This is a genomic window from Paenibacillus sp. FSL R5-0517, from assembly GCF_037974355.1.
GTDB lineage: Bacteria > Bacillota > Bacilli > Paenibacillales > Paenibacillaceae > Paenibacillus.
Genome location: NZ_CP150235.1, coordinates 403,700 through 461,370 on the forward strand (window position 1 = coordinate 403,700; position 57,671 = coordinate 461,370).

54 protein-coding genes (2 of these 54 running past the window's edge) are annotated in these 57,671 nt (G+C 47.4%); 27 read left to right on the top strand and 27 right to left on the bottom strand.

The genetic code is table 11. From position 1 onward, the window contains the following. Nucleotides 1-2,039, top strand: the 3' portion of a protein-coding gene (locus tag MKX40_RS01935; RefSeq protein ID WP_339239184.1) for an Ig-like domain-containing protein. The gene continues 334 nt to the left of window position 1, outside the view; the window shows 2,039 of its 2,373 coding nt (coding positions 335-2,373); its start codon lies beyond the left edge, outside the window; its stop codon occupies nucleotides 2,037-2,039. Nucleotides 2,040-2,598: 559 nt separating this feature from the next. Here the strand turns inward: MKX40_RS01935 and MKX40_RS01940 are convergent. The 6 genes from MKX40_RS01940 to MKX40_RS01965 form a co-directional block, all read right to left on the bottom strand. Further along, the gene (locus MKX40_RS01940) at nucleotides 2,599-3,144 is read right to left on the bottom strand and encodes a chromate transporter (protein ID WP_339239185.1); all 546 of its coding nucleotides are present in this window, start codon (nucleotides 3,142-3,144) and stop codon (nucleotides 2,599-2,601) included. A 2-nt stretch (nucleotides 3,145-3,146) separates the two neighbouring features. Next, nucleotides 3,147-3,734, bottom strand: a complete 588-nt coding sequence (locus MKX40_RS01945) for a chromate transporter (RefSeq protein WP_307540492.1) — start codon at nucleotides 3,732-3,734, stop codon at nucleotides 3,147-3,149. Nucleotides 3,735-3,746: 12 nt separating this feature from the next. Then, nucleotides 3,747-4,241 carry an Lrp/AsnC family transcriptional regulator gene (locus MKX40_RS01950; RefSeq protein ID WP_062837151.1) on the bottom strand — a complete coding sequence of 165 codons (495 nt, stop codon included), beginning with the start codon at nucleotides 4,239-4,241 and terminating at the stop codon, nucleotides 3,747-3,749. Between the two features lie 268 nt (nucleotides 4,242-4,509). Further along, entirely contained in the window at nucleotides 4,510-5,625 is a 1,116-nt protein-coding gene (locus MKX40_RS01955; RefSeq protein WP_339239187.1) for a PAS domain-containing protein, read from the bottom strand. Continuing rightward, nucleotides 5,618-6,268: a response regulator transcription factor gene (locus tag MKX40_RS01960; RefSeq protein WP_017691068.1), complete on the bottom strand. Its 651-nt coding sequence runs from the start codon at nucleotides 6,266-6,268 to the stop codon at nucleotides 5,618-5,620. The genes MKX40_RS01955 and MKX40_RS01960 overlap by 8 nt, the downstream gene beginning before the upstream one ends. A 106-nt stretch (nucleotides 6,269-6,374) precedes the next feature. Then, nucleotides 6,375-6,806 (bottom strand): GAF domain-containing protein, encoded by a 432-nt coding sequence (locus MKX40_RS01965; RefSeq protein ID WP_339239188.1) that lies wholly within the window; start codon nucleotides 6,804-6,806, stop codon nucleotides 6,375-6,377. A 379-nt stretch (nucleotides 6,807-7,185) separates the two neighbouring features. Here MKX40_RS01965 and MKX40_RS01970 point away from each other — a divergent pair, with 379 nt between their 5' ends. Continuing rightward, nucleotides 7,186-7,962, top strand: a complete 777-nt coding sequence (locus MKX40_RS01970) for a Crp/Fnr family transcriptional regulator (RefSeq protein ID WP_339239189.1) — start codon at nucleotides 7,186-7,188, stop codon at nucleotides 7,960-7,962. A gap of 184 nt (nucleotides 7,963-8,146) precedes the next feature. Here the strand turns inward: MKX40_RS01970 and MKX40_RS01975 are convergent, their stop codons facing one another. The 3 genes from MKX40_RS01975 to MKX40_RS01985 all read right to left on the bottom strand — a co-directional run bounded on the left by MKX40_RS01975 (nucleotide 8,147) and on the right by MKX40_RS01985 (nucleotide 9,403). Then, the gene (locus MKX40_RS01975; RefSeq protein WP_339239190.1) at nucleotides 8,147-8,677 is read right to left on the bottom strand and encodes a GNAT family protein; all 531 of its coding nucleotides are present in this window, start codon (nucleotides 8,675-8,677) and stop codon (nucleotides 8,147-8,149) included. A 123-nt stretch (nucleotides 8,678-8,800) separates the two neighbouring features. Continuing rightward, entirely contained in the window at nucleotides 8,801-8,956 is a 156-nt protein-coding gene (locus tag MKX40_RS01980; protein ID WP_017691064.1) for a hypothetical protein, read from the bottom strand. A 153-nt stretch (nucleotides 8,957-9,109) separates the two neighbouring features. Further along, on the bottom strand, nucleotides 9,110-9,403 hold the full coding sequence (locus tag MKX40_RS01985; protein ID WP_339239191.1) for a hypothetical protein: 294 nt from the start codon (nucleotides 9,401-9,403) through the stop codon (nucleotides 9,110-9,112). Nucleotides 9,404-9,627: 224 nt separating this feature from the next. Between MKX40_RS01985 and MKX40_RS01990 the strand changes: the two genes are divergently transcribed. The 4 genes from MKX40_RS01990 to MKX40_RS02005 all read left to right on the top strand — a co-directional run bounded on the left by MKX40_RS01990 (nucleotide 9,628) and on the right by MKX40_RS02005 (nucleotide 15,677). Further along, a complete protein-coding gene (locus MKX40_RS01990; protein ID WP_339242878.1) occupies nucleotides 9,628-11,142 on the top strand; it encodes a DUF6359 domain-containing protein in 1,515 nt (504 codons plus the stop codon). A gap of 213 nt (nucleotides 11,143-11,355) precedes the next feature. Next, nucleotides 11,356-11,985 (top strand): sporulation-specific diadenylate cyclase CdaS, encoded by a 630-nt coding sequence (gene cdaS / locus MKX40_RS01995; protein WP_339239192.1) that lies wholly within the window; start codon nucleotides 11,356-11,358, stop codon nucleotides 11,983-11,985. Between the two features lie 285 nt (nucleotides 11,986-12,270). Next, on the top strand, nucleotides 12,271-13,377 hold the full coding sequence (locus MKX40_RS02000; protein ID WP_339239193.1) for a Glu/Leu/Phe/Val dehydrogenase: 1,107 nt from the start codon (nucleotides 12,271-12,273) through the stop codon (nucleotides 13,375-13,377). Between the two features lie 233 nt (nucleotides 13,378-13,610). Continuing rightward, nucleotides 13,611-15,677 carry a methyl-accepting chemotaxis protein gene (locus tag MKX40_RS02005; protein ID WP_339239194.1) on the top strand — a complete coding sequence of 689 codons (2,067 nt, stop codon included), beginning with the start codon at nucleotides 13,611-13,613 and terminating at the stop codon, nucleotides 15,675-15,677. 428 nt (nucleotides 15,678-16,105) lie between these two features. Here the strand turns inward: MKX40_RS02005 and MKX40_RS02010 are convergent, their stop codons facing one another. Further along, nucleotides 16,106-16,969 (bottom strand): LysR family transcriptional regulator, encoded by an 864-nt coding sequence (locus MKX40_RS02010; protein ID WP_339239195.1) that lies wholly within the window; start codon nucleotides 16,967-16,969, stop codon nucleotides 16,106-16,108. Between the two features lie 156 nt (nucleotides 16,970-17,125). Between MKX40_RS02010 and MKX40_RS02015 the strand changes: the two genes are divergently transcribed. Both MKX40_RS02015 and MKX40_RS02020 read left to right on the top strand, forming a co-directional pair. Continuing rightward, nucleotides 17,126-18,187 carry an alkene reductase gene (locus MKX40_RS02015; RefSeq protein WP_339239196.1) on the top strand — a complete coding sequence of 354 codons (1,062 nt, stop codon included), beginning with the start codon at nucleotides 17,126-17,128 and terminating at the stop codon, nucleotides 18,185-18,187. Between the two features lie 121 nt (nucleotides 18,188-18,308). After that, a complete protein-coding gene (locus MKX40_RS02020; protein ID WP_339239197.1) occupies nucleotides 18,309-18,677 on the top strand; it encodes a VOC family protein in 369 nt (122 codons plus the stop codon). A gap of 144 nt (nucleotides 18,678-18,821) precedes the next feature. Here the strand turns inward: MKX40_RS02020 and MKX40_RS02025 are convergent, their stop codons facing one another. Next, nucleotides 18,822-20,030 carry an MFS transporter gene (locus MKX40_RS02025; RefSeq protein ID WP_339239198.1) on the bottom strand — a complete coding sequence of 403 codons (1,209 nt, stop codon included), beginning with the start codon at nucleotides 20,028-20,030 and terminating at the stop codon, nucleotides 18,822-18,824. A 300-nt stretch (nucleotides 20,031-20,330) separates the two neighbouring features. Here MKX40_RS02025 and MKX40_RS02030 point away from each other — a divergent pair, with 300 nt between their 5' ends. Then, a complete protein-coding gene (locus tag MKX40_RS02030) occupies nucleotides 20,331-20,909 on the top strand; it encodes a TetR/AcrR family transcriptional regulator (protein ID WP_339239200.1) in 579 nt (192 codons plus the stop codon). Between the two features lie 105 nt (nucleotides 20,910-21,014). Here the strand turns inward: MKX40_RS02030 and MKX40_RS02035 are convergent, their stop codons facing one another. Further along, nucleotides 21,015-22,139, bottom strand: coding sequence for an LLM class flavin-dependent oxidoreductase (locus MKX40_RS02035; protein WP_339239201.1), 1,125 nt, complete (start codon nucleotides 22,137-22,139; stop codon nucleotides 21,015-21,017). A 267-nt stretch (nucleotides 22,140-22,406) separates the two neighbouring features. Between MKX40_RS02035 and MKX40_RS02040 the strand changes: the two genes are divergently transcribed. From MKX40_RS02040 to MKX40_RS02085, 10 genes are all read left to right on the top strand, one after another. Then, the gene (locus MKX40_RS02040) at nucleotides 22,407-23,801 is read left to right on the top strand and encodes a transcriptional regulator (RefSeq protein WP_339239203.1); all 1,395 of its coding nucleotides are present in this window, start codon (nucleotides 22,407-22,409) and stop codon (nucleotides 23,799-23,801) included. A 199-nt stretch (nucleotides 23,802-24,000) separates the two neighbouring features. Then, nucleotides 24,001-24,525, top strand: coding sequence for a pyruvate kinase (locus tag MKX40_RS02045; RefSeq protein ID WP_339239205.1), 525 nt, complete (start codon nucleotides 24,001-24,003; stop codon nucleotides 24,523-24,525). 311 nt (nucleotides 24,526-24,836) lie between these two features. Next, entirely contained in the window at nucleotides 24,837-25,025 is a 189-nt protein-coding gene (locus tag MKX40_RS02050; RefSeq protein ID WP_339239207.1) for an aspartyl-phosphate phosphatase Spo0E family protein, read from the top strand. Nucleotides 25,026-25,301: 276 nt separating this feature from the next. Then, nucleotides 25,302-27,125 carry a sensor histidine kinase gene (locus MKX40_RS02055; protein WP_339239209.1) on the top strand — a complete coding sequence of 608 codons (1,824 nt, stop codon included), beginning with the start codon at nucleotides 25,302-25,304 and terminating at the stop codon, nucleotides 27,123-27,125. A 5-nt stretch (nucleotides 27,126-27,130) separates the two neighbouring features. After that, on the top strand, nucleotides 27,131-27,898 hold the full coding sequence (locus tag MKX40_RS02060) for a response regulator (RefSeq protein ID WP_339239212.1): 768 nt from the start codon (nucleotides 27,131-27,133) through the stop codon (nucleotides 27,896-27,898). Nucleotides 27,899-28,001: 103 nt separating this feature from the next. After that, entirely contained in the window at nucleotides 28,002-29,297 is a 1,296-nt protein-coding gene (locus MKX40_RS02065; RefSeq protein WP_339239213.1) for a sugar ABC transporter substrate-binding protein, read from the top strand. A gap of 30 nt (nucleotides 29,298-29,327) precedes the next feature. Next, nucleotides 29,328-30,038 carry a hypothetical protein gene (locus MKX40_RS02070; RefSeq protein WP_339239214.1) on the top strand — a complete coding sequence of 237 codons (711 nt, stop codon included), beginning with the start codon at nucleotides 29,328-29,330 and terminating at the stop codon, nucleotides 30,036-30,038. A 279-nt stretch (nucleotides 30,039-30,317) separates the two neighbouring features. Then, on the top strand, nucleotides 30,318-31,232 hold the full coding sequence (locus MKX40_RS02075; RefSeq protein WP_253429358.1) for a sugar ABC transporter permease: 915 nt from the start codon (nucleotides 30,318-30,320) through the stop codon (nucleotides 31,230-31,232). Next, a complete protein-coding gene (locus MKX40_RS02080) occupies nucleotides 31,216-32,070 on the top strand; it encodes a carbohydrate ABC transporter permease (RefSeq protein ID WP_339239215.1) in 855 nt (284 codons plus the stop codon). The genes MKX40_RS02075 and MKX40_RS02080 overlap by 17 nt, the downstream gene beginning before the upstream one ends. A gap of 78 nt (nucleotides 32,071-32,148) precedes the next feature. Next, complete coding sequence (locus MKX40_RS02085) at nucleotides 32,149-33,486, top strand: FAD-dependent oxidoreductase (protein ID WP_339242879.1); 1,338 nt, start codon at nucleotides 32,149-32,151, stop codon at nucleotides 33,484-33,486. A 356-nt stretch (nucleotides 33,487-33,842) separates the two neighbouring features. Here the strand turns inward: MKX40_RS02085 and MKX40_RS02090 are convergent, their stop codons facing one another. From MKX40_RS02090 to MKX40_RS02105, 4 genes are all read right to left on the bottom strand, one after another. After that, nucleotides 33,843-34,493, bottom strand: a complete 651-nt coding sequence (locus MKX40_RS02090) for an amino acid ABC transporter permease (protein WP_339239216.1) — start codon at nucleotides 34,491-34,493, stop codon at nucleotides 33,843-33,845. A gap of 151 nt (nucleotides 34,494-34,644) precedes the next feature. After that, complete coding sequence (locus MKX40_RS02095) at nucleotides 34,645-35,367, bottom strand: amino acid ABC transporter permease (protein ID WP_339239217.1); 723 nt, start codon at nucleotides 35,365-35,367, stop codon at nucleotides 34,645-34,647. Nucleotides 35,368-35,469: 102 nt separating this feature from the next. After that, nucleotides 35,470-36,312, bottom strand: a complete 843-nt coding sequence (locus MKX40_RS02100; RefSeq protein WP_339239218.1) for a transporter substrate-binding domain-containing protein — start codon at nucleotides 36,310-36,312, stop codon at nucleotides 35,470-35,472. 38 nt (nucleotides 36,313-36,350) lie between these two features. Then, nucleotides 36,351-37,103 carry an amino acid ABC transporter ATP-binding protein gene (locus MKX40_RS02105; protein ID WP_301289677.1) on the bottom strand — a complete coding sequence of 251 codons (753 nt, stop codon included), beginning with the start codon at nucleotides 37,101-37,103 and terminating at the stop codon, nucleotides 36,351-36,353. A gap of 463 nt (nucleotides 37,104-37,566) precedes the next feature. Here MKX40_RS02105 and MKX40_RS02110 point away from each other — a divergent pair, with 463 nt between their 5' ends. Continuing rightward, entirely contained in the window at nucleotides 37,567-39,180 is a 1,614-nt protein-coding gene (locus tag MKX40_RS02110) for a glycoside hydrolase family 28 protein (protein WP_339239219.1), read from the top strand. Nucleotides 39,181-39,334: 154 nt separating this feature from the next. On the opposite strand, the gene MKX40_RS02115 is transcribed toward MKX40_RS02110, so the two are convergent. Beyond that, on the bottom strand, nucleotides 39,335-40,186 hold the full coding sequence (locus tag MKX40_RS02115) for an AraC family transcriptional regulator (protein ID WP_105601564.1): 852 nt from the start codon (nucleotides 40,184-40,186) through the stop codon (nucleotides 39,335-39,337). A gap of 256 nt (nucleotides 40,187-40,442) precedes the next feature. On the opposite strand from MKX40_RS02115, the gene MKX40_RS02120 reads away from it, so the two are divergent. Further along, nucleotides 40,443-40,904, top strand: coding sequence for a cupin domain-containing protein (locus tag MKX40_RS02120; protein ID WP_017691032.1), 462 nt, complete (start codon nucleotides 40,443-40,445; stop codon nucleotides 40,902-40,904). 73 nt (nucleotides 40,905-40,977) lie between these two features. Here the strand turns inward: MKX40_RS02120 and MKX40_RS02125 are convergent, their stop codons facing one another. The 3 genes from MKX40_RS02125 to MKX40_RS02135 all read right to left on the bottom strand — a co-directional run bounded on the left by MKX40_RS02125 (nucleotide 40,978) and on the right by MKX40_RS02135 (nucleotide 43,459). Continuing rightward, nucleotides 40,978-41,832 carry a hypothetical protein gene (locus tag MKX40_RS02125; protein WP_339239220.1) on the bottom strand — a complete coding sequence of 285 codons (855 nt, stop codon included), beginning with the start codon at nucleotides 41,830-41,832 and terminating at the stop codon, nucleotides 40,978-40,980. Next, entirely contained in the window at nucleotides 41,829-42,347 is a 519-nt protein-coding gene (locus MKX40_RS02130; protein ID WP_339239221.1) for a sigma-70 family RNA polymerase sigma factor, read from the bottom strand. The genes MKX40_RS02125 and MKX40_RS02130 overlap by 4 nt, the downstream gene beginning before the upstream one ends. Nucleotides 42,348-42,631: 284 nt before the next feature. Next, a complete protein-coding gene (locus MKX40_RS02135) occupies nucleotides 42,632-43,459 on the bottom strand; it encodes an aldo/keto reductase (RefSeq protein WP_339239222.1) in 828 nt (275 codons plus the stop codon). A 335-nt stretch (nucleotides 43,460-43,794) separates the two neighbouring features. On the opposite strand from MKX40_RS02135, the gene MKX40_RS02140 reads away from it, so the two are divergent. The 4 genes from MKX40_RS02140 to MKX40_RS02155 all read left to right on the top strand — a co-directional run bounded on the left by MKX40_RS02140 (nucleotide 43,795) and on the right by MKX40_RS02155 (nucleotide 47,364). Further along, the gene (locus MKX40_RS02140; RefSeq protein ID WP_339239223.1) at nucleotides 43,795-45,051 is read left to right on the top strand and encodes a DUF445 domain-containing protein; all 1,257 of its coding nucleotides are present in this window, start codon (nucleotides 43,795-43,797) and stop codon (nucleotides 45,049-45,051) included. A gap of 357 nt (nucleotides 45,052-45,408) precedes the next feature. Next, nucleotides 45,409-45,690 (top strand): hypothetical protein, encoded by a 282-nt coding sequence (locus MKX40_RS02145; RefSeq protein ID WP_143786547.1) that lies wholly within the window; start codon nucleotides 45,409-45,411, stop codon nucleotides 45,688-45,690. A 15-nt stretch (nucleotides 45,691-45,705) separates the two neighbouring features. Further along, nucleotides 45,706-47,040: a hypothetical protein gene (locus MKX40_RS02150; RefSeq protein ID WP_339239224.1), complete on the top strand. Its 1,335-nt coding sequence runs from the start codon at nucleotides 45,706-45,708 to the stop codon at nucleotides 47,038-47,040. 51 nt (nucleotides 47,041-47,091) lie between these two features. Then, nucleotides 47,092-47,364 carry a hypothetical protein gene (locus MKX40_RS02155; RefSeq protein WP_091018402.1) on the top strand — a complete coding sequence of 91 codons (273 nt, stop codon included), beginning with the start codon at nucleotides 47,092-47,094 and terminating at the stop codon, nucleotides 47,362-47,364. A gap of 138 nt (nucleotides 47,365-47,502) precedes the next feature. Here MKX40_RS02155 and MKX40_RS02160 read toward each other — a convergent pair whose 3' ends face one another. The 4 genes from MKX40_RS02160 to MKX40_RS02175 all read right to left on the bottom strand — a co-directional run bounded on the left by MKX40_RS02160 (nucleotide 47,503) and on the right by MKX40_RS02175 (nucleotide 52,197). Then, the gene (locus MKX40_RS02160) at nucleotides 47,503-48,279 is read right to left on the bottom strand and encodes a YcnI family protein (RefSeq protein ID WP_339239226.1); all 777 of its coding nucleotides are present in this window, start codon (nucleotides 48,277-48,279) and stop codon (nucleotides 47,503-47,505) included. A gap of 463 nt (nucleotides 48,280-48,742) precedes the next feature. Next, nucleotides 48,743-50,458: a copper resistance protein CopC gene (locus MKX40_RS02165; RefSeq protein ID WP_339239227.1), complete on the bottom strand. Its 1,716-nt coding sequence runs from the start codon at nucleotides 50,456-50,458 to the stop codon at nucleotides 48,743-48,745. Nucleotides 50,459-50,708: 250 nt separating this feature from the next. Then, nucleotides 50,709-51,365 carry a response regulator transcription factor gene (locus MKX40_RS02170; protein ID WP_150365287.1) on the bottom strand — a complete coding sequence of 219 codons (657 nt, stop codon included), beginning with the start codon at nucleotides 51,363-51,365 and terminating at the stop codon, nucleotides 50,709-50,711. 1 nt (nucleotide 51,366) lies between these two features. Beyond that, nucleotides 51,367-52,197, bottom strand: a complete 831-nt coding sequence (locus MKX40_RS02175; protein ID WP_339239228.1) for a histidine kinase — start codon at nucleotides 52,195-52,197, stop codon at nucleotides 51,367-51,369. A gap of 304 nt (nucleotides 52,198-52,501) precedes the next feature. On the opposite strand from MKX40_RS02175, the gene MKX40_RS02180 reads away from it, so the two are divergent. Continuing rightward, nucleotides 52,502-52,669 carry a hypothetical protein gene (locus tag MKX40_RS02180; protein WP_017691019.1) on the top strand — a complete coding sequence of 56 codons (168 nt, stop codon included), beginning with the start codon at nucleotides 52,502-52,504 and terminating at the stop codon, nucleotides 52,667-52,669. Between the two features lie 132 nt (nucleotides 52,670-52,801). Here the strand turns inward: MKX40_RS02180 and MKX40_RS02185 are convergent, their stop codons facing one another. The 3 genes from MKX40_RS02185 to MKX40_RS02195 form a co-directional block, all read right to left on the bottom strand. Beyond that, the gene (locus MKX40_RS02185; RefSeq protein WP_339239229.1) at nucleotides 52,802-54,634 is read right to left on the bottom strand and encodes a diguanylate cyclase; all 1,833 of its coding nucleotides are present in this window, start codon (nucleotides 54,632-54,634) and stop codon (nucleotides 52,802-52,804) included. Nucleotides 54,635-54,945: 311 nt separating this feature from the next. Further along, the gene (locus MKX40_RS02190) at nucleotides 54,946-55,536 is read right to left on the bottom strand and encodes a DUF5317 domain-containing protein (RefSeq protein ID WP_339242881.1); all 591 of its coding nucleotides are present in this window, start codon (nucleotides 55,534-55,536) and stop codon (nucleotides 54,946-54,948) included. Between the two features lie 241 nt (nucleotides 55,537-55,777). Further along, the gene (locus MKX40_RS02195) at nucleotides 55,778-57,199 is read right to left on the bottom strand and encodes a hypothetical protein (protein ID WP_339239230.1); all 1,422 of its coding nucleotides are present in this window, start codon (nucleotides 57,197-57,199) and stop codon (nucleotides 55,778-55,780) included. Nucleotides 57,200-57,476: 277 nt separating this feature from the next. On the opposite strand from MKX40_RS02195, the gene MKX40_RS02200 reads away from it, so the two are divergent. Further along, nucleotides 57,477-57,671, top strand: partial view of a BMP family protein gene (locus MKX40_RS02200; protein ID WP_017691014.1) — the 5' portion only. 837 nt of this gene lie beyond the right edge of the window; the window shows 195 of its 1,032 coding nt (coding positions 1-195); it begins with the start codon at nucleotides 57,477-57,479; its stop codon lies beyond the right edge, outside the window.

Genomic DNA, 57,671 nt, shown 5'->3' on the forward strand with positions numbered 1-57,671 from the left:
AAGTAACGAAGAAGGTCAAAGCCCTCTCGAAGAACGTACAAAGTCTGGACTTGCGTACGGGAGACACGAAAGAAATTATTTTGACAGCAACGTATAGTGATAATGAAACAAATAATACAGCAGCAAATACCGCAGAATGGTCCACCAGTGATGAGAAGGTTGCTACCGTTGTGAATGGTAAAGTAACTGGACAAAGCGCGGGTACAGCTGTAATCACAGCCAAAGTGGGCAGCCAAAGCGTGACGGTGGATGTTAACGTTGAAGTGGTTAAACGTGTAGATGTGGATAAACAGCAGGTTAACCTGTTGTTGAACAAAAGTGAAAGTGTGAAAGTGACGGCTACGTATCCGGATGGTACAACCAAAGATGTAACCGATCTGGCGGAGTGGACGTCCAGCAATGAGAAGGTTGCAGACGTTCTCAAAGGTGAAATTACAGGATACTCGGCAGGTTCTGCCAAGATTACAGCCAAATACGGTACGAAGTCCGTATCCGTTGATGTGGATGTGGATCTGACCAGCAAGCTGAGTGTGGTAAATCAAAGCATTTTCTTCCGTTTGAGCGAGACAACCAAAACGGCTAATATCGTTCTTACGGCTTCGTATCCAAATAGCAGCGACGTGAATGTAACGGATCAAGCGACTTGGACATCCAGCAACGAGAAAGTTGCTACGGTATTCAAGGGACAAGTTACAGCCATTAGTGCAGGTTCAACAACGATCAAGGCAACCTATAGTGGTAAAACTGTAGAAGTTGCTGTGGATGTTGATACGGCAAGATATCTGGATATCAAAGATGTAAATGACAAACTCGCCATGAGTGTTACGGGTGATAACAAGTCCAAGACATTGGTAGCCAATGCAGAGTATATTGATGGAAGCACAGAAGTGGTAACGTCCAAAGCAACGTGGACTTCAAGCAATGCCGATGTTGTATATGTATCGAATGGCGATCTGATCGCATACAAATCCGGTACTGCGACGATCACTGTAGCTTATGGCGGTAAAACAGCTAAATTTACAGTAAATGTTGACGTTCCGGACAAGTATGAAATGGATAAGAAAAAAGCATCAGTAGCTGTGGGTGGAACGACCAATGCCAAAGTGCTGGCGATGTACGGTGAGACATCCAAGGATGTATCCGAAGATGCAACCTGGAGCAGCAGCAGCGACAAAATCGCTGAGGTAGATAGCAAAGGGGTTATCACAGGTGTTGCTACAGGTAAAGCAACCATCACAGCGAAGATTGAAGGCAAAACACTGACCATGCCTGTTGAAGTAGGTATGGCTAGTGGACTGGAAGCCGATGTGAACTTTGTCGTATTGTCTGCCAAAGAAACACAGAACATCCTTCTGACAGGAACGGATGAGGACGGCAACACGCTGGATGTTACATCCGAAGCAACCTGGAAATCCAGTAACGCACGTGTAGCGGATGTGAAAAAAGGCGTGATCACGGGTAACAGCAGTGGTAAAGCCAACATCACAGCAGAATACGGCTCCAAAAAAGTGACGATCCAGGTTGAAGTGGATGTCATCTCACGTATTGAAGCTTCCGAACCGGCTCTGTCCCTGAAATCAGGCGATACAGCTGATCTGACGGTAACGGCTTTCTTGAGCGACGGTAGCGAGCGCGATGTTACGGACAAAGCGGAGTGGAAAACGAATAAGTACACTGTTGCTCAGGTGACTAAAGGTAAAGTCAAAGCTGCAGGTTCAGGTAAAGCTAAAATCACAGCCAAATACGGCAGTAAGTCTGTCACAATTGCCGTAGATGTGGATACACTAAAATATTTGCAGACGGATAAAGTAACGTTGACCATGAAACCTGGTGAAAAGGTAACTGTGGCGGCAACTGCAACGTATGCCGATGGCAGTGAGGCTAATGTGTCCAAACCGGCTCTCTGGAAATCTTCCCGTATTGCAACAGCATCGGTGAAAGATGGTGTCATTCAGGCGAACGGTAAAGGTAAAGCAACGATTACGGTGACATTTGCAGGTGTGAAAACGAAAGTAACCGTAGTGGTTGAAGCGAAGTAATTGTTTTTCCTAATGGGAGTATGAAACGCGCAATATAAAAAACGGTGACCCTGGCTTGATCGCTGGGGTCACCGTTTTTTGTCTATAAACTAGAGAGCTTGTCTTCAACTGGCTGAAAGCCGAAGTATACCTTATCGTGTCCCGAGCGGGCATGTGCCCTGCGTCCTGAATATGCGAGCAAGCGATGAAGACGCCGCAAAAGATGGACATGCCAAAACAGAGTTTTTTCACGTTTCACTAGGATTTTATCGATTCCAACATGATCCAGTGCATCGTCATGCCGCGTACGATTGAAACAGGGGATGTCTGCGTTAACGAATCTGAGACATCTTATTCAAGGAGTTGGAGCATTTGCAGAAATCTAAGGAATCTGAGACACGCTATATCGGAAAGAACAGTCATTTATATCGCTTTTCTCAGGAGATTTTGGTATATAGCGTGTCTGATGTTCCATACAATTTAAAAAGAGGATTATAAGAGTAAATAAAATGTCCTCGGTTCCTAAGAAAATGAAAATAGTCTCGCCATTAGGCAAAGTTACCCACTATGTTTTCTATAACTACATCGTATGGGACAGCACCAGTGCACCATAGGCAAAAGCGATCACGATTAGAATGGCTGGATGCAGCTTGGTCTTGGTCATGACCCAGAGCGAGATGCCGGCAATGATTAATGTCTGCCAGATGCCGATGGAGTCGGTGGATAGCTGCCCGAATTCCCATGTGAGCAGAATCATGAGTACAGCGATAACAGGCTGCACGAGTAAAGTCATACCTTTGACTTTCGGTGACGTGCGGTGTTTGTTCAATAGACGAAGTAATAAAATCAATGCGGTTGCGGAAGGCACGATTGTGGCAAAAGTTGCGATAAACGCCCCAAACCAGCCCGCCACGTGATACCCGACGAATGCAGCAATTTTGGTTGCAATCGGGCCGGGAAGGGCGTTACCAATCGCCAACACATCCCCGAATTGCTCTGTGGTCATCCAATGGTAATGGTTCACAATCTCTTCCTGCATTAGCGGAATGGACGCCGGGCCGCCCCCATATCCCAATATGTTTGCTACGAAAAATCCCCAAAATAATTCCCACCATGTCTGGAGCATCCTCAGGACACCCCCTTATCGGAATTGCCTTTGGATTTGAAGCGTTGGACCAGATCCAGATGGAAGACACCATATCCAAGGAAAACCGCGATCACAATCCCTGGATGGATGTTCAGCAGCTGTAACGATACAAAGGCAATCACCCCGAATAGGGCGGCAAAAACTTTGCCGAGCCCCTTCCAGGCCTTCATGGCAAATTCATAAGCCATCATGCCCAGCATGACAAAAATAACCGGTCGAACAGCGGCTACCATACCTGCAACCACTTTTGACTCGCGCAGCGCGTACATGGAACCGAGCAGAGCAATAATGGCAATGCTTGTCGGCAAAATATGAGCGAGTACGGACACAATCGCGCCCAGTACACCTTTGGTTTTATAGCCGAGATATGCGGCCATCTTGGTCGCGATGGGACCCGGCAAGGCGTTGGCGATAGCCAAAATCTCGCCGAACTCCTCATCACTGACCCATTTGTAACGTGTAACGGCTTCGTAACGGATCAACGGAATAACCGAAGGACCGCCGCCGTATCCGAGAATTCCGGTTCGTACCATTCCGATGACGAGACCGTTGTAATCTTTCCAACCCATGCTGATTTCCTCCTAGAGTCTCATGCCCATCCGGCTTTTATAGCGTTTCAACAATAACTGTGATTCCACTTTGACGATACCTGGCATCTTATAGAGCTTCTCCAGCAAGAACTGCTCCATCTCTTCCATATCTGCAAAAATACCATGCATATGTAGGGTGCTAGGCCCTGTCATATGATAAAGGCTGGTAACGGCAGGCTCTTCGTCCAGTTTCTCCGCAACTTCATCCAGGAAGGGCGGTTCCACATCGACATTGAAAAAGGCGGAGACCTGGAGCCCAACCTTGCCAGGGTTGATCACCACGGTGAAGCGTTCGATGATTCCTTTTTCGGATAACGCATTAATGCGTGCCTGGACAGCTACACGCGACAACCCGATCTGTGTACCCAAGTCCGTATAGGATATCCGGCTATTCTTGTGAAGTGCGGCGATAATTTTGCGATCCATCTCGTCCAGATTGTACATTTGCGGAATTTCTCCCCCTTTGGAGGAGCGTTTCTCTGACATGTTGACCATCCTTTTCTTTCGCTATATGAAATGAACAATGAAATTTTACTGAACATACAATGTGTATGTGGCATTCATAGTTTAATGACGAATCGTAACTGGAGTCAATCTATTTATTATCATTATTGAATTTAACCGATTTTAAGCCTTCATTTTGTCATTTTGACCAATCCCATATAAAAAGGCCACTCGCATAATCTAATGGCGAGCAGCCGGTTAACAGATAGAGCTGGAGTGTAACGCTAGGCACGATACGAATCAGGTCCGGTTATCGCTGAGCTGTTTTGGGCAGGAAAAGGGTAACAGTTGTGCCTTCACCAGGCTCGGAAGAAACTCTCAACGTTCCACCTGCACCACGGGCACGCTCTTCCATGCTGAACAACCCAACACCATTGCCAGCTGTTGCTTCGCTGAATCCGGCACCCTGGTCCTCAATAATAACCATCGTCATGTCCTCAGCGTCTTCTACAGTAACACGTGCCTCGGCAACATCGGCATACTTCGCGACATTGGTTAAGGCTTCCTGAATAATCCGGTATATGGCGATCTCCCGGTTCATCTCCAGCCGTTTGCGCAGATTACATTCCAGATCAACTTCAATTCCGTAGTGACGGGTGTAATTCTCAATATACGTACGAATTGCCGGAACAACACCCAGGTCATCCAAAACGGATGGTCTCAGTTCCCATGCCATCCCGCGTACATCTTCCATAATACCCGTGACCTGCTTACGCAGTGCTTCAACTCCGGCGTGAGGCTGGTCTGCCAGCAATCGGTCCATCTGAATCACCAGAGAGAAGAGACTCTGTCCAATCCCGTCATGCAGTTCACGCGAGATCCGGCGTCTTTCCTCTTCCTGAATGTTCATGACCTGGGACATCATCTTCTGCAATTCACCTTCGACGGATTTCAGCTTGGTGACCTCGCTACGTACAGCCAGGTATTGATACGGCTCGCCGTCATTATCGAGGAAAGGCACGATGGTGGTGTTGACCCAATAGTAACTGCCATCTCTGGCACGGTTGCGAATCTCCCCGTTCCATACCTTGCCTGAGGATATCGTGTCCCACAGGTTTTTCATAAAGGCTTTGCCATGGTATCCGGAATTAATGATTCGATGATCCTTACCGATGAGTTCTTCGCGCTCATACTGCGAGATCTCACAGAATTTATCATTCACATACTGGATCTTCCCCTTGCGGTCTGTTAATGCCACAATGGAGGACTCATCCAGAGCAAACTTCAGATCACTCAGTTGATGCAGGGAGCCCTTCAACCTGCTGCGAAATTCATTATCGGTAATGTGATTATCGATTTCGTTCAGCAGGAGGCGTACGGGCTGGTCTGCGAGTCCACTTAGTCTGTTCTTGCGTGCACTACTCAAAGTTCAGCAACCCCTTTTTCATGGCGAACTTCACCAGTTCCGGTCGTGTACGCAGGCCAAGTTTCTCCATCAGATTGCTTTTGTGGGATTCGACCGTTTTGACACTGATGATCAGATGTTCGGCGATTTCCTTGTTGGCGTAACCTTTGGCAATCCAGGACAAAATCTCTTTCTCCCGCTCGGATAACGTGTCATATGGGCCGGCGTTTTCCTGTTTGGCTTTGTCCAGGTATTCACTCATCAGCCGTTTGGTCGCACTTGGGTACAGATAGGCGCTACCCTCTGCTACGGAACGAATCGCGGCAAGCAATTCTTCATGCGGCGCACTTTTGAGTATATATCCCGATGCTCCCGCATGGATGGCTCGGAATAGATATTCTTCATCGTCATGCATGGTCAGTATTAGAATGGAGACATCCGGCATCAATTTCTTCAATTCAGCCGTAGCGGTCAGACCGTCTTTGCCTGGCGGCATGCTAAAATCCATCAAGACCACATCCGGTTTTAACTCTTGAGCTTTGGCAATGGCTTCATCACCATCTGCGGCATCCCCAACGATATGTATATCATTCTTTCCTTCAAGTAAAGCAATCAGCCCGGATCGCACGACAACATGGTCGTCTACAACTAATAGTTGAATCACATGATTTCCCCCTGTCCGCTTCCTCAGTTCTATCTATATCATAACAAAAAAAGAAGCGGCTCAGAGGTTAATTCTCTGAATCGCTTCTCGCACTACTTCAAACGTTCTATCCAAACACCTTCGGCTGAAGACGCAGAGCGACCTGCTCAGTCTGTAGGACTATGTTCGGTGAAAAGGTGCAAGGCAGTCTGCTGCCAACGAGCAGCACGGCACCAGGCACGCTTCCTTCCTGAAACACGGGGACTGCTATGGCACTTACCAGTCGCTCAGCAAGCATTAACGGGCAACGACCGGGTGTATGCTCCCCGGGGGACTGTGCATCAGATCGGGCTGTGCGTCCAGTTCGCAGGGCTGTGCCTACCAGATCTTGTCCGGGGCGCATCTCCATGCGTTTCACCCGTTCATTACTGGACCCAGATGTAACCTTCCAGCGTAGCATCGTCCCGTTCAGACAGGCAAGTCCACAGAAGTCACTGGATGTGCTCAGGCGCAGGCCATCGATCATCTCCTGAATACCAGATGGCAGTTCATCATGCATGAGGGGACACTTCCTTTTTTTTCGGAATATAACGTACATAACGGTGTAATTATTATCATTAACCTTCGAACAGGATCATCTTAAAGTAAGGGTATTACGATGGTAGTTCTATTGTAGACCCATTCTCGGTCATTGTAATTCAGGGAAAACCCCTATTTCCGTTCCGTAATCTACTGAACTTGGGCAGTGGAGGGCTCCTGAACCAGGTACATCAAGGGATTGGAAGAATACGAAGGATGAGGCATATCGGTGAAATGTGACTTTTCTCACAGCAAATTCAGGGAGTTTCTTGTCAATGATCAGGTAATCCCCCGATAACCCTGAGGCTACTTTCGCGATATGATGTATACATAAGGAATCACCGAGGGGGACGAAGGTTATGGGTACAGTATTTGTAGAAAGAACAACCCAGAGAACAGCGCAGAAACAAACGGAGGCGGGCAAAATGACACGAGAAACAGGCGGAATCCTTTCGTTCGTTACATCTGAGCAATGGGACCTGATTGAAGCAAAAATGCAACCCAAACGGGTGAAGTCGGGGTATAGTCTCTTTCTCGAAGGCGATGAAGCCGGATATCTGTACTACATTCGTTCGGGACGAGTAAAAATGACCAAGTCGACGGAGGATGGCAAGGAAATTATTTTATCTATTCAGCAAAGCGGCGATCTCATCGGTGAATTTGGCGGTATCGGTGGATTGAATCATAGCTATAGTGCAGAGATGGCGGAAAAAGGGGAACTGGCCATTATCTCGCTTAGCGATCTGGAAAGTATACTCAGCAAACATGGCGACCTTGCCTTGAAATTTTTGCAATGGATGGCATTGTCGCAGCGGATTACCCAGTCGAGATTCCGTGATCTGCTGCTCTACGGCAAGGCGGGGGCGCTCGCTTCGACACTGATCCGTGCCAGCAATTCGTATGGCCGGATTACACCGGACGGTATAGTGCTCGACATGAAGCTGAACCATACCGATCTTGCCGAGATGATTGGAGCAACCCGGGAGAGCGTAACGCGGATGCTTGGGGCATGGAAGGAACAAGGAACGCTGGATATGATGGATGGCAAACTGATGATTCGGGATCTGGCAGCCCTGCGCTGCATGTGCGGATGTCCCACATTTCCAAGCTGCCCGGTAGAGCTGTGCCGATTGTAAGGTAGATCGTTCCGGGGGAATCCGAGGTAAGGAAAGATCATCGGTTGCATCCTAGAGGAACAATTGTGATTTGGTTCCAAATGAAGCTTCAACTCCACTGGCGATTGGGGTCGTTACGGAGAAAAAAAAGAAAAGCTGGCGTCCCATATATGGGAGTCAGCTTTTTGTGTTTCCGTGAAATTGTTCATGTGCCATATTCACTGGAGAGTATTGAATAGATCACCGAGTCATGAAAGCAACCTTTGTAGAACCAGTGCTCCCGTAATAGTCCCTCACGCTGCATACCGATTTTCTTCATAACATTCTCCGAAGCCGTGTTGTGTGGGCGACACTTGGCGTAAATCCGGTGGATGCCGAGTTCGTTGAAACCGAAGCCTAGTATAGCGCTGGCTGCTTCGGTCGCATAACCTTTCCCTTGGTAAGTGGGATTAAGGACGTAACCAATCTCTGCATTGGTTTTCTCCATCACGTGAATACCTACTCCGCCAAGAAGAGTCCCGTCACTTTTCAAACATATCGCCAGCTCATAACCTTCTCGTGGTTGTGTCTGCTGCATGTCCAACACAAACTGCACGTACTCTCGCGTATCTTCTTCTGTATTCGGTCCCCACGCCGTATGCTGAGTGACTTCTGTCATGGATGTGTAGCTATGTATACTTTCCCAGTCTATCTCCAGAATATCCCTGATGATGAGTCGTTCGGTCTCCAATTGCATCGTTGTCCACTTCCTTCATATTTGAATAACTTACTGTACATTGTACAACAAAAAATAGCCCATAACAGATTCAACGAATGAATCGGTCATGAGCCATAATGTAGATCTATGATATATGGAATGCTATTGTGGTTGTTTACATTGAACTGCGGGATAAGTATAAGCCAGCTTGCGGATAATTTCCTTTTGCCATCTCGTATCACCCAGATTGGTTGCCAGGTTCAGAAGATCCAAATAATCGTCAAGCTGCAGATCAGCCTTTTGCAGAGTTGTATTCATTCGATGTTCGTTCCCCTTTATCTATAAAATCGTAAAATCATATGCAGTAGAAAGTTACATGGAGACAAGTTCAATAATGATAATCATTATCACGTTTATATACTCATTATGCAATGAACGCTGGCAAAATGCAATATCAAGTCAGCAACGAAGTTAACTTTTTTCTGAAAATAGGCTCCTCCACATCACATAGGGAATGTACACACCGAGATATGCAGACGGATACAGGAACCAGCCATTCATCAGGAATTGATGAATTTCGGTGGTGAACGTGGTCATATGAGCATTCGTTGCATACACATCACCAGCGATGACAGTTGCGGCACTGTAGAAGCATAGCAGCGCGAGGATATGAAATAGCCTCGTAACCATTCGGGAACGAAGAGCAACATAAGCCATAATTAGCGGGATAACTAACAAGAGCACCAAAAATATCAACTTCATCATTGTTTTACTCCTTTGGAAAGTGGAATTCTAATGCTAATCAGTATGGGCAAATGGATGCCATCTCAAAACTTTTTCAATAATTTTACAAAAAGATAGAGGAATTCAGCATATGAACAATTAAATTAAAGGAGGATAACCCATTATCAGGTAATTTGGAGGAGGAGAAAGGGAATATGAAGAAGGCGTTATGGCAGCATTGGATCGGGGCATTCCTGGTCTTTATCATGATGGCAACCGCACTGCTGGGGCCGGGTTCGCAAAGTCCGGTACAAGCTGCAGCACCCCTTACGGTATCTCAGGCCATCGCTGCCCAGAGCGGTGGAGGAACAGCGACGGTTGAAGGAATCATTGTTGGACATGCTACCGGGTCACTTACCGCAAAGTTTACATCTCCGTATGCCAATGATTTTAATGTTCTGATTGCCGATTCAGCGTCAGAGCGAACCAACGCCAGATTATTGGATGTGCAGATTCCCGCTTCTTTCCGTTCGCAATATGGACTGGCTACCAATCCTAATCTTGTAGGCAAAAAGATCATCGTCACCGGAACCCTCGGAGCCTACAACAGCTATGCAGGAGTCAAAAACCCAACGTCCATTGCATTTTCCTCCGGAACAACGAACCCTGATCCAGAACCGAACCCAGGCACAACATTACCGGATGGTACCGGCAAAAAAGTATTGTTCGATAATACCCATGCCCAGACAGCAGGTGCTGCGGACTGGATTATTGATGGAGCATTTTCGGATTTTGCCAATGGTTTGCGCAACGCAGGCTTTGTCGTGAATCAGCTGGAACGCAGCATTCCGTATACATTCGGTGAGCAAGCCATCACCTATAATAAATTGAAAGATTACGACGTCTTTGTCATTGGCGAAGCCAACGTGCCGTTCAAAGCGACAGAGCAGGCTGCGCTGGTGCAGTATGTGCAGAACGGAGGAAGTGTTTTCTTCATCTCCGACCACTATAATGCAGACCGTAACAAAAACCGCTGGGATTCTTCCGAAGTATTCAACGGCTATCGCCGCGGTGCCTTCCTGAATCCGGCCAAAGGCATGTCTTCGGCTGAAGCAGAATCACCAGCGATGCAGAGTGTGACGAGTTCAGACTGGCTGGCGACGAATTTTGGTGTACGTTTCCGCTACAATGCCCTTGGAGATGTAAATGCATCGGATATCGTTGCACCTGCTCAATCCTTCGGTATTACGTCTGGTGTTAATGCTGTAGCCATGCATGCGGGATCCACCGTTGCAATTATCGACCCTAACAAGGCCAAAGGTTTGGTGTATGTACCAAGTGGTGTGTCCAAGTGGGGCAATGCTGTCGATCAGGGCGTATATAACGGGGGTGGACGAGCTGAAGGGGCCTATGCCGCCATTGCCAAGGTTGGTGCGGGCAAAGCTGCATTTATTGGCGACTCTTCACCTGTGGAAGACGCTACTCCGAAATATTTGCGTGAAGAGACCGGTGCGACCAAGAAGACCTATGATGGATTCAAAGAAGTGGACGATGCAACGTTCCTTGTGAATACCGTAAAATGGCTGGCGGTCAAAGAGAGTTATACCAGTCTGGCACAAGTGCCAGGACTGACATTGGATACGGCCACAAGCCTGCTCTCCATGGAAGCTCCGGCTGCATCAACCGAGCCGCAACTTGAGCCATGGGCTGCACCTGCGGCGGGATACAAATGGTATGATCCGACTACATTTAAGACAGGTTCATACGGAAAAGCGCAATAAATGAAATAGATATCATATCATCATGCGGAATAGGGCCTGACCGTGGAAGTTTGTTCGCGGACAGGCTCTTTTTTGCTTGTTATGCCAGATGCATTCACGACCATGATCAGCTCTTACTGCCCTGTCATTGTATATATACTTGCTCCTGGGGGGAAGGTATGGGTATTCAGGATGTGTGCGAGCCATTAATCGAATTAAAGGAGGAGGCGACGTATGATGAAACGGCAAACAGACTGTGACAGTTCCTCGATGAGAGAGAAGCTCAAAGCGGATCTCCATCGTGTAGCAGAACGGATGAATCTGACGTTATCCCGGTTTGACAATGACAGTGCCTGTCTGCTGGGGCAATTTGCAGAGATTCGTGCGGAAATCAAGCAGATTGAGGTGCTCGCCTCTTCGTTTTATCTGGATTGTTATCTGTCGCCCTTTACCGAGAAGTTTGCCGAATTAACTTCGAGCGTACAACATCTATCTGATCGGAGATATGGGGCGTTGATTGTGATCGAACGTGAGATTCCGTTGGAGTCGATGATTCATTCAGGCGTGGCCGTGGATGCCAGAGTGACACATGCGCTGTTGGAATCCTTGTTCATTCCTGGTGCACCATTGCATGACGGGGCCGTATTGATTCGTGGCAATCAGATTGTATCCGCTGGTAATGTGCTGCCGTTGTCGCAAGCGGAAGTGCATGAACGAAAAATAGGCACTCGACATCGGGCTGCACTGGGACTCAGTGAATTGACGGATGCGGTTGTACTGGTTGTCTCTGAGGAGACGGGACAGGCTTCATTCGCGGTGGATGGAGATCTGCATCCGATAAATGTGGTTGAGACGTTATCCTAAATTTGAACGATCAAGTGGCCTGCTTGGGGCGATTAAGATGATGCTGTTGAGGGAAGTGTGCCTTTCTCCTGTAAGAGAGAGGTTTTTCTATTGATAGACGATAAAATTATAATCTGAAATTCGACAGCTTTGCCTTCGCCATATGAGAAACATCGATCGATGCTTCTCTAACATTGCGATGTGATTTTGCACAAACTGGGTATTCATGGGTACAATAGAGGATGGTCGATGAATAGAGAACAATGCGATTGAATCGCAAAAATGGTTGGAGGAGACGGTTAGCACATGAGTTGGTTTGAAGCAATGGAGCATCACGATTATGAGGAACTGGTTCTGTGCCAGGATCGAAATTCAGGGTTAAAAGCAATTATCGCCATACATGACACAACACTCGGCCCTGCGTTGGGAGGCACACGGATGTGGACTTACGCTTCGGAAGAAGCAGCCATTGAAGATGCGCTGCGCCTTGCCCGTGGTATGACATATAAGAATGCAGTATCCGGCCTGAATCTGGGCGGCGGCAAAACCGTTATTATCGGAGATCCAAGGCGTGACAAAAACGAAGCGATGTTTCGTGCGTTTGGACGATATATTCAAGGGTTGAACGGACGTTATATCACGGCCGAAGATGTGGGAACAACGGAAGAGGACATGAACCTGATCTATCAGGAAACCGATTATGTGACAGGCATCTCGGCAAGTTATGGTTCATCCGGTAATCCATCACCAGCAACCGCTTGGGGTGTATATCGGGGGATCAAGGCAGCAGTCAAAGAAGCATTTGGCACCGATCTGCTGGAGGGTAAGACGATAGCGGTTCAAGGTGTCGGCAATGTGGCGATGCATCTGTGCAAATATCTGTATGAGGAAGGTGCACATCTGATCGTTACGGATATCCATAAAGACGCGGTGAAACAGGCTGTGGATCGCTTCGGCGCAACAGCTGTTGATCCCGCGGATATCACGAGTGTGGATTGTGATATCTATGCACCATGTGCACTGGGCGGCACGATTAATGACGATACGCTTAAGACGCTCAAGGCGAAGGTTGTAGCGGGATGCGCCAACAATCAGCTTCTGGAGACCCGTCATGGGGATCAGTTGTATGACATGGGCATCGTATACGCGCCTGACTATGTTATCAATGCAGGTGGCGTAATTAACATTGCAGATGAGCTGAATGGTTATAATGCGGATCGGGCGTGGAGCAAGATCGGAGAGATCTATGCCACTCTGGAGAAAATATTCGAAAGCTCACGTACCGAGGGCATCGCTACCTATGTTGCTGCAGATCGTCTGGCTGAGCGACGGATCGAACAGATGAAGAATACACGCAGTACATTTTTGCAGAATGGCCACCACGCGCTGAGTTCCCGGAGATTGCGCAAGTAAACGGTATTGAATCTTTATTAAATCTGTAAACGGTCTGTTAGATAACGGCAACGTCCATTTCTAAGATGGATCGTGTCGTTCTAACAGGCCATTTTTTATGTTGTTATCAGATATAAAAAAATGAAAAACAGTGGCAATATCTCCCTAATAGATCAATTCCACTATGCATTTTTCCGATAATGTATATACATCGTTTAGATGCAGATGGTTCAGGGAAGTGGGGAGAAGTGAAAATGGGGAAAAGACAAGGGGTAGCGCACAGGCTTAGAAATGTGTCGCTTAAAATCAAGCTGCCGATCATGATCAGTGTATTGGTCGTTTTGGTACTGCTCGGTGCAACGACCACAAGTTATATGATTTCATCTGATGTTGTGGTCAGGAAGAGCAAGGATGAGATTAATGTAATGGCTGACCGCCTTGGGGAAGGGCTTTGGACAGCGATGCAGCTTCAGCAACAGATGAGTCATGCGATGTCCGTACATAGTACGTTTAAAGAACTCTTGAAGTTGCGTGACACAAACGAAATGACAGATGAGACCTTTTTCACAGATGAGAATCCATATTTCAACAGAGCGAATACAATTCTCACCGAGAGTATATCTGACACAATAGGCACCAAGCCGGATCTGTTCGTGTTTGACAAGGAAGGAACCATTGTGGCAGGAACCATGCCGGATGTCATTGGACAGCCACGAGGAGACCGTGAATATTTCAAGGAGTCCATACAGGGGAAATCCTTCATCAGTGATGCCATCGTGTCGAAGAATAGCAAGAAGCTGATAATTGCATTCTCGGAGCCTGTCATGGATGAAGAGGGTAATATTCTGGGTGTGTTCGCCATGTCGGTGGACAGCAACTTTTTCCTGGGGCAACTGGGGGACATCCAGATCAATGGTCAAGGCAGAGTTGAAGTATTGAGCCGAAGCGGCATCATTATGTATGATTCACTGGACCCTTCCATTGTGGGACAAACGTTGGAAGAGGACAAGGAAGCCACTGAACTTATGGAGGCCAGAGCCACCGACAAAGTGAAGATCACTTCGATGGATCGAGATGATATCTATTATCGTATCAATCAGATCCCTGGTGCAGATCTCTCCGTTGTCATTATTGATGATTATGATGATATCAAACGCCCATTAGAGGATATGCAGCGCCAGATGATTATCGTGACATTGATCGGAGTTGCACTGGCGATTGGCGTAGGATTGCTAATTTCTCGCAGTATTACGAGACCCATCATTCGTCTGATCGGGCTGTTCAAACAGCTTGCTCAAGGGAATCTCACCGTTAAGGCCAATGGCAGATATAACAGTGAATTTAAGGATCTGGCGGAGAGCTTTAATGGCATGATCGAGCAGAACAGGAACCTGATTACCGATATGAATAATTCAATTCATGTGCTCCAGGCCAGCACTCAGGAATTGGAGGAGACATCCAAACAGACGGCAAGATCCATTGATGAGACATCGGCAACGTCCATGGGCATTGCCAAGGCGATGGAGGCCCAATCGGAAGATACCGAGCAGATTGCAGGCAAGTTCAACAGCTTTGGCGATAAAGTGGCTGCCATGAACAGCAGTGCGCAGGATGTGAAGGCAAGAGCGGATGAGATCGAATCGGTTTTCCACAACGGGAATGAAGTCGTCAATGAATTGATGCGTATTAATGAGGTCAACGAGCGGGAAGTGGAGAAAATCTCGGAGATTACGGTCAAACTTCAAACGAGTTCGGGCAGTATTAGTCAGATCACGGAAGCGATCAGCCAGATCGCGAAGCAGACCAATCTGCTTGCATTGAATGCTTCAATTGAAGCATCACGGGCTGGGGAGCATGGCAGAGGATTTGCGGTTGTGGCCGAGGAGATCCGCAATCTGGCAGAGCAGAGTTCCCGCCAGTCCAAGGAAATCTCCAGCATTATCGAGCAGAATCTGGCCGATGTCGCCGAGAACAACCATAGTGTTGCCGAAATTCACACCATCTCGTCCAGACAGGATGAGCTTGTTTTGCAGACTCGTCAGGCGTTTGATGTGATTCTGGAGAAAGTAATGGTCATTAATCAACAGATCGCCACGATGGCAGGACAGATGCAGGAGATGTTGCAGAATAAGGATGACGTACTGGAGTCAGCACATAGCTTGTCGGCTTCGGGAGAGCAAGTATCTGCTTCGGTTGAAGAGGTAACAGCAACCATGATGGAGCAGTCTTCCACGGTGCAACAGTTGGCAAACATGGTCGATACGATCGATCAATTGACGCAAAAACTGGCCGAATCGGCTGCAAGATTCAAGGTGGAGTAAGCGTTAATTGTAGATGGTATAGAGGGAAAAAAGTAACGACGAGGATGTCCCATAAGTCATGAATATGACGAGGGACATCCTCATTTAGTTTGATTTTGTTTTAATGAACCTGACACACGCTATTCGCTCCCATTTGCCCAGATCTGAGAACTAACGAATCACAGAGACGCTATTTCGTCGATTCATTGGTTTTTTTTAGGTTTGGAAGCCCTAGTATGACGAAATAGCGTTAGTGAGGTTCGTTAAATCTTGCAACCGTTGGTGATGCGCCTTTTAAGGTGTGGTAGGTTCGTTAGCACTTGGAGCGAGACGGTATTCCTTCTGGGACAGCCCCTTTTGCAACCAGTCCCCTGTCTCCTGTCCCCAGCTAAGTTATGCATGATAAGGGCATTTTTCCGTGTGAGGTGTTGGGGTATAGTCTGCATCTATCAAAACGTAATGCACTTCTGATTGAGCAGCTTCATGAATTGATCCAGCGCACTGCTGACATAACGATCCTCACCGCGGACAAAGGTTGTTGTGGTATGAGTATAACGATCTGCGAGATCAAATACGGAAAAATCATCCGGTTTCTTGTGAATAACGCTGCACGGCATAATGGTAAAAGCAATGCCAGATTCCACACAGCTGAGCAGGTTTTCCATCGTACTCACTTCGATGATATTACGTGCGGACAACCCTTCTTGCTGCAGGAATTCTTCGGTCATTTCACGATACGGACAGCCTTCGGGGAAAACGACCCACGATACCTGGCACAGGCTCTCAGGTGGTGCGTCTGTCTTTTTGGAGATGATATGAACCGTGTCCTGCATCTCGTATTCCACTTTCAGGCCTTCCTTCACACAAGCCCCGCTGATAAAAGCACCATCAATCTCATAGTCCTGTATTTTCTTGCGCAGTACTTTGGGTGAAGTGGCGTTAACGAGTGAGATGGATACCTCCGGGTAGGTTACTTGATATTCATTCAGAATCTCCATAAAGCGGCTGGATGCCGCAGTTTCCACAATGCCGATTTTTAGCGTGCCAGAAGGTTCTCCGGGATCGGTCATATCCTGCTTCAGATCGTGCAAAAGGTTATGAATGCGTGAGGCGTACTGGACGAACTGTTCTCCTTTGGAGGTCAGTACAACACCTTTGGGAAATCGGTTGAACAACTGGATTTGATATTCCTGCTCCAGTTTTTTGATGCGTGTCGTGACATTGGATTGCGCGTAATTCAGTTCTTTGGCGGCCTGTGAGATTTTGCCTGAACGTGCGACCGCGAGAACAATATCGATATCAGAAAGTTCCATGCTGTATCCTCCTGAGTGTGGATTAACTTACATTGCTTCCGCAGATATTCATGTTAGGTATCTCTCTGAGAGATACAACTATATATTACAATCATTTTACGATATATCAGAGCAGCCGTACAATATCCTTACTGACGAAGAGAGTAGGGATATAACATGGATAACATGCATACACGTTCAACATTATTAAGCCCAGTGACAATTCATCAATGGAAGTTAAGAAACCGAATGGTGATGGCACCGTTGACCCGGGGATTTGCTGATGACCATAAGGGGACCGTGACGGATGAGATGGTGGCGTATTATGAGCAGCGCGCACGAGATGGCGTGGGACTGATCATTACCGAGGGCATTAACCCGAATCTGGCAGGCAAAGGCACCTACGGCATTCCCGGCTTATATACAGATGAACAGACGACTTCTTGGAAAAGGGTAACGGATGCTGTTCACAGACATGGCGGCACCATTATTGCTCAGCTGTGGCATGTCGGCAGATTGTCCCATTCTGATCTGATCGGAACCGCTCCACTGGCACCTTCCAGCCTTGCGGCAGAGGGAAGAGTGCATAAGCTGCATAAGCCGTATCAGATTCCCCAAGCGATGAGCGCACAGGATATAGCGGATACGATTCAGCATTTTCAGACGGCAGCACGCCATGCGGTTCTTGCCGGGTTTGACGGAATCGAGCTGCATGCTGCGCATGGGTATCTGATCGACCAGTTTATCAATGAGAAGACCAACCACAGAACAGACGAATATGGAGGCGACACTGCGGGCAGATTACGGTTCCTTCGAGATATTATTTTGGCTGTAAAAAAAGAGATCCCTGTGGATCGCATATCGGTTCGATTCTCCGAGAAAAAGGATGATGATGCATCCTATGCATGGGCAGACAAAGCTGGAATGATCGATGCATATCTGAAGTTGTTCCGCGAGACGGGAATTACGATCTTGCATCCCTCAACAGATCATTATGCGAAAGCGTGGGAAGGGGAGAAGTCCTTTCACGAGCGGATTCGAAGTCAGTGGGATGGAATTATTATTGGTGTGGGGAATCTGGATGTTCAGACCGCAGAGCACGCGATTGCTAAGGGAAGCGTAGATTTGGCTGCGTTCGGCAGACCGTTTATCTCCAACCCTGATCTGGTGCGGAAATTGAATGCTGGTGAGCCATTGGTGGAGTATGATGCAGCTAAGCATCTGCCCATGTTGGTGTAAAAGGGAAAAACCGATTCAAAGAAAATCAAAAAAAGAATGAACGCTACTGACATACTGTTGGCAAGAACGTCCTTGTATGATCAAGATATAAACAATCCCATATCTAAAGGAGAATAACATTATGTCAGTAATCGGACCCGATTTCATTTCACTTCAAGTGAGCAATCTTGAGAGCTCTGCCGAATTCTATCAAAACTATCTCGGACTGGTACGCTCACAGGCGGGACCACCTCATGCGGTGGTCTTTGATACCAAGCCTATTACATTTGCTCTTCGTGACCTATTGCCAGGAACCGAACTCCGTTCAGGTACTCAGCCAGGACTTGGTATCGCCCTGTGGCTTCATGCCCCGGATACGCAAGACATTCACGACAAGCTTGCTGCGGCAGGCGTTAAGATTACATCTGCACCCATAGATGGACCATTCGGGCGAACTTTTACATTTGCCGACCCAGACGGGTACCAAGTTACCCTTCACAGTAAAGCCTAATACGCAGATGTATCCATCTTAATCACAGTGATACCTTGCTCTGTCACAGAGAGCCAAGTGTTAATTACAAAATAAAGGGCAGCACTGATCCTTAGGATCAGTCTGCCCTTATTTGGTCGTTCGAATTAAACGATACATTCATTTCTATTCGTTGCTGACGACTACAGCTTTCTTTTCCGTAAAGTAATACACCAAAGCGAGCAGCGGCATGATCAGGCCAATCAGCGTTGTGAGACTCCAGCCTCCGTTAGCATAAGACCAGCTTCCAAGAGATGAACCAATCGCACCGCCAACAAAAAAGATCGACATGAATATGCCATTCACACGCCCTCTCGCTTCACTTCCTAAGGAGTAGATAATGCGTTGACCCAGCACCAGATTTCCCGAGACAGCCATATCCAATGTAATTGCCACGATCACAAGCAGGATCAATGCAAACGTGGAGTGGCTCTGGAATACATAAGCCAGACCAAACGAAGCTGCAGCGATGATCATGGCAGCCCCCGTGAGAATACGCGTTAGTCCGCGATCTGCCAATCTCCCGGCAATGGGAGCGGCAATAGCACCTCCGACACCAGCCAGGGCGAACCAGGCAATGCCTTGCTGTGACATGCCGAAATCGTTCGCGAGTCTGAGTGGAACCGTCGTCCAGAATAAGCTGAAAGCACCAAACAGACTGGCTTGATAGAACGCCCGACGGCGTAACAGAGGCATCGTTCTGAACAGTGTGCCCAACGACACGATTAATTGACCGTATTTCAAGGTGGGTTCAGGTTGGCGAGCAGGAAGAGCACGGGATAGGAGCAACATGAGAAGTGTTATGACAATGGCGGAGAATACAAAGACCGTCTGCCATCCGAAGAGGCTGGTGATAAAGCTTGCGACAGGACGGGCCAGCATGATGCCCAGCAGCAGACCACTCATGACATTGCCGACAACCCGTCCGCGTTGTTCCTCGGAAGTAAGATATGTCGCATAGGGCACCAGAATTTGAGCGACAACAGAACCTATGCCGATGAATAGAGAGGCAGTCAGAAATACAACAGCCGTGGGCGAGAAAGCCGCAGCAATCAGGGCAACAACCAGTACGATGAGGAAAAGCACGACCAGGCGTCGGTTCTCAATAATGTCACTGAGCGGCACGATGAATAACAAACCAATAACATAACCAATCTGAGTCAACGTTACGATCAATCCGGCAGCGGCAGAAGAAAGGCCCGTGGTCATGCTAATCGGTCCGATAACGGTCTGAGCATAATACAGGTTTGCCACGATCAATCCACAAGCGGATGCCAGCAAAAAAATAATCCAGGCAGGTACAGGTGCCTTCTTCACTTGTTGTCTCATATCCATCTTAATCATCCTCCACAGATTTCATATTCGTATTGAAAATTCGATATTCCAGATAGATCAACGGGTGCTGTTTAAAATGTTAATTACTAAACGTTGTGTTCACTAATTAAAACATATAATAAACTAAACGTTTAGTATTGTAAATAGACTAAACATATTTTAATGAAAATTTAAATGAGGATATAAAAATGAGCGAAGATTGAATTGTGTGTACGCAATGCATTTTAGTATAATGAACGTATCGTATTTATGAATATTACTGATGATAAAATATATTTTTTGCATCCAGGAGGGCTCAAAATGACTGCCAAAAGAGGACGTCCACGTAATATGGAAACCCAGAATGCCATTCTTAACGCATCCTATGAGTTGTTGTTGGAGCACGGATTCGGGGCTGTTACGATTGAGAAGATTGCTGAGCGCGCACAGGTGAGCAAAGCCACGATCTACAAATGGTGGCCGAGCAAAGGCGCTGTCATCATGGACGGATATATGTCTGCCGCAACGGCAAGATTACCCGTACCGGATACAGGCTCGGTATTGGAAGATATACGCATACATGCGAGTAATCTGGTTCGTTTTTTGACCAGTCGGGAAGGAAAAGTGATTACACAGATTATCGGAGAAGGGCAATCGGATGAAGGGCTTGCCGAAGAATACCGCACAAGATACATCCAGCCACGTCGGCGTGAAGCTCGAGGAATCTTGGAGAAGGGCGTGGAGCGCGGCGAATTGAAGAGTGGGATAGACATTGGAATGTATATTGATCTGATCTATGGACCGATGTTCTATCGCATGTTAGTTACGGGGGAAGCGATGGATGAAGCGTTTGTTGATGTGATGCTCCGTTCATTGTTTGAGGGCATTCAGTCCAATTAGATATAGGGATAGTCGCGATACAAGCGGGAGTAAGAGGGAAGAGGGCGATTCGTAGGAATCACCCTGGAAGGGATCACATGTGGCATATTGTACGTGGGAGAGTATTTAAACTTGGAATATAGGTGAGATGGCTGTGGGCCATGAGTCTGTAGCATTAGAGGATAGGAAGGATGCGTGCTGGGTTAACACCGGGGGTTCATTCCATACTGAACTAGGCAGTTCACGGCGTAATACAGGGGCCACTTCCTTGGCAAAACGCTCCACTTGCTCCAACTGCTCGCTATGCGTCAATCCATCTACGCTGATACTCAGCACCTGATGTCCGTAAGCGGCATGATAGTCCAGAATTTTCTCAATCACTTGTTCAGGACTGCCGATTAACGCAGGGCCACGTGCAATGTTATCCTCCAGATCGGTGAAGGGCGACTGGTTATGCTGAGCGGCGGCGGTGGCATGGAACGCTTCATAGTATGGCTTATAGCGACGAATGGCTTCTTCACCTGTATCGGCAAGGTAGAGACTGCCGGCACCAGAGCCAATCACTGCCTGCTGCGGATCATGACCATAATAATCGAGGCGCTCTCGATAATGATCGATTAACGCTTTGTATTTGTCCTGAGGGTGAAAAGAATTTGACGTGAAGAGCGGCTCGCCATATTTGGCAGCGAGTTCGGTTGAGACTGTACTCGACGCGCTACCATGCCAGATTGGGATGGACTGCTGAAGCGGCCTAGGCCACGTGGTCACGCCCTCAAGCGGAGGGCGATACGTTCCCTGCCAGGTGACATTCTCTTCAGACCACAGCCGTTTTAGCAAATGATACCGTTCATTGAGTGAGTCCCATTGTTCCTCTTCGCTTATGCCAAACAGCGGATAGTGTCGAGGGTCATTGCCTTTCCCGATGATCATCTCCAGCCGTCCGCCTGATAATTGATCCAGTGTGGCATAATCCTCGGCAACCCGGACTGGATCAAGTATACTAAGAACAGTAACGGTGGTTAGTAACCGAATGCGTGTGGTTGCTGCGGCTATTCCGGTTAATACGACAGGTGGCGAGGAAGATAGAAAAGGTGCACCGTGTCGTTCACCAATTCCATAGGCATCGAATCCCAGTCGTTCAGCCAGCTTCGCTTGCTCCAATATATTATGGAATTTCTGCTGAGTCGTCAGAGCCTCCCCGGTTACGGCATTAGGCAGATTCATCATGAGACTAAACAAGGCAAATTTCATCTGACCTTCTCCTTGAACTGAATTAATCGTATCTGTGTCGTATAATCCTATTGAAATAGTAGGATATGTAAGTTGCATTAAATGTATCATGTTCTCACGGATTCTTCTAATGGATTTTTTCTATAAGCAAAAATTCAGTTCAGGCCCCCTTGCACAGATGTGAAGGAAATTGCCACGATTTTTATTGACCGCTGTAAAATTTAGGATTAAAATTGTGCTTATCATATAAATTCAAAATTATGGATTTTCATTGTGGAGGTGGGATACATGGAACCTACAACTACGATACGCTCATATATTGAGGACTACATCAGGAAACAGGGGTACACCCTGCAGTATTTTGCCGATATATCAGGAGTTAACGCCGGAACGCTTAGTGCAATTATTAAGGGGACTCGGCCCATTGCTATGGCGCAATTGGATCTGATTACCCAAGGCATGAAGCTGGAAGAGGGGTACTTCTACGAGATCTATGGGGCTGAATGTTTCGTGGAATCGGCACCCCATTGGAGAAGACTGGAACCATTCCTGCAGCGCTGTGCCGAATTGGACAAGCTGGAATGTATTCAGAGGGTTATCCAGGAAGTGACCGATGATCGCTCGTATATCTCGGAGTTGTTCGAGATGGCTGAAGGCATGCTTGAGCGTGGACAGACGAAGGCTGCACGGATGTTGTACGAATGTGTGGCGGAGTGTGAGAAATATCAACACTCGGAACGTCTCGCTCTCTGTCAGTATCGCATCTTCACGTTATCTCTCGGTCAGGACCAACACGAGAATCTGCGTGCAGCCGTACATTTTGAACCGTATATTAATCGGTTGGATGAGGAGAGGCAGCTGGATGCGATTAGGGAGTTGGCGAATACATACAATGGGTTATGTCGGTGGGATAAAGTATTTCAATTAGCCGATGAACTGTTGCAACGGGTCAAATTTTTGGAACAATACAAAAATAAAAAAAAGGGATTGGAGTTTATTAGAGCCTCCAAACACCCGTTATTTACTTATAAATTTTATGCTTACTTATTAATAGCAACTGTATGGGGAGAGCGTAAAGAGTATGAAAAGGCGCTAGAGTATACTTCTTTCTATTCAAACATCGTTATTGAAGACCCTACTTCAGAAGATGAACTCTTTATAAAACGATTTAAAGATTGGGCTGAAGTTAATACCTATTTATATAAGTTGATGACGGGTGACTATAATGCGCTTAACTCCTATCTCGACTTTATAGAAGCAAATGAAAATGAAACTCTTCTTGGACTTGTCAAAGTTATGGAAGCGGCTAATCAATATCAACTGAATGTTGATCACGTTCTCAAAAGATTTGAGTCGTTTATACGTTTGTTAGTTAATGACTCTAACTATGAGACTAGTTATACTACTCAGATAAAAGATGATCGATATACTAAATTCTGGGCTGAATTAGCATTCTACCAGTTGTCTAAAGCCAGGCATCAGGAAGGATTCAGGGATCTGCTTACTTGTTTGAGTTCTGCTCACAAGATCAAGGATGACTCCACCATAATTTATTGTGTGAGTTTATTTGAGGAATATAGAACACAGGCTTCTGAATTAATAGAGTCTCAATATAAAAGTATTATTAAGGAGGTTTATGGTCGGTATGAGAAAAAAGGCAAAGTTGGCATTAACGCTGTTTAGCTCTTTCTTAATATTATCTAGTATTACTGGTGGTATAAGCCATATAATAAATCTGGTTTTTAATCATGGTGCAGGAGGATATTAGGGTTATTTGATTTTAAATTCTTTCATTAACATGCGTCTTATTTCCGGGATATGGAGATGGGGCGCTTATTTGTACTGTCTATTAGATCATTCATAACGAAAAGAGGATTTATCATTGCAGATTGATATTCAGAAACTTTACGACAAATATATAACATTGAACATTCCTAATCCATTCAGTTTGGAGCAGATTCATGAGCGACTAACACAGAAATTTTACGCTGAGAAGGTAGATTTAGAGGAGTTTTCCGACTTGCGTAGCGATCCTCATGCGGGATTTGATCAGGCGATTGCAGCTTATGTATTCAAGGATGAGAGGGGAACCAAACAATTAATTAGCCTGAACAAGGATGAGGATATCCATGAGCCATTGGAGTTTGCATGGATCATTAACTCGACTGTGCGAGGATTTTCTCTTCTCCTAATTCTTGAAATCGAAGTGTTTTATGGAATGGAAGAGAGTGAGATGACTCTTGGCAATCCACGTTTTGAGGAATATCTGATCCTACTTTATTTAACAGGTTACATTGAGTTTGAGAATGACTCTTTCATTCATCTGTTGCGTGCTCGTTATCGAGAGGGCTACAGACTTCGTTATTTTGGCATGCAGAATGGTGATGAGAATTATCTATACGAATAAATTTGCTGTCGGATAAGGTTATTAACTTCTTTCTGGAGAAAGGTGCAATAAGTACTTAGGGTAAAATGCATAATATGTCCATGAATCAGTTTAACGTTAAGGATTCGAAAATTCTCGAATACGATATGTAGACATGCTCTCCATATATTTGCACCACATCTTGTAGTGATGAGAGGGTTTCATATCTCTATGCAAAATGCTTGATGTTGAAAGTATCTCTATGGAAATAAGCATTTTACCTTGCAAAGGAATATAATGTTAATTTTTTGGCAATGTATCCTAAAATGTTTAAAAAAGAGGGGGTGCATGCTGTGAGTGAACCGAAACAGATCAGAGACCAAATCGAACAGAACAGGCATGAATTGAGTCGTTTGGCGGAGAATCATGGCATGCAAGACAACAAAGTCCTTCGACAGTCCATGGTGCTGGACGAGCTTATTAATGAATATAATCGATTCAAATATAAAAGCCATCTCGGCAACAGACAACCGATTGCATAATGCAGTCGGTTTTTTGGTCTAATTCAACCGAATTGTTTTGCTAGATTAACTCAGCGGATGTGTTCTATAGAAATAGCGTAGTCGACTGTAGCGATACAGTCGGCTTTTTTGCGTTCACCCTGATACCAATGCGCATAACTTGAAATTCCGTACCAATTCCAGGGTTGGCAGGATAGCGAATGATCATTAAAACTGGATATGATGACCCCAGTTATATCCAGATTGATCTGTGAAGGGGGCTCATACAATGATCGGGAGAGGGAGGGATGAACGGAAATGATGGACAAGGTACGCACTTTTTTCGGAAAAAACGTAAACCTGCGCACCAAGTTGCTCCTGTTGTTCCTGGCGCTGACGTTGCTGCCGCTAGGCTTGCAGGGAGTGATGAACTACAAGCATTTCTCGCAGACGATGGATCGCAAGACCGAGCAGTTCACCATTGAACTGGTTCGCCAGATTAACGCCAATCTGAATCGGCTGCTGAAGGACTTTGAGCGGTTGTCGCTCTTGCCGCTTTACGATCAGATGGTGCTTGGCATTCTGGGCAAATACAACGGTTCAATGGGGTCTGGTACATGGGCGAGGTCTGAGGATTATCTGAAAATGAAGCTCTATACCTCTGGTCAAGCTTATGACCGACCCGAGATTCGGGGAATTCATCTGATCAGCAACAGCGGCATCCTGTTCTCCAATCTCGATTCACTGGCAGTCAAACCGGTATGGGACAGCAGACAGGATGCCTGGTTTGCAGAGCTTGAAGACTCGGAAGGGACGTGGCGCCTGATTCCTCCGCATGCCCCCGGCTACTACACGGGCGTTCAGCAAGAATCGTATATATCGGTGGGCAGAGTGCTTCGAGATCCGGGTACGCTCCAGCGATTGGGGTACATTCTGATTGACATCCGTCTGGAAGCCTTCGGCCAAATGTTATCCAATCTGAATGTTGAGCAAGAGGCAAGCCTGATGATTGTCGACAGCAAGCAACGTCTGCTGTTCGAACGGACCTCAACTGGAGGAATCTCTGCGTACGACCAGTTGTTAATGAATGGACAGCTCCAAAACTATGCAGGGAACCAAAAAGTTGTTCTGGATGGACAGTCCTATCTCTATGTACAACACCATTCCAGCTATTCCGGGCTCTCGGTGATCAGTCTTACACCTATTGCTGTGATTCAAAAGGAGTCAGGTGAGATGCTCACCTTCACAATAGGGTTCGCTGTATTGTGTATGGCGGCTATATCGATTCTGGCGGTTCTGTTATCCTATCGTATCACCCGGCCACTGATTCGACTGAAGCACCACATGATTCGGGTCGAGCAGGGAGATTTCAGCCAGCGGGTAGCACACTTCAGCAATGATGAATTCGGACAGATGAGCCGGGGTTTTAACCGAATGATGGAAGAGATTCATCGACTGTTCAATGAGGTGTTCCTGCTGGGCATTCAAGAGCGGGAGGCAGAGTTGTCGGCGTTGCAAAGCCAGATGAATCCTCATTTTATATACAACACACTGGAGTCCATTAACATGATGGCCATTCGCCAGAAGCATGCTGAGGTGTCGGACATGGTGACGGCGCTTGGCAAGCTGCTGCGCTATACGATTGATAAGGTGGACCGGATGGTTCCGCTTGGGGAAGAACTGACTTTTGTACAGTCCTATGTACGCATTCAGCAGGTACGTTACAACGGTAAGCTGGAGGTTAACTATGACATCGAGGAACAGATAACGGAATGTGGGATTCCGAAGCTGATCCTGCAACCGTTGGTGGAAAATGCAGTCTACCATGGCATTGAAGGGCAGGAAAATGGAGGAGTAATCTGGATATCTGCCTTGAGGTTCGACCATGAGCTGCTGATTAGCGTACGAGACAACGGTAAGGGAATGACTCAGGCTAAGATTGACGAGTTAAACGAATCCATAACAAAACAGCCTTCCAGTCAGGCATTACGTTGCCATGCCGGGGACAGTCTGGGGCTTAACAATATCGCCCAGAGGCTTCGCCTCATCTATGGAGAAGGCGGCAGCCTAAGCATTGATGGAAGTCCCGGGCAGGGCCTGGTGGTCACCATATCCATTCAACTTCTACCGAAAGGGGATTGAAGCGCATGTATAAAGTATTGCTTGTAGAGGATGAGACGGTTATCCGTCAGGGACTGAGGGAGCTGATCGTACAAGCGTCTTCTCAGTTTCAGGTAACGGGCGAAGCATCGAGCGGCACGGAGGCGCTGGATTTTCTGAGATGTGAAGTGCCGGATGTGTTAATCACGGATATCCGCATGCGTGAAATGGATGGATTAACTTTGGCAAGCAAAGCCAGAGACATGTACCCTGAATTGCTCATGCTCATCATTAGCGGCTATGGCGAGTTTGAATATGCGCGCAGAGCGATGGAGTTCGGGGTGTTGAACTATCTGTTGAAGCCAATCGATCGCTATGAACTGGCATTATGCATACAGAAGATTCAATTGTTGCTGGACCGCAGATATGGTATTTCAACCCTTTCGATCCCGGAGCCATCTGGGAAAGCAGAACATGCTGGTGGAGATACGCGGAAGATTATCCGAGATGTGAAGGAGCACATCAAGCAGCATCCTGATGGAGATTTGCGGCTCCAGACGATAGCAGATCTCGTCCACTTAAACCCTACTTATTTGAGCCAGTTGTTCAAGAACGAAATAGGTATTAATTATTCCGAATACATCACGGAGGCACGTATGGAGCGGGCCAAGTGGTTGCTGATCAACACGGGTCTCAAAATCTATGATGTGGCACGGTTATCCGGGCATCAGAGTCCCAAACACTTCATGCTGGTGTTCAAGCAGCAGGTGGGATGGACTGCGGGAGAATACCGAGACCGATTCAGTATTTCTTGAAATACCATACCATTTCTGTAGTTGACGTGATTTATGAGGGAACGAAGCTTTCGTTATACTTTGGTTGCACCTGTATACCACAACGTCTATAAGGGGGATTTCCATGAAAAAAGCAGGACTGATACTGATGCTTGTACTCATGATGGTGGCTTCAATCGCGTGCACAAGCTCCAATTCTGGCAGTGAACCTGGCAGTGCAGGCGGGGAGAATGGAGAGGTGGAGCTGAAGTTCATGATGTGGGGCAACCAGGCACACATGGATGTATACAACAAACTGATCGATGGCTTCACCAAGGAAAATCCAGGCATCAAAGTCACGATGGAATCCGTACCTTTCGCAGAATACCAGCAAAAAATCTCAGTGCTTGCTGCTGGAGGCTCTCTTCCCGATCTCGCCTGGGTATCGGAGCGAATGGTACCACAATTCAAATCCAACCACATTCTGGCCGATGTATCCGAGTTCAAGGATGATGCACAGTTTAAGCTGGATGATTATATTCCAAGTACGCTTGATCTATTCCGTGACGGCGACCAGTTGCTGGGGCTACCTTTCTCTACACCTCCGGTGGTCATGTTTTACAATAAAACGCTGTTCGACAAGGCCGATCTGACGGATCCAAACACACTTGCCACCCAAGGACAATGGACATGGGAACAGTTCGAAGAGTCAGCCAAGGCGATTACAAGCAAGGAGGCGACCAACCGAATCTATGGCGCCAACTTTTTTCGCGACTGGAAGACCTGGGCGGTGCTCTCCTCTTACTCGTGGTCCAATGGAAGCGGTCCATTCGACGAAGGTATGACGAAGTTCACCTGGAACGATGCCTATGGTGTGCAGACTTTTGAATTACTGGAGCGCATGATGTTCACCGATGAATCACATCCGAAGGCAGGTGAGCAGGTCAGCTTCGATGCGGGTAATGTGGGCATGTTCTTCGATAACTACAGCTATGTTTCCAAGGCAAGGGAGATTACGGATTTTGAGTGGAGCATCGCGCCTACGCCTTCCGGTTCACAAGGCAGTGTGCCGATGCTGGGGCAGGCCGGATATGCCATGTTCAACGATAGCAAACATCCAGAGGAAACGAAGAAGCTGTTGAAGTATTTTGCGAGTGAGCAGGGGATTCAGGCGACAGCCACCTACTTTGTGCCTCCGCGTACCTCTGTTCTGAACTCGGACGCATTTATTCTTCAGCCGAATAACCCGAGCAAAGAGCATATTGTGCAGGCCGTCATTGATGAAATGCCCAAAGCGCGCTTAATTCCCGGCCATATCCGATGGCAGGATATCGACAATGCGGTATTGCAGGGATTCGACCGATTGTTTGCCAAGACAGCGACAGCTGAGGATAACCTGAAACAAATGCAGGAAGAGATCCAAAGCATGTTGCAACCCTAAGTAAGTCGATTGAAACCGGAGGTGAGAATAATGGGCGAATTCAAAGAATTACTTGAGCGGAAACCGCTGTCCCTGGTGGTCAGTCTGCCTGGGAATGAACTTGCTTTGGCTCGGGCAGCCATGGAAGAGGGGGCTGATGCACTGAAGGTGCACTATAATGTCGGTCATCGCGCCAGCGGGAATCATTTTGGCCCATTGGACAGTTATGCCGAGGTATTTCGGGCGATCCGCAGTGAATTTGGTGGTCCGCTTGGGGTCGTACCTTCCGGCAGTATAGATGGAGCACGACGGGAGGATGTGGAGCGCCTTGCTGGACTGGGTTTTGATTTCTATTCCATCTATGCACATCACTTGCCTTCCTTCATGCTTAGTGACTTGGGGCTGGACCCAACGTTTGCGATCAATGAGGAATATGATGCTTCCCTCGTAACATCGGCAGCTCACTTCGGCTTCACTGCTCTGGAGGCATCCATTGTACCTGGAAAAGAATATGGTACACCGCTCAGCTTCGCGGATGTGCTCAAGTATCGCCGTCTGGTCTTGCAAGCCCAGGTTCCGGTATTGGTTCCTTCCCAGCGAAAGCTGGTACCGGAGGATGTTCGGGTGCTACGCGATACCGGGGTCAAAGCGATTATGCTTGGAGCGGTTGTGACAGGCAACACGGAGGAAGAGCTGCGAAGGGCTGTGAACGGGTTTCGTAATATGGTGGACAGTCTGAACGGTCCGGACTATATAAGTTGAACTAAAGGATATTTACACTTGTACTCCGATGCCAGAACAACCTTCCGATCGCTGTTATCCCCAGATTTTTTTGGAATCCCTTATATAGAGGGAGAAATCCGGGGATAAGCATATGCTTCCGATGCAGCTTTCTTCCAGAAAGCTTTTAGGCGACCACTTCGCTTCTTCAGGTTTTTATCTGTCCTCTACGTTCTTGTGTAAATGTATAGTTCACCTTATATAGAATCGTCACAGAGTTCAGCTTCGGAGGAAATTTGAATAAAAAGGGGGTGGCTAATTGTGACCCATCCACACAAGCGCAAAAGAAGAGGACCGCTCGCCAGAGAAGCGCAGATCGCGGGGTGGCTGTTTGTATCGCCGATGGTGCTTGGGTTTACGCTGCTGCTGTTGTTTCCCATGGGTCTCGCGTTATACATGAGCCTGACTGATTGGCCGCTGCTGGGGGATCATCATTTTGTTGGACTGGAGAATTACCGGAATATTATGACAGACACCATGTTCTGGAAAGTGCTCGCCAATACGGTTTATTTCACAGTCGGACTGGTACCGCTTAATATTGTGCTCGCCCTGCTGCTCGCGTTGCTGCTATCCAGGAATCTGCGGGGGATCGGAATTTTTCGAACAGCAATCTTTGTTCCGGTCATGACTTCGCTGATCGTATGGGCCATCGTATGGAAGCTGATGTATGCAACAGAATCAGGATTGATTAATCAGCTTCTATTGATGACGGGCATCAAGGGTCCGGCGTGGCTATACAATGAAGATTTGGCAATGCCGGCAGTGATTGTGACCAGTGTGCTGAAAAATGTAGGTCTGAATATGGTGCTGTTCATTGCAGCTATTCAGCAGGTACCGCGTTCACTGTACGAAGCAGCAACATTGGACGGTGCGGGCAGAAGGGGAACTTTCTTTCACGTTACACTGCCTATGATTACACCAACGGTGTTTCTGACTGTGGTCATGACCGTGATTGGTTCACTCAAAGTATTCGGACAGATCTATGTGATGACACAGGGCGGGCCGAGTAACAGCACAAAGGTATTGGTTTATTATATCTGGGAAAAAGCATTCAAACTATTCCAGTTCGGCTATGCTTCCGCTCTCGCATATGTACTGTTCTTCATCGTACTGATCCTGACGCTGCTGCAATGGCAGCTCCGAAAGAGGTGGGTATTCAATGAAGGCGATGCCTAATTCTTCGGGGAGGAAGATAGGAAGTGCCCTTGGGACGTATTTGCTGCTGACACTGATTTCGCTAATCATGATTGTGCCATTTATCTGGATGATATCGACATCATTCAAGGAGCCTCAGAGCATATTCACCTATCCGCCACAGTGGATACCGGAATCCTTCCGATTTCAGAACTACATCGATGTGTTCCGATTGATTCCGTTTCACCGTTTCTATTGGAACAGTATCTATATTTCTGCGTTGGTTGTGCTGGGAACCGTTTTTTTTGCTTCTCTCGCCGGTTATGCATTCGCCAAAATTCCGTTTAAAGGACGTAATGTGGTATTTCTCATCCTGCTGAGTGCCATGATGATTCCTCATGAGGTGACGGCGATTCCGATGTTCCTGTTCATGCGGCAGCTGGGGTGGATTGATACCCATCTTCCGCTGATACTACTGCCAATCTTTGGCGCGGGCGGTGTGTTTGGCATCTTTGTGATGAGGCAGTTCTTCATTACGGTGCCAACGGAACTGGAGGAAGCGGCGATGATCGACGGCTGCAACCGATTCCGAATATATGCGCGAATTATGCTGCCTATTGCCAAGCCAGGTATGGCTACGCTGACGATCTTCACGTTTGTGACGATCTGGAATGAGTTCTTCGATCCGTTGATTTTCATTAACTCGCGTGATCTAATGACGCTGCCGCTTGGATTATCTTTGTTTACAGATGAGGTCGGCACAGCCTGGCAATATCTGATGAGCGCCACAGTCATGGCGACCTTGCCACTTTTAATTGTTTTTTTCCTGGCACAACGGCGCTTCATTGAGGGGGTTGCCATGACGGGACTGAAAGAGTAAGTCATGAAATACGTGCAAAGGCGAGAAATACGTGCAATAGAACGGAAGGAGGGACAACATTTGAGTGAACGGATGAGCATGGAAAAGGAAGAAGCAGATGTCGTTATTGTGGGCGGAGGTCCAGCGGGTATAGCGGCAGCCATTGCGGCTGGAAGGCAGGGTGTCCGCACAGTGCTGGTGGAGCGATATGGATTCGTTGGTGGGATGTCCACTGCCGCTATGGTCTATCCCTGGATGACTTTCCATACGGAACGTGGGGAGCAGGTCATTCAAGGTATTGCGCAGGAGATTGTGGATCGTTTGCAGGCGTGTGGCGGCTCCCCCGGGCATTTGCGCGATACGGTTGGATTTGTGCATACTGTCACGCCGTACCATCCAGCGATCTTTCAGGTGGTTGCGGCAGAGATGTTGCAGGAGGCTGGTGTCCGGCTGTTATTGCACAGCTTCGTGGATGAAGTGGTTGTTGGGGATGATCGGGTGGAAGCGGTGCGAGTGACCAACAAGTCTGGACGAAAGGAGTTCCGAGCGAACGTATTCGTGGATGCAAGCGGTGATGCGGATCTGGCTTATCTTGCAGGGGCTTCGGTGGCGAAGGGGAGAGATGGCGATAACCAGTCTCAGCCGATGACCATGAAATTCCGCATGCGTGGTGTGGATCTTGGACGCGTGAAGCAATACATTCAGGAGCACCCGGAAGATTTCTATGCCAAGACCCCCTTCTCGGAGCTGGACAGCATTCCGTTAACCGGGGTGAGCGGCTTCTATTCCCAGTGGAAAAAAGCGGGGGTACCGATTAATCGCGACCAGGTGTTGTTTTTTACCGGACCGGCTGACGATGAAGTGCTGATTAATTGTACCCGGGTGCAGGGACTCGATGCGACGGATGCCGAGGATCTGACCTCTGCTGAACAGGAAGGGCGGAAGCAGGTGCTGATGATTGCTGAGTTTTTGCAGCGTGATGTGCCTGGATTCGAACGGGCTTCCATCTCAGCGGTAGCACCTCAGATTGGCATTCGTGAATCCAGACGGATTATCGGTCATTATGCGTTGACCCAAGCGGATGTGGTCGCAGGACGGAAGTTCGAGGATGTGATTGCCAGAAGCGGTTATCCTATCGATATTCATGACCCTTCGGGTCAAGGTGTTGTAGCTGCCTTTATCAAAGGGGATGGGGCATACGATATTCCGTATCGTTGTCTGATCTCTCGCAATATCCGCAATCTGCTGGCGGCAGGACGCTGCATCTCCACCACACATGAGGCGCATGCAACGACAAGGTTGACGCCAAGCTGTATGGCTACCGGGGAGGCGGCAGGGACAGCCGCTGCACTAACCGTGAAGATGAAGCTTGATCCGATGGGACTGCCAATTGAGCTACTACAGGCGGAATTACGTCACAACGGAGCGGCGATCTAACGAATGAGCTGATTGTGGGCAAAACTGGGCGGATTGGACGAAGGATTAGTCGTGGGAGCGGCATGAATCATTAATAGTGGGCGTAACGTGGATGTTTATTTATTTAATTCACTGTGGTGTAAGTTTAACGAACCTGAGACGTCTAATATGGGGCTATAAGCTGAGATGAAAAATGTAACGAATCTCAGTGAAGTTATTTTACTCAAAAACCTGAAATACGGCGTAAAGGCGGGGTAAATCGGAAAAATAGAGCGTCTACGATTCGTTAGGTTAGAAACGTTCCCCAAAATGGCTAAATAAGCTTCCCCCGGTTCGTTAGAACATCGGTGGGAAGCTCATTTCATTTATTCAGTCATTTAATTCATGCGTGCCTCAAGTCGCCTTGCGACAATGGACAGCGTATAGTTGATGACAAAATACAATACCGCAGCGAGCAGGAGGGCGGGGATAATATAATCGAAACTTTGGCCGCCGAGGATCTGCACGTTGTGCATCAGTTCCGGCAAAGAGATGATGATTGCCAGTGAAGTATCCTTCAGGAGTGAGATGAACTGGCTGACCATCGGCGGAGACATGCGGCGTAGCGCCTGTGGCATGATGATGCCACCGAGGGTCTGCATGTAGCTCAGGCCGGAAGAACGGGCAGCTTCCACCTGACCGCGCTCAACAGACTTCAGACCGCTACGTACGATCTCGGCGATCATCGCGCCTTCAAATAGACTCAGTCCAACGACCGTGGACCAAAAGACGGACATTTTGATCCCGAGCTGCGGAAGTACGATGTGGATGAAGAAAATGATGAGCAGTAGTGGCAGATTCCGAATCGTATCCACGATGACCGCTACGATCTGTGACAGAATGGGGATGCGAGTAAACCGGACGGTACCCAGCACGGTGCCAAGTATGAAGCTGAATACAATGGATAGCCCTGCGACCTGTAGGGTAATCAAGAATCCTTGAAGCAGAAAACGAAGGTTGGGCCACGCATAGGCCCCGCTAAAGTCCATATTTTATTAGCCTCCTTCTGTATGCAGGAATAGAATATCTAAGATCAATAGATGGGGCATGGACTAGCCAAAATAACGGACCAAAATTATCGAAAGGTCTGAAATAGACAATATATCTCCCTAAAAATCTGCGCATGTATATGTCAATGTGTTACATGGTAACCTGACCGGCTGGTTTGTTCTTCTTCGGTTTGCCCTTGGTACTGCGCGCCTCTGCATCGCTCTGTCCGAACCTGCGCTCCATATAATGCACCAGAAAGCTGAGTGGTAGTGTCAGCACCAGATAGAACAGCGCAACAACGGTGTATACACTTAGCGGTTGGAACGTATCCGAGTTAACCAGGTCGGCAAAATACATGAGATCCATACCGGCGACGACGGCCAGAATGGATGAGTTCTTGACCAGATTAATAAATTGGTTGCCGATGGACGGCAAAACAATCTTGATCGCTTGAGGCAGAATGATCAGATTCATGGCCTGTACATAGGACAAGCCGGAGGATCTTGCGGCTTCCAGTTGTCCACGCGGCACCGTCTGAATGCCCGCTCGGATCGCTTCGGCAATGAAAGCGGCGGTATAGATGGTCAGACCCAGAGTACCAGAGACAAATCCGTCGAGCGAAATGCCTAGTGCCGGCAGTCCGAGATAGAAGAAGAACACCACCAACAGCAGGGGAATGTTTCGGATAAACTCCACAAAAGCCGTGCCAATCCAGTTCAGCGGTTTCACAGGGGATATCCGAAAGATCGCCAGAATCGCGCCCAGGATAAAGCTGCCAACGAGAGCTATAATACTCACTTGAATGGTATTCAGGAATCCTTCCAGAAAACGATCCGAGTGTCGCATCAGTACGCTGAAATCTAATGTGCCCATATAGGCAAAGCCTCCGTTCTCCAGATGTAGAAACGGCGATTACGTCTGCTTATGCATCGCATCCAGCAGACGAATTCGCCGCGTGCTCATCATTAATCGGGGTTACTCGGGCTTGGAGCCCAGCCATTTCTCATGTAATGTGTCATATTCCCCGCTGTCTTTCATGCTTTTGAGCAGCTTGTTGACTTCTTCCACGAAGGCGGTGTCGCCTTTGCGAATGGCCATACCATAAGGTTCACTTGTGAAATTGCCACCAACCAATTGGAAGCTGTTATCTGTCTGTTGCATGCCGATAAGGATGATATTATCTGTGGTCAGCGCTTCGCCTTTACCGGCTTTGAGAGCAGTGAATGCATCCTGATAGTTATCGAATTCGAGCACTTCAGCATCAGGGGCTTTCTCGCGAATGTTCTGAGCGGATGTGGAGCCTTTCACGGCGAGTACTTTCACCCCGCTGAGGCTTTCCAGGCCGGTAATCGGACTATCATTTTTCACCAGCAGGGATTGGCCTGCCTCGAAATAAACATCACTGAAATCCACCTGTTCCTTACGTTCATCCGTAATCGTCATCGTGGCGATGATGATGTCAATGTCTCCATTCTGCAACATGGGAATACGTGTCTTGGAAGTGACTTCTTTCAGTTCGACCTTTGTCTCATCTCCAAGGATCTGTTTGGCGAGTGCCTTGGCGATATCAATATCGAATCCCTCAACGTTGCCGCTTGCGGGATCTTTCAGTCCGAATAGCTTCGTATCATATTTCACGCCGGCAATAAGTTTGCCGCGCTCTTTAATCTGCTCAATCGTTCCTTTGGCTACGGCATCTCCGCCAGAACCGCTACTACCGCCGCTACTGCTATTCTCCTCACCTGTACTACAACCGGACAATACCAGCGAGAGAATAAGGACAAGTATAAATGACGGCCACATCAACAATTTTTTCATGAATAAGACCCCTTTCAAAATGGAATATTGGATTATTCTCAATGATGAATCAGACGGCTCAGGAATTGCTGTGCTCGTTCTTCTCTGGGGTTGTCAAAAAATTCAGCGGCGGTGGCCTCTTCTACAATTCGGCCTTCGTCCATGAAGATGACCCGGTCCGCAACTTCGCGGGCGAATCCCATCTCATGGGTAACAACGACCATGGTCATGCCATTATGGGCAAGGGAACGCATCACATCGAGGACTTCCCCGATCATTTCGGGATCGAGTGCAGAGGTCGGTTCGTCAAAAAGCATGATTTTGGGCTCCATGGCGAGTCCTCTGGCGATGGCTACCCGTTGTTGCTGTCCACCGGACAACTGGGAGGGATAACTGTCTGCTTTGTCGGCAATGCCTACCCGGGTCAGATACTTCATGGCCGTTGAGGCAGCTTGTTCTTTGGGTTGTTTGCGCACCTTCATGGGTGCAAGGGTAATGTTATCAATGACTTTTTTGTGAGGATAAAGATTGAAGTGTTGGAATACCATACCGATGTCACGGCGGAAGAGGTTAATATCCACCTTTTTCTGATGTAGAGGGACCCCACTGACAACAAGTTCGCCTTCGGTAATGGTCTCCAGGCGGTTAATACAGCGGAGTAACGTGCTTTTGCCGGAGCCGGAAGGTCCGATGATGACGACAACCTCTCCTTCTTCGATGTGAAGATGGATATCCTTGAGGACATGAAAATGACCGAAATGCTTTTGGACACCCCTAAATTCAATCAAGAGTAGACCCCATCCTTTCTGCAACGAATGTTTGTAAAAGGAATAATAAGGAATTAATTGAAACTAGTTATTTAATCATACATACTCATCCTGCTAATGGCAATTGGTTTGTGATAAAACATGACATAAGTAATAGACTTTCTAGGGCTATGGGCAGTAATTGTGTTATATACCTGTTATGTTATCAAATCTCTTGTGACGAATCCTGACAGAAAATTGAATCTATTCTCCTAGTTGTTTACCAACCATTGGAATAGATGTATAGAGTATACTAGAAATGATGTTTCATTTATGACTCTGATCATAAAAACAAATTCCATCAAGTTCTAACTGTACATGGCAAAAAAGCTCAACCTAGTGCATCAGGCCATTGATATGATGGAGCGAGAAAGTATCTGTCTGAAAGTAAACTAAAGAAACTAGAAACGAAAAGTTGATCTCATAACGGTTCCATTTCCATTACAGGTAGAGAGGATGATTCTGCACGATGAATACATATCACTCCCCAATGTCGACGGGTACAGGTGCCCAGTCTGATGTCCGAGCTTATGAAGCCAATTTGCCTGTCATTCCCGCTCAGAATTTTCGAATTACAGACTATGGAGCTGTTGGAGATGGGGTAACAGATAATACGGAGATGTTCCGCCTTGCAATCGCGTCATGCGCTGAAGCGGGAGGAGGCAGAATCATTATCCCTGCCGGGGTATGGCTCACAGGTCCGATTGTAATGCGCAGCCGGATCGAACTACATGTGGAAGCAGGGGCGCTGGTTACGTTTAGCCGAGATTTCGATCAATATCCATTGATCGCATCAAGCTTCGAAGGCTGGCAGGTGGTACGCTGTCAATCCCCGATCGATGGTGATCAACTGGAGGATATTGCGATTACCGGTGAGGGGATATGGGATGGTGGCGGTGAAGCGTGGCGTCCGGTAAAACGCTCCAAAATGACGACTTCACAATGGAACCAATTGGTCGCTTCGGGTGGTGTTGTAGAGCAATCGGGTGGGGATGAAGAAATCTGGTGGCCTTCCGTCTCTGCACTTGAAGGTGGTATCATTGCAAATCGTTTGCATAAGGAGCAGGTACGTGATGTTGCCGCCTATGAACAAGCCAGAGACTTTTTGCGTCCTAACATGGTCAGCTTGCGCAGATGTACACGGGTGCTGCTGGACGGTCCAACGTTCCAGAACTCGCCTGCATGGAATCTGCACCCCTGGGCATCTGAGCATGTAACCATTCGTAACGTGAGTGTGCGTAATCCATGGTTTTCACAGAATGGAGATGGGCTGGACATTGAATCCTGCCGTCATGTGGTGGTGGAGAAGAGTGTATTCGATGTCGGTGATGATGCGATCTGTCTGAAATCAGGCAAGGATGCCGAAGGCCGTGAACTGGGTCTTCCATCGGAGTACATCACCATTCGGGATTGTACGGTGTATCATGGTCATGGCGGTTTCGTCATTGGTAGCGAAATGTCTGGTGGTGTGCGGCATGTGAGAGTGTCGGATTGTACGTTTATCGGCACGGATATTGGACTTCGCTTCAAAAGCGCACGGGGACGCGGTGGGGTGGTTGAGGATATTCAGATCGAGCGTATATATATGAAAGATATTATTATGGAAGCCATCTCGTTTTCCTTTTTCTATGCGAATCAGGAAGGGTCTGCCCGGGGCAGTGACTTGTCTCAGGAGATTAGCGAGGAGACGCCAGTGTTCCGGGATATTCGAATATCGGATGTGGTCTGTGCCGGTGCGGACACTGCGTTGCTCATAAGTGGGTTGCCGGAATTGCCTTTGGATGGCGTAGTCATTGAACGATACCATGTAGAAGCCCGCACAGGTATTCAATGTGCCCAAGCGAAGCATCTGCGGATTACAGAACTGAACGCCCGGATTACCGAAGGTCCGTTAATTCATTTGCACCAGTGCAAAGGGGCGGAGTTGGAGCGCATTCAGGGCAAGGGGGCGGATGGTCGACTTCTGATGGTGACAGGACATGAATCCGCAGGCATTGTGTGCCGAGAAAGTGATGCCGACACAGACGGTCGCCAGATCTCTGTGGGTCCTGAAGTACGAAGTGGTGTGATCATCCGCAGGTAAAAAGTGTATGTAAAAGGGGCTATACAAGGGGCTCCAATTCAGCCGCAGTGGCGTAGCCATGGGTCCAATGATCGTGATGCCTTTCGGGTATAAGTAATACGTGATCTCTGGAGCAAGGCTACCCACTCGGTTTTATATGATGTGATCTGAAGATCTACCGGTGTTCCTTGCGATAGCGTAGCGGTGTTGTACCGGTGACTTGTTTGAATGTTTTGTTAAAATGAGCCGTATGCTCAAACCCTACCTTCTCTGCAATCATCTGGACACGCTCTTGTGTCGACAGCAATCTTCGTTGTGCCTCTCGGACACGAACAACACGCAGATATTCGCTAAACCGAAACCCGGTAAAACGGCTGAACATTCGGCTCAGATAGGATGGACTGATATAAAAACGATTGGCTGCACCCTCCAGCGTAAGTGGTTGGGTGTAGTTGCTGTTCACATATGTAACGATTTCACTGATTTTGTCCTGCATCGGATGCAAAGGACCGGGGCATGACTGCCGAATATCCTCCTCCACCCGATGAATACGGATCAAAAGTTGGGCAAGCAGACTTCTGACCGCAATCTCATAGTGAGGGCGTCGCTCTTTGCATTCTTGCAGCATCTGCCACAATATACGCTCCATCTCGGGCTGTTCCGCTTCAGGCAGGCGAAGAAGTCTTGAACAATTAAAAGGCAGCAAACCACATATGCCAAGCTCCATCCCCGTTGCAAAAGCAGGCGAAAAACCGATTAAAATCCGTTCGAAGCCAGGAATACTTCCTTTGGAGGTGCTATGTACATCGTTTGGGTTAATCAGAATAAAATCACCCTTGCGGGCAGACAGAATCTGACCATTCATGGAATAAACGCGTTCACCTTCAAGCAGGTAATACAGTTCGTAGAATGGATGAGCGTGAGGCTGAGGCATACCGTTCCCATCATGTCTGCGCATATGTTCAATGGTAAATGAATGTTCACCGATTCGATATTTGGGTCCAATCCGATCTTCTATGAGACTCATGGTACAGCTCCCCTCTGCTTCACGGATTAACAACGATATCCATATCATAACGGAAAATCCATCTTTTTGTAAACGCTATCATTGTAAATGAAATATTTCTTTAATCATATGTAAAATACCGTGAGAACGAATCTGGCATGGACCATGGGAGCTGTCAAGGTGACAAAACTTGAATGATGTTTTAGAGTAGGGGGAGAGAGGCGAAACTCTGGTTAAGGAGTGTCTCCAATATGATGTAGAAGGAAGGAAACAGGTTATGACGACACATGAATTATCGCCATTGGTTGCTGCGCTCAATATGCAGCCTCACGTTGAAGGCGGTTGGTATAAGGAAGAATGGAAGGCTTCTTATCAGATTCCACAGTCGGTTCTGCCGGATACTTATTCCGGCCCAAGATTCTCGGCAAGTTCCACGTATTTCCTGCTGCACGCACATGAAATCTCCGAGTGGCATACCGTTCTGTCCGATGAACTTTGGCTGTGGCATAGTGGCAGTCCGGTTGAACTGAAGCTGGGCGGCAACGGAGAGAACCCGGAGAACGAGGAAGTTCTTGTTTTGGGTATGGATATTGCTGCAGGTCAATCACCACAGGTGCTTGTTCCAGCGGGCGTATGGCAGACAGCACGCCCGTTGGGTGATGAGCCTGTACTGGTCACTTGCGTAGTCGCGCCAGGTTTCCACTTTGATGATTTCAAGCTGGTATCCAAAAGCGAATAGGGTTGCCTATGACCGATAAAATCCCGATTCGAGATGCTCAGCGCATCCGAATCGGGATTTTTTGGGGAAATGACTAATCCATTGGATTTTCGTTACTCATCCAGCTGTCCACATAAAACTCCTCATGATAATCTGGTTGTCCGGCGAGTTCTTTGAGCTTCTGTTCAGCTTCTTCAGCGGTAGAATATTCTCCAATAACTGCTGTAAACTGCCCAGTGGACGTTTTGAGGAAAGAGATGTCCTCACCCGGATAGGATTCTTTAATTATTCCCATCGATTCTCCAAAAGGCATTGATTCTGTGCGAAGCGAGTATACCTTCCGAGGGGTGACTGGATTGCCGTCGGAAGTCAATTTCACTTCCAGGTAGCCGGGGTTCTTGAATTCCGTTACGGCGTACTGTACCCCTTCTTTTAAAACAACGACGAATCCGACGGAGGAGTCGTCTAAAATCATGGAGCCATATACATCTTTCACCAAAGGTTGGGTCATAAAGTCGGCTTTGACTTTCTCTACATCCATGTAACGTGCACCGCTAAACGTGAAGAGGACACGATTCGGTGCTTCTTTGTGTTCGACATTATAAGAAGGCGCATCATTGGCCTGATCCTGTTCGTCGGTGCTGAAATTAATTTTAAGGGTATTTTCAGTTGCTTCTGAACCCACGGTTATCCCATCCGTAATCTTGCCGCCATCGCCGAATTGAAGCACCTGAACAATCGTTCCGACCACAGGTATTTTGACCATGGCGTTGGCGACAGTAGGAATGTTGATAATGAGCAGTAAAGCGGCACATGCTGCTAGACTTGAAGTGTAGCGAATAATACGGGATGAGCTTTTGCGAGCGGCGGCCTTTTGATGGGCACGACGAATAACATCTGAAAGTTGAGCTGGAATTTCAATGTTTTCATAACGTTCTTTGCTAGTCATAGATCTCCAACCTCTCCTTCGATTAAATCCATTTTTAATTTGTTGATAATCCGATAGAATTTTGACTTCACGGTATTCTCCGACAGGGAGAGCACTTCTGCGATTTCTCGAAAACGCATATTACCAAAAAATTTTAATATAATATAGGCCCTATCTTCAGGCACGAGTCGATCCAGTGCATCGTACAGATCCATTTTCTCTTCCACGGATGCCCCTCGTTCTGGAGCCACAAATTCCTGTACATGATCCTCCATATAGGTCACTCGTTGATTCCGTCGAATATGATCTATCGCTGTGTTAATCACGATTCGTGACATCCAGGAATCGAAATAAGTCATGGATTCCATTTTTCCATAAGCGATGAACCCTTTATAGACCGCTTCGGATACGATATCCAGCGCTTCTTGTTCATTTTTAACATAGCAGTACGCCAATCGATATAATTTATTCTGAATTGCTGTTATTTTTTCGCTGAACTGTTCTTCCTTTGTCTTTCTATGGTTCAGTCTAATCACTCCTGATCCCCCCATGATAAACCTAAATATTCAAGTCACTGCTCGTTCCAGGCCTGGATTCCATATAAGTGCTTGAGTTCGCTTGACACTCGTTAGACTGATGAGGAGATCAAATAGTTTTAAATGGTCAAAAAACTTTTTTTTGGGGCACAAAAACGGCACTGAGTAGGATAGCGGGCCTCGCCTCCATTCTTAACTACGAATAGATTGTCTATAACATCACATGACAAAACACCCGCTCCTCTAAGGTCGAGGGCGGGTGTTATCGAATTAAGATGTTTATATTAAAAATTAAAGTTGTCGGGATCAGAACCAAAGCGTTTGTTCTCGTTCAGTCCGTTAATCTGCTCTACTTCTTCTGAAGTTAACTCAAAATCGTAGAGATCGGCGTTCGCGCGAATACGCTCAGGCGTGACGGATTTGGGTATGGTCACGATGCCGTTCTGCAGATCCCAGCGCAGAATGACTTGGGCAGGGGATTTGCTGTATTTGGCGGCGATGTCCTGAAGCAACGGATGATCCATCAGATGACCTTGTCCGAGCGGAGACCAGGCTTCGATCTGAATCTGATGTTTGTTGCAATATTCACGAAGCTCCGATTGAATCAGTAGTGGATGAAGCTCGATCTGATTAACCGCTGGTTTGACCGTGGCATCAATCATGAGGTCTTCCAGATGATGAATCTGGAAATTGCTCACACCGATTGCGCGGATGCGTCCTTCCTTGTGGAGCTTCTCCAGCGCTCGCCATGTATCTTTGTACTTGCCTTTGACCGGCCAGTGGATGAGATAGAGATCCAGGTACTCCAGTTCGAGTCGTTCCATACTTGCTTCGAAGGCGGCCAGTGTGGATTCATATCCCTGATCGCTATTCCACACTTTCGTAGTAATGAACAGATCTTCACGGGCTACTCCAGATTCACGAATACCCTGAGCGACACCTGTTTCGTTGTTATACGCTTTGGCTGTATCGATGCTGCGATACCCGGCTTGAATGGCCGTTTTGACAGCATGAACGACTTCGTCCCCGTCTTTAACTTTGAATACTCCAAAACCCAGCCATGGCATTTTGACTCCGTTATAGAGCGTGGTTGTGTCCTGCACGTGTTTCATGGTCCGAAATTCCTCCTCTGATTGATTCATTGTTCCACTATGTAATTACCCTGCTGTTCAGCAGCCAATCCATATAGGAGGGCCGTTATGATGAATTATACTAAAATAATCCTGGTATAGAAAAGGGAGCGAACCGTTTTACGAGGTAAACACCATAAATGTCCTTTTTTGGCCAAGCACAGGTTTGGTTTTGACGCTCGTGGGTGATAAGATGAAGTATACGATATATGGAAGTCAAGACTTTTGCTATTGGAGAGTTTACATAAGAAACGATGGAGTACGGAATCCGGTACAGGCCGGGCCGTGCGATTTAATGATAAAGGAGCAAGAATACAATGGCTAAACCTAAACAAACCAAAAAAGCAGCAGCCTGGTCTCTCGTGGTGATGGGAGCGGGATTTGCAGCATCCTTGCCGTTCCAGGGCGTTCCCGTGGGCAAGTTGCTGGTAGGATCATTTGAAGCGGGACTTGTAGGGGGACTTGCGGACTGGTTCGCAGTGACCGCCCTATTCCGTCACCCGCTCGGCATTCCCATTCCGCATACGGCTTTGCTGCCAAAAAATCGGGATAAAATGACCGAAGGTCTGGTCTCCGCAGTAGAGAATAACTTACTTAACAAAGACAGCATTACCGAGAAAATTGCAGATTTCAAAGCAGCAGAGACGGTGCTCGATACGTTGACACGTGAGCTTCACAATGACGGGATCAAGACCATGATTGATACACTCTGCAAACGAATTCTGGCGGGTCTGCCGTTAGAGCAGATTGCTCCACTCGTAGCGTCTGAGATCAAGTCACAGGCGGGCGCTTTTGATCTGGGTCCGATTCTGGAACGGGCTGCTCATCAGATGACAGAGCGGGGTTACGATGCCAAAGCACTGGACTATGGACTGAAGCAAGCCGAAGAGTGGCTGGTTAAACCTGAGAATGTGATGTTTTTGGGTGAAAGCGGAATGAAAGCGATCAGCGGCATTCAAATGAACGGATTGATGCAGTTTGCGATGAATGCGTTCCTTGGTTATATGAACGAGGAGCGTTTGGGTGGCATTTTGCAAGGATATCTCTTCGATCGGGTAGAGGATATGAAACGTGAAGGCAGTGCTCTAAGGTACAAAGTGCTTGATATGGTACGTACCCAGACGGTGCGGTTGGCCATGAGCGAGGCTATGCAAGATGGAATCAACGGCTGGAAGAACAATATGCTTGAGGGCTGGAACGCAGAGGAAACGGTGCTGAACAAACTCATTGAATTGAGAGACAAGGCACTCGCCGCGATGGAAGATGGACAGTATGTAGATACATATGCTCTGCCTGCCATTGAACGGGTATTGGTTGATCTGCGGTCAGATCACGAGTTGATGACAAGCATGAATGCCAAGATCGTAGATGGCGTCACAACACTGCTGGAGAAAAATCATTCCAAAATCGGTAACCTCGTGCGTGAAAATGTAGACAAAATGGATAACGCCTCCTTGATCTCAATGATTGAGGATAAGGTGGGGCAGGATCTGCAGTGGATTCGGATCAACGGAGCCGTTACCGGATTTATTATCGGGATTGCGCTGACCGCTCTGCGGATGGTGCTTGAGTAGGAACGTTAAGTACGGCAAAAAGGAGGGCCGCTCTTACAAAGAGCAGGCTCTTTTTGTCGTGCGTGGGAAAAATCTCATGTATCTGTTGCAAGAATTAGGAAACGGGGTAATGTACACCAAAGTACCCTGAATGAATCATATAGGAAGAAAGTTACATGAAAACGATTCTGTTAGCCGATATGGCTCATGTTGATTTTGTACTATGATGCAGGTAACAGATGAATAGGGTGTGCTTCACATATGGTGAACACCCTGATTCTACCCAGAGGAGGAATCCGTATTAAACGTGCAGGATGGTTGAAGGGTTTATTCACACTAATGATGGTGTTGACTATATTTCTGGGAGGTTGTCAGAACATGAATGCAAGTGAGAAGGAAGCGTTATACAAGGAAGCTGAAGCAACCGTAATTCAGCACTTCAAGCAGAAGTTCGAGCTGGATGTTGTGATTACAAGCAAAGAGTTGTTGCCGGAGATGGCAGTGTCCCAGATAGGGCTTAAAGGCCATGTGAAAGATCACGAAGATCAGAGTTTTGGCATTTCGTATGACTACAAAAAGAAGGTAACCAAGAACCTGGTCATTAGCCCTGAGATTGAAGAAGTGATGATGGCCAAGGGACATGATCCATACGCTAAATAAAGGGAGGTGTAGTTATTGAGTAACGGGTCCAATATTGATGATGAAACGTATAAAACGATGTCTGATCTGGCCTATCAGGATCAAAAGGCTGGAGACAAATTAACGGAACTTCCCGGATGGGAGGTCCTTGAAGGGACGGAAAGTAACAAACTTTCCGGTTTTGATGCCGTAACATTCTATAATCCCGAGACCAAGGAAGCCGTCATTGCTTATCGTGGTACAGAAGGAAGTGCGTCTCTGGATCGTTCGGTACCAGACTTTGTCATGGATGGTCGTATTGGGGGCGGAGAGTTGATTCGCAAGGGTCAGCAGGAGGCCGGGAATTTTGTTGATAATCTTACACCGGATTGGCTCGACAAAGGGGTGCAAGGCGTCAAGGATTTTACGGGCATATCTACAGTGGAGAATTGGGCTGGTGACAGGGTAAGAGACGTGGAGAACTGGACCGGTGATCGCGTAAAAGATATTGAAAAAACCGTTTCCCCGACAGGCTGGGCCAATCAGATGTATCAATCAGAAGACTACGCAAGTCACATGCAGAACAAGCATAAGGATCTGAATTTCTCGATGACCGGACATTCCTTGGGTGGGGGAAATGCACAATATGCTTCTGCTTATACCGGAATTCCAGCCGTGACGTTCAGTGCACCATCAGTAATGGGCAATTTGACGCCAGAGATGCGTCGCCGGGCTGAAGCGGGTGAGTTCGACGGGCAGGTTGTGAACTATGCCAATCCCAGTGATCTGGTAGCCAGCGGAACGTTGGGCGGATATGACCGACACGTGGGATCGACGTACTACATTAATTCCAATTATGAGGATGCAAACGATGGAGTGGGCATTATTGATAAAGCCAAGAACTCATTTGGCGGAGAGAACTATCACAGTCTGGATCAATATAATTTCAAAAATGGATACATATCCAATGATCTGTATGATCCGATTACTGGGGAGAGAGTCCGCTATTCACCACGCCTTATGGATCACATGGGGCCGTTCAGCAAGAACCTCGGTCCGTTAGGTTTCAGGTCTGGCGGCGGTATGGCTCTTGGGGCAGGTGCATCCGGCTTGATTCAGGTAACGCCAGAAGAACTGAAAAGTGTCGCCTCCCGGTGGAAGCAAAATGCACAGCAATGCAATGCTGAGCTGAATCAGGTACGAAGCCGCATGGCTCAATACCTGCATACAAGCCGTAGTCGCAGGCTGGAGCCCATTGTTACCCAACTGGACGCGTCGATTCAAGAACTTAGCACATGGCATATGAAACATACCAGCCAGTTCCTGAACTTTATTGATGAGAAAGCAGATGCCTTCCGGCAGGCGGACGAGAGTCCGGTTCATTTTAATTAGGAATCAGGTTGGTTAGTGTCGCTATCACGTACGTGGGGGAGGGGAACGCAAGTGGGTGGACAATTGCTGGTGGAATTGAATGATCTTCGAATTGCGGAAAAAGAACTGACACAGCTGCTTGCCCGTCTGCAAGCCGATGAACAGGAAGCGAGGGCGCTATACAGTCGCCTGAACGATTGGAAAGGGCAGTCTGCTGATTATACAAGGCAGCAGATTGAAGAGTTTTTTGCGGGCCTGTCCAAACGTATTCAATCCATCGAAATGCAGAAGAAAAGCTTGCTGCAATATATTGAAATTATGATCCAGACGGATCAGGAACGCTAAAAGAGTGGTTGGCTGATGCCATATTGCGGATGGCAATCAGCATGGATAGACAAAAAGAAGCCTATGGTACATCGGGGTTGATCCCGTATGCCATAGGCTTCTTTGCTATTTCAAATTAATGTGTGCTGCAAATCGTTCTTAGCGTTTTTTGCGACGTGTCGCCAGAGCAATTCCCAGGAAGGAGAGGATCAGGGCCAGAATGGATACAATCAATGTTGCCTGTTGAAGCTTCAATGTACCCGGGTCTGTATCCGTGTTATTCGGCTCACCTGTAACGGTGTCGTTAAGTGCATCGCCCAGTGTGGTGTCATCGTTTGCTTTGCTATCATCGGTAGCTGCATTATCACCAGTGCCTGTTTCTGTACCTGCACTATCATGTCCATCGTTGGCATGACCTCCACCTGCCGCAGCATTACCAACAGCAGCCGGATCTTCACTAATCGTTGTAATACTGTGTGGGTTGGCATCACTTGGCTGGCCTGTCCATTCTACGATGCTGCCATCGCTATAATATTGGAAGGCATCCCAAGCAACTTCAGCTTCGGTCTTCGGGTTCTGTGCAACAAAGTTGAACTGTTGGAATTGTCCTGCGATGATCCCCTCGTTATCGCCATCAACTTCCCATGTGATCGATGTGACTTCATTGGAATCGTTCTTCTCGGTGGTGATTTTCCAGCCTGCCAGTGGCTGATATTGCTTGAATGCCACACCTTCCGGTACTTTCATGGTGATTTTGGTTGTAGGCAGATCTTTCTCGGATGGAATCTTAATCGTGTATGTCTGCCATGCGCTTGTCTGTGCAACGGATGGGCTAACAGTAACGTGAGCGCTAGCGAATCCGGCGAATAGCATGAATGCCGCGGTACCTGTTGCGATAGTGGATGTTAGTTTGGAAATCCATGATGTTTTCTTCAAAATAAATAACCCCTCTCAGTTCTTATCATATATGATGCGGCCCATTTTCTTAAATGAGTGTCTACGTTCTGCAAAGGCCGTTTCGGTTACGAATGGTTCTTTCGATCACCGTTATTCCCGGAATTTATTGATTCCACTATATAAATCAAAATAAAGATGGTTTACACATGCACTTCGATGACAGAATAACCCTCCAATCGCTGTTATCCCCAGATTTTTTTGATTCCCTTTTCTCAAAGGGAAAATCCGGTGATAAAGGCGAACGCTTCGCTTTTTCAGGTTTTTTCTGTCCTCTCCGTTTCAGTGTAAACATTAGTTAAATTTATATTAAGTCAGTTCAAATCCGGGAATAAAGCAGAGAGCTCCGCTTCTCCAGAATCAATTTCGTTCCCTTCACTACATTTGCAGTTCGTAGAAACACTAATTTTAGATTGGGTCACTTTTCAAAATCAACGTTGTGAAACTATGGTTTGGCAGTGTCGATCTCAAATTCGGCATCAAGTGCATCCAGCGTTTTGGTCAAGAGGTGTACCTTGATATTCCAACGTCCAGGCATGGAGATGTAATCTTCAGCCTTGTACACACCGGTGTCGTTTTTCGGAATGGTAATCTCATAGATCCCCATATCCATATCCAGATGTGTGAGTGACAGCGTGATCTGTTCCAGATCATTAACGATACTGCCATCTGCACGTTTCACATCAACTTCGAATTGGTTCTCTCCTGTCACATTGGGACTCACCTGAAGTGTGATCGCTGAGCCATCTTCTGTAGTCTTCGTCTCCTGATACGGTCCGACTGCTGCTGGTTGCCCCGGTGACAGATGTGTCAATACGGCGGCTAGAGCGAGAATTACAGCACCAGTAACAAGCTCGGCTTTCAGGCTGCCGGATAATCTGCTCCCCGTTGCTGCTCTAGCGAGTCGCGCATGACGCCATGCCAAGATAACCATCACAATCAACAGGACGATCTTGCCGATCAGCACAAGACCATAGGCTGTAGTGAACAAGGAGGTCAGTACCGGCGCTGGTAGAATAATCAGACTGCTATATATTCCTGTAGCCACCAGAGCGGCTACGGCGCCGATCCCCCAAGCGGTGAATCTACGTATGGCAGTCCAGTAGACTTCTCCTCGCACCTTCGAAGGCAGCTTGTCGGCGAGTGGAGGCAGACATATCGCCATGGCAGTCAATGCACCAATCCAGAAAGCGGCACCGATCAGGTGCACGAAGTCCATGGCAATGGCGAGAGCGCGTTGATCCGCCGCAGCCGGATGTCCCGTCATGGCATGAGTGAACAGCCATCCAAGCACGAGCACGAGTGAGCCGTAAGAAGACCAGATGCGAGCACGGATGGATCGATCGCGATCATATCCGGAGAGAATCGTGACGGCCAATAGCATGACAATGAGCATCTGTAACATCCAGATCTGACCAAAAGATGTCAGTTTGAGCGCACTCCCGATCAGTGCCCAGCTTAGTTCGCTCAGCGCCACACCAGATTCATATAACGTATTCAGTGGCAAGCTAACCAGAGCGGCAAAGGAAGCGGCAGCATAGCTGATCCATAACAATCTGTAGCTACCCGGAACGTCCATAGGTTCTCTTGTCATGGATGTTGGTGCGATTCGCAGTAGCAAGAATGCAAGTGTCCCCAGGATGACAGACAATCCGAGATACTGAATCCAGTCTGTCAGGGATACGATCCATTTCAGCGGTCCACCTGTTGAACCAGAACCAGATGTAAGATCACTGAGTCCAGCAGGAGAACCAGAAGGTTCTCCGATATGGAAAACATAGGCTCCTTGAATCGGGTGCCCATCGGCAGATACCGCTTTCCAGTTGACGGCATAAGTCCCGTTCCCGAGTCCGGCCTGCAGGCCAGTCTCAAGAATATGAGGGCGGTCCGCATCGATCTGTACATTTCCATCGCCTGCCTGAGTACCGTCAGGCCCGGTAATTTTGATATCATAAAAAGCCGTCTGCAAGGATTCGTTGAACTCCAGCGTCAGCCGCTCCGGAGCCGTTACGAGTATCTCGTTCTCTCCTGGCGAAGCCTTAACAATATAAGCATGTGCAGATGCCCACTGTGGCATAACAAGGCAGCACACAAGCAACAGGCTGGTGATCAATGCCCAGTGCCGTTTGCCCCATTTCAGGGTAAAGCTTGTCAAAATCAAAAAATCATCACCCTCAGGTTATAGATTTGTAGTCATTCCTGGCCCTTTATACACAATCTATCCCATTATAACTTTGTCCAAAATGACTGCGTATGACTACATTGGGCTATAAAAAAACGATTTGGTCTTCATAATTGTGACAAAAGCATGAATGTGTATGGTGCAGAGCGCCATCTCGTCTATTGTTACAAATCTCATATGGGTATGCGATACGTTCGTGCTACCATTCACATATCACCACGAAGCTGCGCTATTTGCGAAGCTTACGTCCTGCAAGTCCACTCTCTAGCGCATAGCGGGTGAGTTGTACCCGGTTTTCCAGCTGGAGCTTCTGCAAAATGTTTTTTAGGTGATTCTTCACCGTCTGGTCTGAAATACCGAGCTGATCAGCGATCTCCCGATTGGTATATCCCGCGGATACCCATTGCAGAATCTCAAGCTCCCGCGCCGTAAGTGGATTATCTTGCACATCTTCACTGCGTGGTGCGGGAAACTCCTGCAAAATCCGGTAGGCCAGTTCCTTGCTGAGCGGTGCATCGTCGCTGACGATGGCGCGCAGGTATTCAAGCCAGGTAGAAGGCGTCAGATTTTTGAGCAAATAACCTTGAGCACCTTGTTTTAGTGCTTCGAACAGGAAAGTCACATCATCCGATACCGTGACCATAACAACAATAACATAAGGGAATCGCAGCTTGATCTGACGGGTGGCTTCCAGCCCATCCATCTCCGGCATCTGCACGTCCATCAGGATCAGGTCAGGCATCCATTGTCCGGTAAGCTCCAACGCTTCCTGTCCATTCGAAGCTGTACCAATCACTTCAAACAGGCTGTCCTCGGATAAAATGCTACAGATCGCTTCACGCGCATGCGCATGATCGTCAACAACCAATACACGTACATGTTCCATACTAAGCATGCTCCTTTCCTATCGTCATTCGTGTATGCCCCGGTCTTGAATCGAGGGTAAAAGACCAACCCATCTCGGCAGCACGTTCCTTCGTAATTCGCAGTCCGTACCGATCCTTCAGATGAAGAGGGTCTCCGCTTAGTCCATTCCCATTATCCTGAATATAAATGAACCAGGCAATTGGGTTACCCTCCGCATGAACCTGAACGCGGGTAGCCTGTGCATGTTTGCGTACATTCAGTAAACCCTCCCGGATACAGGCGAGCAGTTCCACTTGTTCCTTGGCAGAGAAGGTTATACCGTTCAGATCCCAGTGAATCTGTGCGCCGGGTACGGTTTCCATCACGAGCACTTCGACCTGTGCATGCAGTGAAATAATCTCGGGTGCCGCGGTAGAGGAGGGAACATAGCGCAACTGGGCAATCGCTTGCCTTACATATGTATTGACTTCATGCACGGTTTTTTGAATCTCCTGGATCTCATGCTCATGTCCGCTCCCTGCCAGACTACGGCCCGCTTTATCGGTCTTCACGGACAGCAGGAAAAGAGACTGAGATATGCCATCATGAAGTTCTCGGGCCAATTGGTCACGAGCTTCCAGAGCTGCTTTCGCTGCGCGTTCCTGCTCCAGAGCAGCCCTGGCGCCTTCGAGCATGTGGAACAATCGGCTGAGCAGTGTCACGCTGACAAGATAAACAATGACGGGTGTTAACCAGTTCCCGGCGTCCATCGAAAGGTACGGCATCAGAAACTGATGGCGAATATATTCCCAGATGCCAACCGTGAATGTGGGGATCAGCAGAATCATCCATTTGATTTGTTTATAGGACATGAATGCAGAACTCCTTTGACCTAGGATTAGCTTAATAAGGTAATTTATTTATACAGGGATGGGATCATTATAACGCAAGCTTGTCCAAGACCCTAGTCTGTGTCTTTGGAGAAAGCTGGGGAGGATCAGGGAGTATTTAGAAGGATATCTAAGAATGACAAGGGGTGAAATGTTGTCACGCTAGGTGAGGGTTGGTGTGAACAGCTGAGGAAGGCTGAGTCCGTTTTCCCTATCGGAGAAGGTCCTCTATACTTATATAGAACGTGAATTCATTACAAAACATGTTAAGGAGTGAAGCAACAACATGAGTCAAGAAGTATTGGAACGTCGCAGTGAATTGCTCAAAAAGAACATTCACCAGATGCTTGTTCAAGACAATCAGCACGGTATCAGTCGCCAAGACAACATGTTTTTGCAGCAGATGATCAAGGAGCTGCATCAGACCTCACATGAACTGAATACCAAATCTTAATGTAGAATCTGCACGAGAATGAAGCTGTCTGGTGTACGATTCATTCCATGAAAATGAAAATGGCGCTATCTCCGAATCAGACCGGGGATAGCGCTTTTGATTTTCTCTGAGATAGAAGAAGCTTCATTTATCTTACAGCAACTGTTGTTGAGCGGTTCTTTTCTCAATATATCGAATGAATAACTCGGCAAGCTCCGGATCAAACTGCGAACCCGAACATGCGCGCAGCTCCCGAATGGCTTCCTCCACGTTCTTGGTCTCCTGATACGGTCGCTCTGTCGTCATGGCATCAAAGGAGTCAATGACGGTCAACATCCGGCACAGCCGGGGAATCTCGTTACCCTTCAGGCCGTAAGGATAGCCCTTGCCATCATAGCGCTCGTGGTGAAGTTCAATATACGGAATCAGATCGGCGAAGCGATCGTTCGTGATCACCATTTTTTTACCCCAGGTGACATGTCCCTTGATCGTTTCCCATTCTTCTGCGGTGAGCTTGTCTTTCTTGTTCAGAATAGACCAGGGAATCTCCAGTTTGCCGATGTCATGAATCAGTGCTCCCAGCACGAAACGGCGTTTCTCCGCATTGTCCAGTGCAAGCAGTTCACTGATATCCAGTGCATATTTGTAGACCCGTTTGGAATGTTTAAACGTATCCATGTCCTTGTATCTGAACAGATTGAGCTGTTGCTCGATGTCACGAACGTCCTGTACCAGATCAATCTCGTGTTCCATGCCATCATTGCTTCCGTGGCGGTGCACGTTGTTTTTGCCCTGTTTCTTCGCGTAATACAGTGCTTTATCCGCCTGATCCACGAGTTGGGATTTGTTATACATATCCACCTGATAGGGTGCGACGCCACCCGAGAAGGAGAGACAACCGTGCGGAAACACTTCAACGCCTTCAAACGGCGTGTCATTTAGTTGTTTGCGCAGCTTATTCATAAACTTGTAGGATTCGTCCAATTCCATTCCTGGCATGAGAAGTGTGAACTCTTCCCCTCCATAACGAAAGGCGGTAACAGGTGTACCTTCGGTCTTTCGCATTAGAAAATCCCCCAGCAGAGCCAGCAGACTATCCCCTTGGAGGTGGCCAAACCGGTCGTTATACTTTTTGAAATCATCGATATCAATCAATCCCAGACAGAGCGGTGTTCCCTGCGTACGAGCTGTCGTCAGTTCATTTTCCAACATACTTTCAAAATAACTATGGTTGAACAGACCTGTGCGTTGATCCGTGTTAGCTTTCTCCTCAATGGTCTGATACATGACAAACAACTGCTTGAATGCATGGGAGAGCAGAATACTGAGACTTAAGTACAACAACAGACCGAGCACGCCATTGTGTACAACCAGAATCGTCAGGACAAGCGCCAGAATCAGCGTACATAAATAAACCAGCAAGGATTCGGTAACAAATGCCCGCTTCATCTGCTGTAATGCATCTTTCGTTGAGAAATGAAAGAATAAGCCAAGTGTAATCGTGTTGATGATGAAGTAGGCCGCAAGCGCTGCAAAATAAGGAAGCAGATTATAGCCGTCCAGCGTTCCCGATTGCCCGCCAGTCCACTCAAACACCGCAGCTGCTCCCGTAATCATGAGACTGTAGATGCTGAAATTGACAATGTGTTTCCACCAGGTGAGCTTGCGCTCTTTGATTAACAGAATGATGGAGACAGGAAGCAGTACAGATAAACTGAAGGCTCCGCCAAACATGAATATACAGGCAAGGTATACCGATGAATCCATGGATTGCTGATTGCCTTTGGGTGGAATCTGAAACGTGAAATAATCCAGAATTAACGCCGCGCCCAGCATGGTATAGACCATGACCCAATCCGCCGTGGTTAGATGAAGGTAAGACCACTTGTTCATGTACAGAAAAACACCGATCCCGGTACAACTAAGCAAAATAACATACAGACTGCTTCGATCTGCCTTATGGATAAGGTTACGAATAAAGTTCATAAAAAATCTCCTGCTTGGGTTTAGTCTACTCTTGATGTGTATATAATGGGTGTTCTTGTATAGGGATATACTATATAGACGTATAACATACCAATTTGCCTGGCAAAAATCCAGAAAGAAAAAACAGGCCGCTGGCAGCCTGTTTGTCTTGTTTGGCGGTATGGATACTAGCCGCCCAGCTTGTATCCCGAAGTTAGTGCTACAACGACAGAAGCCACGATGATTGCGTTGATGACAATGCGGGAATATTTCACACCTTCAAATTTTTTCATGGAGAAGACCTCCCTTCCTTGGAGTCTACCTGGTTCTCGTCAAGCCTGATGAGTTTTAGCAGGTTGCACAGCCTTTTTGTCCCGATTCACCATCATGTACTGGATAAAAAGGAATATGCCAACGTTCATGACTACATCACCGATACTGATAACTTGAGTTCGTGGATAAGGGCTGGAGAGTGGGATGATATCACCGAGAAAAGGCAAACGTGTAGACGCATCCATCATAAAATGCTTCGATACGGCTCCGCCTTCCCGGAGCATGTCTACATAGTAGGGTCCCAATACAGCGGAGGCTTCCACAGAAACCGGCATACGTCCACCGTTGACAGCCATCACGGCAAAATTGAGAAACACACCAATCCAGATGAGCATAAAACCGGTATGGTGCCTATTGAGCCACAAAAATGCGAGCCCTGTAATGTAGACGGCAGCAAAGAGATAACCATTAATAGATGCCACCCATTCGAATCGTTCCTGCAGATAGAAAATAAAGAACTGGATTAGCAGCAATACAGGGAAAATCCAGCCACTTCGCAACTTGAGTGCTGCAAACTGATGGAGCCCATGCCGCAGCCCGCCTCGAAAAAATCCAACGATCAAGCCGAGTAAAATACCGTCATATACCATAAGTAACTCCTGTTCGTGCGGAGATGTGCAATAGGATTGCGTGTTTGTGTACATAAAGGATTCGACCTGATATTGGTAATTCCTGCATGAGAAAAATGATTTTTTAGAAGAAATTTGCAAATTGCTTAACAAAAAACCGTCTTTACGAACCAAAGGGTCGAAAACCCTGATGAATTCAGTAAAGACGGTTACTTATAATGGCAAAATACGAGCTTTAATTCGGTTGGAAATGGAATTTATTTTATTCGGAACCACCGTTCAGATAGTTGAAGAAAGGCTGATCCACCCAGAAGTCATATGTTGTAATGTCTGCATCAGGAGCGAGTTTCAGGAAACCTTCCCGAATGGATTTGGCATTTTCCTTCAGAGAGAAGGACTGAGCATAGTAATTGCCAAGCGCGATCTTATTATTGGAAATGACCGGATAGTTGGCCAATGCCGTTGGTGAGTAATACAGTGGTTGCCACCAGGAACTGAGAATCAATGGTGATGTACTGTCACTGTTCTTCTTGGCATATTTCAGAACAATATCATTGAAGCGGACTTTGTCTGCCACATTGTTGAACTCGAACTGAATATCATATTCCTTCGCAGAGGCAATATAGTTACCGTTCTCGATCTGTGTAACTTTATAGTCTGGCGTTTCCTTCGGCTCGCCCCATTCCTTCAAATAAATGAAGGCAGATGTCTTCGGCTGGAATTGTACATCGGCGTCAATGCCTTCGCTACGTAGCAAACCAACCAACTGTACAGCATGTTGAATGTTATCGTGGCCGTAGGTAAGTGTCAGTTCATCGATAAAGTTGGAATCAAAGCGGCTATCCTTCAGATTATAACCTGTGACGAGATCGTCTCGCAGGGCCTGATCCACAATCTTTCTCAGCTCAGGTGATTCGATCAGATCGGCTGTGCGATATGCAGCATACAGTTTGGAATAGATGTCCGCATCGCCGGAACGTCCAATCTCATGTTTGTATTTCCCTTGACTGACCAGAACACGTCCAAGCAAAGTATTAGCGAAATCTTTACTTGCTACGCCACCCTTTAGGAGAGCGGGGTACAGATTTTCGGGAATCAGGCCTGTATCGATCGCTGCAGCCAGTTCCTGTGCGGCTTGTCCCTGAACACGGTTCGGGCTAATGCCAACTTTGGCAAGTGCTTTGGCCGTTTTCTCGGCAGGATATGTATAAGCGAGTTCCTTGAATCCGGCTGCTTTCACCGCGATGAAGACGGCGGCATAAGTGCTCAGTTGATCCTTGGCACGTACTTCTGTACCTGTAATAACCCCACTATTGAATAAGGAAACGGCAGCATCATAAGAAGAATCACCAGAGGCCAGATCGGTAAAGATAGGAGCTTTGGCTTCACTGTCACTTGCTTGAGTGGCTTCCGTAACGGCTGCAATGGCTTGAATGAAATCACCTTTGGTTATCTGTTGCGGCAATTGAATATTGTATTTTGCTTGCAAGAATTGAGCAAAATCCGCTGCGCTTTCCGTATAAGCGACTGGAGCCTGAGCTAACGGTCCTTTGACACTTTGTGAAGTGGTTGGTTTAGCCGGAGTTGCAGATGCTGCAGAAGCAGAAGCGGGCAAGCTTAGACTGCCGAGTGTTACCGGAGCGGCGAGCAGGGCCGCCAACGTGATCTGGGTGATTTTTTTCAAATGAATAGCCTCCTTAAAATGGGTTGGAAAATGAGTAGCTTTCGGTTATAATTCTGACAAATCCTATCAGAATAGAATAATTGGATTGACTTTAGCACGGAGACGCGCTGGATGTCAACGGAAAAAAAGCTTGCTATAAAGCGGTTTCCAAAGCTTGGTAGAAAGCAAATCATCAAATATATTCTAATTGAGTGTATACGCTCAAAGATTTATTGACAAGGATCGACAGTATCCGCTAGGATAAGAAAAAAGAATATTGAAAAGGGGTATTTTCAAAATGAAAAGAGGTTTATCGTTCGTCTTATCGATCATCATGTTGGCTATTTTGTTGGCAGCTTGTGGGAATTCGGCTTCCAAAGACGAACAATCCGCCCAAGGCAGTGATTCGGAGAAATCTCTTCGGATGGCCCTCGTACTTCCCGAAAAAATAGGGGTTAACCCTTTCTTTGTACAGATGGATGAAGGCTTCAAA

Coding starts and splice junctions, on each gene's coding strand:
- MKX40_RS01940 (WP_339239185.1), bottom strand. CDS start 3,144: ATGCTCCAGACATGGTGGGAATTATTTTGGGGATTTTTCGTAGCAAAC.
- MKX40_RS01945 (WP_307540492.1), bottom strand. CDS start 3,734: ATGGGTTGGAAAGATTACAACGGTCTCGTCATCGGAATGGTACGAACC.
- MKX40_RS01950 (WP_062837151.1), bottom strand. CDS start 4,241: ATGTCAGAGAAACGCTCCTCCAAAGGGGGAGAAATTCCGCAAATGTAC.
- MKX40_RS01965 (WP_339239188.1), bottom strand. CDS start 6,806: ATGCATGATGAACTGCCATCTGGTATTCAGGAGATGATCGATGGCCTG.
- MKX40_RS01970 (WP_339239189.1), top strand. CDS start 7,186: ATGGGTACAGTATTTGTAGAAAGAACAACCCAGAGAACAGCGCAGAAA.
- MKX40_RS01975 (WP_339239190.1), bottom strand. CDS start 8,677: ATGCAATTGGAGACCGAACGACTCATCATCAGGGATATTCTGGAGATA.
- MKX40_RS01980 (WP_017691064.1), bottom strand. CDS start 8,956: ATGAATACAACTCTGCAAAAGGCTGATCTGCAGCTTGACGATTATTTG.
- MKX40_RS01985 (WP_339239191.1), bottom strand. CDS start 9,403: ATGATGAAGTTGATATTTTTGGTGCTCTTGTTAGTTATCCCGCTAATT.
- MKX40_RS01990 (WP_339242878.1), top strand. CDS start 9,628: ATGATGGCAACCGCACTGCTGGGGCCGGGTTCGCAAAGTCCGGTACAA.
- cdaS (WP_339239192.1), top strand. CDS start 11,356: ATGATGAAACGGCAAACAGACTGTGACAGTTCCTCGATGAGAGAGAAG.
- MKX40_RS02000 (WP_339239193.1), top strand. CDS start 12,271: ATGAGTTGGTTTGAAGCAATGGAGCATCACGATTATGAGGAACTGGTT.
- MKX40_RS02005 (WP_339239194.1), top strand. CDS start 13,611: ATGGGGAAAAGACAAGGGGTAGCGCACAGGCTTAGAAATGTGTCGCTT.
- MKX40_RS02010 (WP_339239195.1), bottom strand. CDS start 16,969: ATGGAACTTTCTGATATCGATATTGTTCTCGCGGTCGCACGTTCAGGC.
- MKX40_RS02015 (WP_339239196.1), top strand. CDS start 17,126: ATGGATAACATGCATACACGTTCAACATTATTAAGCCCAGTGACAATT.
- MKX40_RS02020 (WP_339239197.1), top strand. CDS start 18,309: ATGTCAGTAATCGGACCCGATTTCATTTCACTTCAAGTGAGCAATCTT.
- MKX40_RS02025 (WP_339239198.1), bottom strand. CDS start 20,030: ATGGATATGAGACAACAAGTGAAGAAGGCACCTGTACCTGCCTGGATT.
- MKX40_RS02030 (WP_339239200.1), top strand. CDS start 20,331: ATGACTGCCAAAAGAGGACGTCCACGTAATATGGAAACCCAGAATGCC.
- MKX40_RS02035 (WP_339239201.1), bottom strand. CDS start 22,139: ATGAAATTTGCCTTGTTTAGTCTCATGATGAATCTGCCTAATGCCGTA.
- MKX40_RS02040 (WP_339239203.1), top strand. CDS start 22,407: ATGGAACCTACAACTACGATACGCTCATATATTGAGGACTACATCAGG.
- MKX40_RS02055 (WP_339239209.1), top strand. CDS start 25,302: ATGATGGACAAGGTACGCACTTTTTTCGGAAAAAACGTAAACCTGCGC.
- MKX40_RS02060 (WP_339239212.1), top strand. CDS start 27,131: ATGTATAAAGTATTGCTTGTAGAGGATGAGACGGTTATCCGTCAGGGA.
- MKX40_RS02065 (WP_339239213.1), top strand. CDS start 28,002: ATGAAAAAAGCAGGACTGATACTGATGCTTGTACTCATGATGGTGGCT.
- MKX40_RS02070 (WP_339239214.1), top strand. CDS start 29,328: ATGGGCGAATTCAAAGAATTACTTGAGCGGAAACCGCTGTCCCTGGTG.
- MKX40_RS02080 (WP_339239215.1), top strand. CDS start 31,216: ATGAAGGCGATGCCTAATTCTTCGGGGAGGAAGATAGGAAGTGCCCTT.
- MKX40_RS02085 (WP_339242879.1), top strand. CDS start 32,149: ATGGAAAAGGAAGAAGCAGATGTCGTTATTGTGGGCGGAGGTCCAGCG.
- MKX40_RS02090 (WP_339239216.1), bottom strand. CDS start 34,493: ATGGACTTTAGCGGGGCCTATGCGTGGCCCAACCTTCGTTTTCTGCTT.
- MKX40_RS02095 (WP_339239217.1), bottom strand. CDS start 35,367: ATGGGCACATTAGATTTCAGCGTACTGATGCGACACTCGGATCGTTTT.
- MKX40_RS02100 (WP_339239218.1), bottom strand. CDS start 36,312: ATGAAAAAATTGTTGATGTGGCCGTCATTTATACTTGTCCTTATTCTC.
- MKX40_RS02110 (WP_339239219.1), top strand. CDS start 37,567: ATGAATACATATCACTCCCCAATGTCGACGGGTACAGGTGCCCAGTCT.
- MKX40_RS02115 (WP_105601564.1), bottom strand. CDS start 40,186: ATGAGTCTCATAGAAGATCGGATTGGACCCAAATATCGAATCGGTGAA.
- MKX40_RS02120 (WP_017691032.1), top strand. CDS start 40,443: ATGACGACACATGAATTATCGCCATTGGTTGCTGCGCTCAATATGCAG.
- MKX40_RS02125 (WP_339239220.1), bottom strand. CDS start 41,832: ATGACTAGCAAAGAACGTTATGAAAACATTGAAATTCCAGCTCAACTT.
- MKX40_RS02135 (WP_339239222.1), bottom strand. CDS start 43,459: ATGAAACACGTGCAGGACACAACCACGCTCTATAACGGAGTCAAAATG.
- MKX40_RS02140 (WP_339239223.1), top strand. CDS start 43,795: ATGGCTAAACCTAAACAAACCAAAAAAGCAGCAGCCTGGTCTCTCGTG.
- MKX40_RS02145 (WP_143786547.1), top strand. CDS start 45,409: ATGAATGCAAGTGAGAAGGAAGCGTTATACAAGGAAGCTGAAGCAACC.
- MKX40_RS02170 (WP_150365287.1), bottom strand. CDS start 51,365: ATGGAACATGTACGTGTATTGGTTGTTGACGATCATGCGCATGCGCGT.
- MKX40_RS02175 (WP_339239228.1), bottom strand. CDS start 52,197: ATGTCCTATAAACAAATCAAATGGATGATTCTGCTGATCCCCACATTC.
- MKX40_RS02180 (WP_017691019.1), top strand. CDS start 52,502: ATGAGTCAAGAAGTATTGGAACGTCGCAGTGAATTGCTCAAAAAGAAC.
- MKX40_RS02185 (WP_339239229.1), bottom strand. CDS start 54,634: ATGAACTTTATTCGTAACCTTATCCATAAGGCAGATCGAAGCAGTCTG.
- MKX40_RS02190 (WP_339242881.1), bottom strand. CDS start 55,536: ATGGTATATGACGGTATTTTACTCGGCTTGATCGTTGGATTTTTTCGA.